This window comes from Priestia sp. AB (assembly GCF_028369225.1).
GTDB lineage: Bacteria > Bacillota > Bacilli > Bacillales > Bacillaceae_H > Priestia > Priestia megaterium.
In genome coordinates this window covers 1,149,019-1,191,316 of the sequence record NZ_JAQMYN010000001.1, presented here as the reverse complement: position 1 = coordinate 1,191,316, position 42,298 = coordinate 1,149,019, and the positions used below count along the sequence as shown (strand labels likewise).

General features: G+C 36.7%; 50 protein-coding genes (2 of these 50 running past the window's edge). 7 read left to right on the top strand and 43 right to left on the bottom strand.

Annotated features, from left to right (window positions below; genetic code table 11):
- Positions 1-316 precede the first annotated feature (316 nt).
- Both POF52_RS06270 and POF52_RS06265 read right to left on the bottom strand, forming a co-directional pair.
- Positions 317-1,135 carry an STAS domain-containing protein gene (locus tag POF52_RS06270; protein WP_097825075.1) on the bottom strand — a complete coding sequence of 273 codons (819 nt, stop codon included), beginning with the start codon at positions 1,133-1,135 and terminating at the stop codon, positions 317-319.
- Between the two features lie 78 nt (positions 1,136-1,213).
- A complete protein-coding gene (locus tag POF52_RS06265; protein ID WP_271990817.1) occupies positions 1,214-2,056 on the bottom strand; it encodes an STAS domain-containing protein in 843 nt (280 codons plus the stop codon).
- A 375-nt stretch (positions 2,057-2,431) separates the two neighbouring features.
- Here POF52_RS06265 and POF52_RS06260 point away from each other — a divergent pair, with 375 nt between their 5' ends.
- Positions 2,432-3,001, top strand: coding sequence for an MEDS domain-containing protein (locus tag POF52_RS06260; protein ID WP_176583112.1), 570 nt, complete (start codon positions 2,432-2,434; stop codon positions 2,999-3,001).
- Between the two features lie 453 nt (positions 3,002-3,454).
- On the opposite strand, the gene POF52_RS06255 is transcribed toward POF52_RS06260, so the two are convergent.
- The 5 genes from POF52_RS06255 to POF52_RS06235 all read right to left on the bottom strand — a co-directional run bounded on the left by POF52_RS06255 (position 3,455) and on the right by POF52_RS06235 (position 8,412).
- Positions 3,455-4,774: an MFS transporter gene (locus POF52_RS06255; RefSeq protein WP_271990814.1), complete on the bottom strand. Its 1,320-nt coding sequence runs from the start codon at positions 4,772-4,774 to the stop codon at positions 3,455-3,457.
- Positions 4,775-4,867: 93 nt separating this feature from the next.
- Complete coding sequence (gene dgoD, locus POF52_RS06250; RefSeq protein ID WP_271990811.1) at positions 4,868-6,016, bottom strand: galactonate dehydratase; 1,149 nt, start codon at positions 6,014-6,016, stop codon at positions 4,868-4,870.
- Complete coding sequence (locus POF52_RS06245; RefSeq protein ID WP_176583113.1) at positions 6,003-6,665, bottom strand: bifunctional 4-hydroxy-2-oxoglutarate aldolase/2-dehydro-3-deoxy-phosphogluconate aldolase; 663 nt, start codon at positions 6,663-6,665, stop codon at positions 6,003-6,005. The genes dgoD and POF52_RS06245 overlap by 14 nt, the downstream gene beginning before the upstream one ends.
- 17 nt (positions 6,666-6,682) lie before the next feature.
- On the bottom strand, positions 6,683-7,636 hold the full coding sequence (locus tag POF52_RS06240; RefSeq protein ID WP_176583114.1) for a sugar kinase: 954 nt from the start codon (positions 7,634-7,636) through the stop codon (positions 6,683-6,685).
- Positions 7,637-7,653: 17 nt separating this feature from the next.
- Positions 7,654-8,412, bottom strand: coding sequence for an IclR family transcriptional regulator (locus tag POF52_RS06235; RefSeq protein ID WP_176583115.1), 759 nt, complete (start codon positions 8,410-8,412; stop codon positions 7,654-7,656).
- 332 nt (positions 8,413-8,744) lie between these two features.
- On the opposite strand from POF52_RS06235, the gene POF52_RS06230 reads away from it, so the two are divergent.
- Entirely contained in the window at positions 8,745-9,068 is a 324-nt protein-coding gene (locus POF52_RS06230) for a hypothetical protein (protein WP_271990804.1), read from the top strand.
- A 257-nt stretch (positions 9,069-9,325) separates the two neighbouring features.
- Here POF52_RS06230 and POF52_RS06225 read toward each other — a convergent pair whose 3' ends face one another.
- The 8 genes from POF52_RS06225 to POF52_RS06190 form a co-directional block, all read right to left on the bottom strand.
- Positions 9,326-10,075: an ABC transporter permease gene (locus POF52_RS06225; protein ID WP_034649887.1), complete on the bottom strand. Its 750-nt coding sequence runs from the start codon at positions 10,073-10,075 to the stop codon at positions 9,326-9,328.
- Positions 10,076-10,837 carry an ABC transporter ATP-binding protein gene (locus POF52_RS06220; protein ID WP_271990799.1) on the bottom strand — a complete coding sequence of 254 codons (762 nt, stop codon included), beginning with the start codon at positions 10,835-10,837 and terminating at the stop codon, positions 10,076-10,078.
- Positions 10,838-11,025: 188 nt separating this feature from the next.
- Positions 11,026-11,379 (bottom strand): DUF1048 domain-containing protein, encoded by a 354-nt coding sequence (locus POF52_RS06215; protein WP_013058327.1) that lies wholly within the window; start codon positions 11,377-11,379, stop codon positions 11,026-11,028.
- 70 nt (positions 11,380-11,449) lie between these two features.
- Positions 11,450-11,770 (bottom strand): PadR family transcriptional regulator, encoded by a 321-nt coding sequence (locus POF52_RS06210; RefSeq protein WP_028414817.1) that lies wholly within the window; start codon positions 11,768-11,770, stop codon positions 11,450-11,452.
- Positions 11,771-11,951: 181 nt separating this feature from the next.
- Entirely contained in the window at positions 11,952-12,251 is a 300-nt protein-coding gene (locus POF52_RS06205) for a hypothetical protein (protein WP_271990789.1), read from the bottom strand.
- A gap of 61 nt (positions 12,252-12,312) precedes the next feature.
- Complete coding sequence (locus POF52_RS06200) at positions 12,313-12,612, bottom strand: hypothetical protein (RefSeq protein ID WP_176583118.1); 300 nt, start codon at positions 12,610-12,612, stop codon at positions 12,313-12,315.
- A 17-nt stretch (positions 12,613-12,629) separates the two neighbouring features.
- Entirely contained in the window at positions 12,630-13,301 is a 672-nt protein-coding gene (locus POF52_RS06195; RefSeq protein WP_176583111.1) for a hypothetical protein, read from the bottom strand.
- 384 nt (positions 13,302-13,685) lie between these two features.
- On the bottom strand, positions 13,686-13,898 hold the full coding sequence (locus POF52_RS06190) for a hypothetical protein (RefSeq protein WP_205661768.1): 213 nt from the start codon (positions 13,896-13,898) through the stop codon (positions 13,686-13,688).
- A 704-nt stretch (positions 13,899-14,602) separates the two neighbouring features.
- Here POF52_RS06190 and POF52_RS06185 point away from each other — a divergent pair.
- On the top strand, positions 14,603-15,007 hold the full coding sequence (locus tag POF52_RS06185) for a hypothetical protein (protein WP_016766301.1): 405 nt from the start codon (positions 14,603-14,605) through the stop codon (positions 15,005-15,007).
- A 567-nt stretch (positions 15,008-15,574) separates the two neighbouring features.
- Complete coding sequence (lepB, locus tag POF52_RS06180) at positions 15,575-16,129, top strand: signal peptidase I (protein WP_271990782.1); 555 nt, start codon at positions 15,575-15,577, stop codon at positions 16,127-16,129.
- A 676-nt stretch (positions 16,130-16,805) separates the two neighbouring features.
- Here lepB and POF52_RS06175 read toward each other — a convergent pair.
- Both POF52_RS06175 and POF52_RS06170 read right to left on the bottom strand, forming a co-directional pair.
- Positions 16,806-17,117, bottom strand: a complete 312-nt coding sequence (locus POF52_RS06175; RefSeq protein WP_047933455.1) for a carboxymuconolactone decarboxylase family protein — start codon at positions 17,115-17,117, stop codon at positions 16,806-16,808.
- Between the two features lie 2 nt (positions 17,118-17,119).
- Positions 17,120-17,530, bottom strand: a complete 411-nt coding sequence (locus tag POF52_RS06170; protein WP_176583120.1) for a tautomerase family protein — start codon at positions 17,528-17,530, stop codon at positions 17,120-17,122.
- 106 nt (positions 17,531-17,636) lie between these two features.
- Between POF52_RS06170 and POF52_RS06165 the strand changes: the two genes are divergently transcribed.
- Positions 17,637-18,512 (top strand): LysR family transcriptional regulator, encoded by an 876-nt coding sequence (locus POF52_RS06165; protein WP_176583121.1) that lies wholly within the window; start codon positions 17,637-17,639, stop codon positions 18,510-18,512.
- Positions 18,513-18,718: 206 nt separating this feature from the next.
- Here POF52_RS06165 and POF52_RS06160 read toward each other — a convergent pair whose 3' ends face one another.
- From POF52_RS06160 to POF52_RS06150, 3 genes are all read right to left on the bottom strand, one after another.
- Positions 18,719-19,243: an SF0329 family protein gene (locus POF52_RS06160; protein WP_271990776.1), complete on the bottom strand. Its 525-nt coding sequence runs from the start codon at positions 19,241-19,243 to the stop codon at positions 18,719-18,721.
- Between the two features lie 324 nt (positions 19,244-19,567).
- A complete protein-coding gene (locus POF52_RS06155) occupies positions 19,568-19,999 on the bottom strand; it encodes a terpene synthase (protein ID WP_176583123.1) in 432 nt (143 codons plus the stop codon).
- 250 nt (positions 20,000-20,249) lie between these two features.
- Positions 20,250-21,032 carry a GNAT family N-acetyltransferase gene (locus POF52_RS06150; protein ID WP_271990773.1) on the bottom strand — a complete coding sequence of 261 codons (783 nt, stop codon included), beginning with the start codon at positions 21,030-21,032 and terminating at the stop codon, positions 20,250-20,252.
- A gap of 208 nt (positions 21,033-21,240) precedes the next feature.
- On the opposite strand from POF52_RS06150, the gene POF52_RS06145 reads away from it, so the two are divergent.
- Positions 21,241-22,140, top strand: coding sequence for an alpha/beta hydrolase family protein (locus POF52_RS06145; protein ID WP_176583125.1), 900 nt, complete (start codon positions 21,241-21,243; stop codon positions 22,138-22,140).
- Positions 22,141-22,443: 303 nt separating this feature from the next.
- Positions 22,444-23,061 (top strand): methanogen output domain 1-containing protein, encoded by a 618-nt coding sequence (locus POF52_RS06140; protein ID WP_176583126.1) that lies wholly within the window; start codon positions 22,444-22,446, stop codon positions 23,059-23,061.
- Positions 23,062-23,414: 353 nt separating this feature from the next.
- Here the strand turns inward: POF52_RS06140 and POF52_RS06135 are convergent, their stop codons facing one another.
- Entirely contained in the window at positions 23,415-24,251 is an 837-nt protein-coding gene (locus POF52_RS06135) for an alpha/beta fold hydrolase (protein ID WP_074895563.1), read from the bottom strand.
- Between the two features lie 36 nt (positions 24,252-24,287).
- Complete coding sequence (locus POF52_RS06130; protein ID WP_271990767.1) at positions 24,288-25,379, bottom strand: low temperature requirement protein A; 1,092 nt, start codon at positions 25,377-25,379, stop codon at positions 24,288-24,290.
- A gap of 258 nt (positions 25,380-25,637) precedes the next feature.
- Positions 25,638-26,282, bottom strand: coding sequence for an isochorismate family cysteine hydrolase YcaC (ycaC, locus tag POF52_RS06125; RefSeq protein ID WP_016766316.1), 645 nt, complete (start codon positions 26,280-26,282; stop codon positions 25,638-25,640).
- A gap of 174 nt (positions 26,283-26,456) precedes the next feature.
- Positions 26,457-27,023: an NADPH-dependent FMN reductase gene (locus POF52_RS06120; protein ID WP_271990762.1), complete on the bottom strand. Its 567-nt coding sequence runs from the start codon at positions 27,021-27,023 to the stop codon at positions 26,457-26,459.
- Positions 27,024-27,178: 155 nt separating this feature from the next.
- Complete coding sequence (locus tag POF52_RS06115; RefSeq protein WP_271990759.1) at positions 27,179-28,117, bottom strand: ring-cleaving dioxygenase; 939 nt, start codon at positions 28,115-28,117, stop codon at positions 27,179-27,181.
- A gap of 142 nt (positions 28,118-28,259) precedes the next feature.
- Positions 28,260-28,658 (bottom strand): DoxX family protein, encoded by a 399-nt coding sequence (locus tag POF52_RS06110; RefSeq protein ID WP_176583129.1) that lies wholly within the window; start codon positions 28,656-28,658, stop codon positions 28,260-28,262.
- Between the two features lie 349 nt (positions 28,659-29,007).
- Positions 29,008-29,379, bottom strand: coding sequence for a hypothetical protein (locus tag POF52_RS06105; RefSeq protein WP_271990756.1), 372 nt, complete (start codon positions 29,377-29,379; stop codon positions 29,008-29,010).
- 318 nt (positions 29,380-29,697) lie between these two features.
- Positions 29,698-30,654 (bottom strand): malate dehydrogenase, encoded by a 957-nt coding sequence (mdh, locus tag POF52_RS06100; protein ID WP_074676572.1) that lies wholly within the window; start codon positions 30,652-30,654, stop codon positions 29,698-29,700.
- A gap of 35 nt (positions 30,655-30,689) precedes the next feature.
- Positions 30,690-31,103 (bottom strand): BMC domain-containing protein, encoded by a 414-nt coding sequence (locus POF52_RS06095; RefSeq protein WP_271990751.1) that lies wholly within the window; start codon positions 31,101-31,103, stop codon positions 30,690-30,692.
- Positions 31,096-31,380, bottom strand: a complete 285-nt coding sequence (locus POF52_RS06090; protein WP_074676576.1) for a EutN/CcmL family microcompartment protein — start codon at positions 31,378-31,380, stop codon at positions 31,096-31,098. The genes POF52_RS06095 and POF52_RS06090 overlap by 8 nt, the downstream gene beginning before the upstream one ends.
- The gene (locus tag POF52_RS06085) at positions 31,377-32,042 is read right to left on the bottom strand and encodes a hypothetical protein (protein ID WP_176583132.1); all 666 of its coding nucleotides are present in this window, start codon (positions 32,040-32,042) and stop codon (positions 31,377-31,379) included. Before POF52_RS06085 ends, POF52_RS06090 begins: the two co-directional genes overlap by 4 nt.
- Positions 32,039-32,692, bottom strand: a complete 654-nt coding sequence (locus POF52_RS06080; RefSeq protein ID WP_074676580.1) for a phosphate propanoyltransferase — start codon at positions 32,690-32,692, stop codon at positions 32,039-32,041. The genes POF52_RS06085 and POF52_RS06080 overlap by 4 nt, the downstream gene beginning before the upstream one ends.
- Before the next feature lie 25 nt (positions 32,693-32,717).
- Positions 32,718-33,011, bottom strand: coding sequence for an ethanolamine utilization microcompartment protein EutM (eutM, locus tag POF52_RS06075; protein ID WP_013058365.1), 294 nt, complete (start codon positions 33,009-33,011; stop codon positions 32,718-32,720).
- A gap of 16 nt (positions 33,012-33,027) precedes the next feature.
- Entirely contained in the window at positions 33,028-34,557 is a 1,530-nt protein-coding gene (locus POF52_RS06070) for an acetaldehyde dehydrogenase (acetylating) (RefSeq protein ID WP_176583133.1), read from the bottom strand.
- Positions 34,558-34,591: 34 nt separating this feature from the next.
- Positions 34,592-35,245, bottom strand: coding sequence for an ethanolamine utilization microcompartment protein EutL (gene eutL / locus POF52_RS06065; protein WP_176583134.1), 654 nt, complete (start codon positions 35,243-35,245; stop codon positions 34,592-34,594).
- Between the two features lie 12 nt (positions 35,246-35,257).
- On the bottom strand, positions 35,258-36,283 hold the full coding sequence (gene eutC / locus POF52_RS06060; protein ID WP_074676585.1) for an ethanolamine ammonia-lyase subunit EutC: 1,026 nt from the start codon (positions 36,281-36,283) through the stop codon (positions 35,258-35,260).
- 12 nt (positions 36,284-36,295) lie between these two features.
- A complete protein-coding gene (locus tag POF52_RS06055) occupies positions 36,296-37,660 on the bottom strand; it encodes an ethanolamine ammonia-lyase subunit EutB (RefSeq protein WP_271990742.1) in 1,365 nt (454 codons plus the stop codon).
- 17 nt (positions 37,661-37,677) lie between these two features.
- Positions 37,678-39,123 carry an ethanolamine ammonia-lyase reactivating factor EutA gene (locus POF52_RS06050; protein ID WP_176583136.1) on the bottom strand — a complete coding sequence of 482 codons (1,446 nt, stop codon included), beginning with the start codon at positions 39,121-39,123 and terminating at the stop codon, positions 37,678-37,680.
- 198 nt (positions 39,124-39,321) lie between these two features.
- The gene (locus POF52_RS06045; protein WP_098621302.1) at positions 39,322-39,819 is read right to left on the bottom strand and encodes a EutP/PduV family microcompartment system protein; all 498 of its coding nucleotides are present in this window, start codon (positions 39,817-39,819) and stop codon (positions 39,322-39,324) included.
- 24 nt (positions 39,820-39,843) lie between these two features.
- The gene (gene eutS / locus POF52_RS06040) at positions 39,844-40,185 is read right to left on the bottom strand and encodes an ethanolamine utilization microcompartment protein EutS (RefSeq protein ID WP_013058372.1); all 342 of its coding nucleotides are present in this window, start codon (positions 40,183-40,185) and stop codon (positions 39,844-39,846) included.
- 41 nt (positions 40,186-40,226) lie between these two features.
- A complete protein-coding gene (eutH, locus tag POF52_RS06035; protein WP_074676593.1) occupies positions 40,227-41,516 on the bottom strand; it encodes an ethanolamine utilization protein EutH in 1,290 nt (429 codons plus the stop codon).
- 214 nt (positions 41,517-41,730) lie between these two features.
- Positions 41,731-42,298 carry the 3' portion of an ANTAR domain-containing response regulator gene (locus POF52_RS06030; RefSeq protein WP_074676596.1) on the bottom strand. The gene runs 5 nt beyond the window's last position, so 568 of the gene's 573 nt are visible here — the last part of the coding sequence; its start codon lies off the right edge, out of view; its stop codon occupies positions 41,731-41,733.
- Positions 42,296-42,298 carry the 3' portion of a sensor histidine kinase gene (locus tag POF52_RS06025; protein ID WP_074676598.1) on the bottom strand. It continues 1,431 nt past the right edge of the window, so 3 of the gene's 1,434 nt are visible here — the last part of the coding sequence; its start codon lies off the right edge, out of view; its stop codon occupies positions 42,296-42,298. The genes POF52_RS06030 and POF52_RS06025 overlap by 8 nt, the downstream gene beginning before the upstream one ends.

The following is a 42,298-nucleotide window of genomic DNA, read 5'->3' as shown; positions in this document are numbered from 1 at the left end:
AATAAACCATTTATATTTAAATAATGGAAATATACGATTACAAATTTGATGTCTTTTCTTTTAGGATTAGAGCTAAATTAAACAAATTACGAACTACTGGCTTCATGCTTACGCGTTCAAATATTAAAAAATGAACCAATTATTCTTTATACCAAATAGTAGTATAAGGAAATTAATCAATTTTCATATGAAGTAAACTATAAGGTTTCTGTCCTAAATTTTTTCCAGGATGAAATCTAGCCTGCAGATGTAATTGGGCCAAAATGACATACAACTTAAATCAACTTATTACAAAAAAGCCGAGAAACTTAATTCCCTAGCTTTTTTGAGTTTCTATCGCTTGTTTAACCGTTGCATAGGTTTTAATAGATGAGAAATCGATTCCATTTCTAACAATGGTTTGGGCCAGTTCAGGTCGTATACCAGTCATCATTACCTCAATACCTTGTAAGCGAAGAACACTGTAAATATCAAAGAGGTAACGTTCAGCTATAGCGTCTATAGTTAAGATACCTGAAAAATCAACAATTAGATACTCTACCTTCATTTCAATAATTTTCAAAATAACATTCTCCAAGATATATTCAGCTCTTTCTGAATCAATAGAGCCAATTAGTGGGAGAACGGCGGTTTTATCTTGAATGGGGACCACAGGAACCGACAATTTCAATACTTCTTGTTGCGCCTTTTGAATAATTTTATCTTTCACTTGTTCAAATACTATAATCGTTTCATTAATACTTATATCGAGCAAATAGTTAAATCGTTTATTAATAAATACAACTTCTTCTGAAGAAAGTCCATGCTCTATACTTATTTTAGTAAGGTAATCGATGAAGACTAGGCGCGTAGGAGGATAGCGTGTAATAATAATAGAGATTCTCTCCCCCTGAGATGCTGTACGCTTACCATTGATCTTACTCCATTCAACAAGCCCTTCAGGTACGTTGTTTTCACTACTAAAGAGACTCTTTCCTAAAAACTTAATAAATTCAGTATAGACGATAATTGCTTGTTCAAGTTCCTCCTGTAAAGCCTCAAAATTGGGGTTCTGAGAAATTTCTTGCACAATTTCATTTGCTAACATTTCTGCATTATCATCTAAGTACTTAGCAACGCCTATAATCCCTTTCAATAATTGTCACTCCCTCATCTTCTTATTTATGAATGCATTTAGGCAGTCGTTTTATTTCTTGCTTTCCTATTTATTGTTTTAAAAACGAATAAGGAGATTTTCTGTCGCCTTTTGTAAACTTGATTTTATAGTCAAATTATTAAAATCAATACCAACACTTACAACAGTCTGTGCAACTTCCCGACGAATTCCTGTTAAGACTGTTTCTACACCTAGAAGCTTTAACGAGTCTATCACTTTGAAAATTTGATCTGCTACCATGGTATCTATAATATAAACACCCGATAAATCTACTATTAAACGTTGAAGCTGTAGTCTGTTCGCTGATTTCAACGCTTCCTCCATTGGATAATTGGCTCTTTCCGTATCTATATTTCCAATGAGAGGCAAAATAGCCATCCCTTTAGCTAAAGGGACAACTGGGACCAATAATTCAAGAAAGGCGCTTTGCGCACGTTCAAGGGTTAATTGATAGAAATGCACATAACTTAAACTAAAGGAATAAGCAGCATGATCTAGCAGAGGATCAATAATTCCACCGACTTCAAATACCGTATCTATTGATAGATTATTTTCCTTTATTACTTCCTTCAATGTCTTCCATAAGAAAGTGCGATAATACTTTGTATCTTTTAATGCTTCATCTAATGGCACCTTCAAATTGCAAAACATCTCCCCTGTTTCTTTTCCCCATTGTGTAAATTTTTGGAGTGCTCTTTCTTCATTTAAGTAATTCCTAAGAACTTCACCAAATAGACTTATAAAGTGAGCTCGGATATTAATAAGTTCCACTTCAAGAGGAGACAATTGTTTCTTTTCTTCTTCTGTAATATCAACTATTCTATTTTCATGTACTTCATTAGCGATTTCAAATTTATATTCTAAGATTTTATCCCCTAAAAATCCTATTTCATCTTTCATGATCTCCTCCGAAAATCCTGTTGAGGCTATTATTTAGTTTTTATACTAATTATACCACCACGTGTCAAAACAATTATTTTTTTGTTAATTTCTCAGTATAAAATTCTCTACTCTAATCTTCATAATTTATTAAACAATTTGTTACAAAGGATTAAAAAAATCAAAGCCGAATTCGCCTTCTGTGATATGATTAATCCAATAAATAGAAATCTAGTATGTTATACACATCATAAAACAGAAAATTACTAATCCATTAGTTTTTCTGTATATTAAAGGACATTTAACGTCGGAATATGTAAAATTCACACAAATAAGAATACCTTATTACTCTGTAGATTTTTTAAAATTTTTACCAAAACCACTCTGAGGTGAACTATGAAAACAATTAACTCTATATCTAGTTCTAAAAAATTTGATAAAGGTCATGTCTTTTACCGTTTTGAAGATAAACAATTTTACATAAATAATTTAATGCGTTTTATTAAGAATGGATTAGAGAGTAAACAATGTATATTGATAATTGAGAATATGAGGGCACTTCCCCTAATAAAAGCTACTATTGATAAAAAGTTTATTCATAAACAAAAAGAATCTATTCGTTTAGTTAATAATTTTGATTATTACTTGGCAAATGGTGATTTTCACACCAAAACTATTCTTACTCATTTTCAAGAAGATTTGTCTATGTTGAAAATGAAAAATACGATGATAAGAACATGGGCTCACGTAGAATGGGCTTCAGAGAAACCAGATATTCTTTTACTAGAAGAATTTGAATCAACTGCCGATAATTTTGTTGAGGAGGAGGGTATAGTTTCAGTTTGTGCATATGCTGCTGATTCTTTATCTTCTACTTTGGATACTACTCTGCAGCAATTACATCAATTCATTATGACAGATCATAATTTTTTTATTTCCCCCTTTTACAAGGGGGGAAGTTGTTAAAATCATGGCCATGAATCTACATATTCATAGCTTTTTTGGTTCCCATATAGGACATTATGGTAACCACGTGAAGAGTTTTATGAACCAACTGGGTTACAGCATCCTTCTTATTTACTTACTAAAAAAGATTATAACAGTAGCTAATTTTGTATTATTTCCGATAATGGGTTTTATGGTAACTAGAAAAGACTACTTAAACATATACTTTAACACCGCTATATATAAGGGTGTTAAGTATGGGTATATCTTTTTATAATGGCCAAATATGCGTTGAAGGGATAATCTGCGGATCGTTTATAGAAATAGGCATTACTTTTATAGCCCTATTCGTCATATATGTAGCTTACGAAGCAATCTATAAAAAAGACCGTCCATAACTTTAGAAATTGTGGACGGTCTTTGATTTGCTTATTCGTCAATCTTTACTAAATGTAAATCGCTCTTGATAGTTTCTTACACAATATCTCGATTCAATTTTTCATCTTTAACCACTTTAATTCTTTCTACTTTTCCTACAAGAAAGATATATGAAAGTGCTCCTAGAAGAGCCAATGCCGCTATAAATACTAGCGCTGGGGCAAAGTTTCCTCCTTTAGCTAAGAAACCAATAACAATTGGAACGATGATAGAAGCTAAACCTCCGATAAAGTTAAAAACTCCCCCTGTCAAACCCACTAAATGTTTAGGTGCTAGCGTTGAGACAAACACCCATGTAATAGAGGCCAGGCCATTTCCGAAAAACGCAATAGCCATAAACATGATAATGAGAGATGTGCTATTCACATAATTGGCTCCGATAATTGAAGTTGATAAAAGCAGACCTACGATAATCGGTGTTTTTCTTGCAATACCTAAAGATACTCCTTTTTTCACTAGGGCGTCAGATACAAAGCCTGATAATAATACTCCTACAAACGCTGCTAAAAACGGAGCAGATGCTAAGAAGCCTGATTTTAAGAAATCTAACCCTCTGTATTCCACAAGGTACGTTGGAAACCATGTAAGGAAGAACCATAAAGTAGAGTTTACGGCAAACTGACCTAAGTAGATGCCCCATAGCTTCCGGTGAGAAAAGGCTTCTTTAAGATTTCCCCATTCGAATTTTGCTCTTTCTCCTTTCTTATCAGCAGCTTTAACTAAGCCTCCACCTTCTTCGATATGCTGTAATTCTGCTTTATTTACTTTGCTATGCTGAGAAGGATCACGATAAAAGATGTACCATATAATGCCCCATGCTATACCGATAACCCCTGTAGTAATAAACAGACCTCTCCACCCTAAAAAGTGCTGAATGGTCACCAATGTAGGTGTTAAAAATGCTAGCCCTGCAAACTGTCCCGAAGTATAAAAAGCAATTGCTGATGCTCTTTCCTGATTTGGAAACCAGCTAGTAACTACTTTATTATTGGTAGGAAAAGCCGGTGCTTCGAATGCTCCTGTGGCTAGACGCAGACCAAAAAGACTCCCAAATCCCTTAGTAAATCCTTGCAGCAGCGTAACAATAGACCAGGTAATTAGACTAACGGCATACGTAACACGAGCACCAAAACGGTCAGCCATTACCCCTCCTGGTATTTGTAAAGCGGCATAAGCCCATCCAAAGGCTGAAAATATAAGGCCCAGTTCTACTGATGATAGCTTTAAATCCTTGGACATGGCTGTGGCGGCTACAGAAATATTACTTCGATCCATATAGTTGATGACAACGCTTACGAAAATAAATGCTAAAACACGAAATCTAACGCGAGTCGGCTTTTCGCTATACCCCTTCATTCCCTTATCCCCCTGTATATGACTAGTTTAAAAAGAAGATCTGACTGACGGTCATTTATCAATCAGACCTTTCTTGCTAAAATGGTTTCCCCTTTACCATTCCGCTACAGAACCATCTTTATGACGCCATACTGGATTACGCCAATTATGACCGATATCAGCCATTTTTCTAACATGGTCTTCATTAATTTCAATACCTAAGCCAGGTCCATCAGGAATCTTTACGAATCCTTCTTCATATTTAAATACGTGGTTATCAACAATATAATCTAGTAAATCACTGCCTTGGTTATAGTGAATGCCTAAGCTTTGCTCTTGAATAAATGCGTTGTGGCACGTTGCATCTACTTGGAGACAAGCGGCTAATGCAATAGGTCCTAACGGGCAATGAGGCGCAGCTGCTACATCAAAGGCTTCAGCCATTGAAATAATTTTCTTACATTCTGTAATTCCTCCTGCATGTGATAAATCAGGCTGAATAATATCAACGTAGCCGTCTGTTAAGAGCTTTTTAAACTCCCATTTTGAAAACATTCTTTCTCCTGTCGCAATAGGAATGGATACATGGTTGGCAATTTCTCTTAATGCCTCATTGTTTTCGGGCAAAACCGGCTCCTCGATAAACATTGGACGATAGACCTCTAGTTCTTTAGCTAAAATTTTTGCCATTGGCTTATGTACTCGTCCGTGAAAATCAATACCTATTCCTACATAAGGCCCCACTGCTTCTCTGACAGCAGCGATACGTTCTACTACTTGATCAATTTTTTCATATGAATCTACGTATTGAAGCTCTTCTGTTCCATTCATTTTTACTGCTGTAAATCCTTGTGAGACAACTTCTCTTGCTGCTTCGCCTACATCTGAAGGTCGGTCTCCTCCAATCCACGAATACACTTTAATAGATTCTCTTGCTTTTCCGCCTAATAGTTGATGTACAGGAGCATCGTAATATTTTCCTTTTATGTCCCACAGAGCTTGGTCAATCCCAGATATGGCACTCATTAAAATAGGTCCGCCTCGATAGAAACCGCCTCGGTACATAACGTTCCAATGATCTTCAATATTTAATGGATCTTTGCCAATAAGATACTCCATTAGCTCATCTACTGCAACTTTAACGGTAGAGGCTCTTCCTTCAATAACAGGTTCTCCCCATCCAACAATTCCTTCGTCTGTTTCTATCTTTAAAAATAACCAGCGTGGCGGTACTTGGAACAATTCATAATTAGTAATTTTCATGTACTTTTTCCCCTTTCGTTATACCATTAACTGCGGCTACGTATGCTTTAGCCTTTTGTGTTAACTCCTGCAGGTATGCATGAGTAATTTCACGATTTGTATCTACTAAAGAACTTCCAATCCCAAACCCTACAGCACCTGCTTCTTCAAATTCTTGAATATTGTCTAAGCTCACTCCTCCGGTTGGAAGAAGTGGAATATGAGGAAGCGGACCTCTAATATCTTTAATATAGCTAGCCCCCAGCCTAGCAGGAAATACTTTGATAATATCCCCCCCATTTTCAAACGCCGTTAGAATTTCAGTAGGTGAAAAAGCACCAGGGATACTAACCGCACCGTATCTTTTTGTTAGTTTAATCGTTTCCGTGTTAACAGTTGGAGAAAGAATAAACTTTGCACCTGCTAAAATGGCTGACCGTGCTGTTTCAGGGTCAAGCACTGTACCCGCTCCTACTAGCACTTGATCACCAAGCTCTGTAGAAACCTCTTTAATGGCTGAAAGTGCGTCCGGCGAATTGAGAGTAATCTCTATATTTTTTACACCGCCGTCATTAAGCGCAGAGGCAATTTTCACTACGTCCTGCGGTTTGGCTCCTCTAATAATCGCAACGATTTTATGCTCTAATAAATGTGATAAACTATCCGTCATGGGTAAGCCCCTTTCTTTTATCGTATAACGTCTTCTCTTGTAATCGCATTCATAAATTCGTAAAGCTCTTTCTTATCAGGCAAGCCTTCAATATCACCCTCTACGGTGACAACCATCGCTCCTATAGCACACCCTCTTCTAACTGTTTCTTTTAAAGGAGATTTATCTATTAGTCCAGATAGTATCCCAGCGGCGAACCCATCACCAGCTCCTACTGGATCTATCACTCTCGCAACTTTAAAACCTTCTACGTAAGCGGATTCATTTTCAGTCGAATAATAAGCTCCCTCCTCACCTAGCTTAATAACGATTAATTCTGCACCTAATTGATGAAACGCTGTTGCAATGTCTTCAGGGTTATCCTTCTCAAATAAAAACTTACCTTCATTCACTCCTGGTAAAATAATATCTGCATATGTAGCCATTTTGATGAGTGTTTGGCGCGCAGTTGATTCATCCCAAAGTGTCTTTCGCAAATTTGGATCAAACACTATTTTTACACCATTTTTTTTAGCTGCTTTCATTGCTTGAAATACAGCTTCGTGGCAGGAATCGCTTAGCGCAGGTGTAATCCCTGTCACGTATAAGTATTTGGCAGAAGAGATGTACTCTTCATTCATATCATGTGGATTCATAAAGCTTGCTGCTGAACCTTGTCTGTAATAAAAGACTTTACTGTTCATTTCATTTGTTTTTTGTTTTAAAAACAGACCTGTAGGAGCATTATCATCAAATATCACATGTCTTACATCTATTCCTTCTCCCTTAATACTTGAAAGAATCCGCTCTCCTAGCTCGTCTTTTCCTAATCGGCTAACCCATCCCGTTTGATAACCGAGTTTTGACAGGGCAATCAACGTATTACTTTCTGCCCCTGCAATTTTTGAAGAAAAATCTTTAGCATATCTCATTTTTCCATTTGAGTGTGGGGTAAACAGAATCATTGTTTCCCCCATGCTTATCACATCCATTTTACCCCTCTTTTCATTTATCTCTTTATCTCTTCATATCCAGCGATAAACGATATATTAGCTGACGTTTGAAGCAGCCTTTCTACTATAAAGTCCTTATGTTTCAGCATTCTTTCTTTAGGCCCAGCTACGCTAATAGCAGCTTGAATGCTCCCCTTTGCTCCAAATACAGGTGCAGCAAGGCAAAATAATCCTTCTTCATTTTCTTCATCATCAATTGCATAGCCCATTTGAATAAAAGAATCTAGATTGTCATTAAGCACTTTTTTATCTGTGATTGTATAATCCGTAATAGGCAGTAGCTCTATATGTTCAAGCAACTGTTCTCGCTGGTCTTTAGGAAGAAAAGCTAAAAAGGTTTTTCCTAATCCTGTACAATAGAGCGGCTTACGGTTACCAGGCTGAGCTGTTGTTCTAATAGAGCGATTATTGTCAATCTTAACAACATAGACTAATTCTCCATCTGACAACAAAGCCATAAATACCGTTTCCTGAACATCCTCCATCAGTTCCTTTAAATACGGCTTTCCCTCAGAAGAAATATCCAATGATTCCATAGCCGCTGTTCCAATTTGAATTAGCTTTGGCCCTAGCTTATACCTCTTTAATGAGTCCTGATTCAAATACCCTTCATTATGAAGTGTTCCCACAAGATTAAACGTACTGCTTTGCGGAAGCGAAAGTAAATCGCTAACCTCTTTTACTGTTAGTCCCTCGGGATGTTGAGCAATCAATTCAAATACCCTCAATACACGTTCTGCTGATTTTACTGACATAAAGAAACCCTTTCTGAATCACATATGTGATTTTGAATTTTATATATGATTTACTGATTTAAATATTATCATAGACCGATCATTAATTCAAAATATTTTTACAAATTAAACAAAGATATTTATGACAGAAAATGAAAAACTAGATTTATTGATCTAAAAGCCGTTTTAATTGCTGAAACAGGTATTATATTAACCTAACTTATTTTTTCACTTCTTCCAAAGCAGCTTTAATAATATTAATTATGACCTGGAATGGGTTAACATGAAGAATTTTCTATGTCGTTAAAGAAACATTGGACGAATTATTTTGGATAGACAAGGAGTGATTTTGAATGAAAAAGATAGTTGATCAGAGGTTCACCTTTTTAAATTTGCAGCATATTAAAATTGCATATATTATTCAAATACTTGGAGTTTTACTTATTCTTGGTCATGATTTCTTAAAAGGTGGATTAGAAAAGATGAAGGCAAATTCACTATGGGTTTTGTTCATTCTATCTAGCGTTGTATACGGCTATTTATCTCTAAGTATTAGCTTAGAACAGGAAAAAGAAATAAAAAGACCTTTTCGCTCTTTTTTGCTGAGTTTATTCGTCCTGTTAGTAATCGGTTCAATTACTGCCTATTTAACATCTGTGACTTCAGGATTTAATTAGAGTAATGGAGTATTATTTGGAGGCATTATTTTTGTATGCGGTCTTATAGCCATGAACTATGCGTACCATTTAAGAAAAAACAACAAAATGAATGGGAAGATGATGAATAAAAGAAGACCTTGTTCAAGGTCTTCTTTATTTCTACGGATAATTCACATTACGATAACTAGAAGTAACCCTATTTTATGCTATCAATACTTCACATTAAAATTTAGATGATTCCATATACCTTGGGTAGCTTGCTCAGTTTATAAAATTCACCCTAATTTGCGTTTGAATCCTTTACTAGCTAAAAAGTAAGCGATGACCATGATACCTAGGCACCAGGCGAGGGCACTCCAGATATCGTTGCCAACTGATCCTTCATACAAGAGTGCACGAATTGTATTCACGATTGAAGTCACGGGCTGGTTCTCAGCGAATGCACGAACAGCTTTAGGCATCGTTTCAGTGGGAACAAAGGCGGAACTAATAAAAGGCAGGAAGATTAGCGGGTACGAGTAGCCTGTGGCTCCTTCCATAGATTTTGCTGTCAATCCTGGAATAATGGCCAACCATGTCAGGGCTAGCGTAAACAGCCCTAGTATCCCGGCTACCGCAAACCAATCTAGGATATCAGCGCTGGAGCGGAAACCCATCAAGAGCGCGATGAGGATAACTACTACGATAGTAAGCGCATTGGAAACAAAAGATGTCAACACATGAGCCCATAATACCGAAGAACGTTTGATAGGCATAGTAATGAAACGGGCCATCAGTCCACTTTTCACATCATTAAATAGCCGCACGGAAGTGTAAGCGACGCCGGATGCGATAGCCATCAGCAGGATTCCCGGCAATAAATAATTGACGTAATTGGCTGTTCCTGTATTTATAGCGCCACCAAACACGTAGACAAAAAGTAGCATCATCATAATTGGCGTAATTGCCACCGTAATGATCGTATCCGGGCTGCGCATAATATTTCGCATCAAACGTCCTAGTAATACACCTGTATTGTTTTTCATTTATATTTCCTCCTTTTTGCCGATGATTGCGAGGAAGATTTCCTCCAATGTTGGCTGTTTCTCAATGTATTCCACTTTTGCTGGCGGGAACATCTCTTTAAGTTCGGTAAGGGTACCGGTTTTGATGATTTTTCCGCCATGTAGGATGGCTATCCGATCTGCCAGTTGTTCAGCTTCCTCCAGGTACTGAGTCGTGAGCAAGATGGTCGTACCATCGCCAGCAAGCTCTTTGATGGTGTTCCAGACTTCAATCCTGGCTTCCGGATCAAGTCCGGTCGTCGGTTCGTCGAGAAAAATAACGGCTGGCCTGCCAATCAGACTCATAGCTATATCAAGTCGGCGCTTCATTCCACCGGAATATTGATCCGCCCGGCGATTGGCTGCATCGGTCAAGCTGAATCTTGCAAGAAGATTGTCAGCTACTTCATTAGGATTAGATACCCCTCGCAATTTGGCGATCATGATCAGGTTTTCCTTCCCAGTAAGCATGCCGTCTAACGCTGCGAACTGCCCCGTTAGGCTGATATTCTGACGGACGTCAGCCGGTTGACGTTGGACGTCAAATCCGCAAATACTTACTTCGCCGCTATCAGCCTTCATCAGTGTTGAAAGAATGTTAACTGTCGTCGTCTTGCCTGCTCCATTTGAACCCAGCAGTGCAAAAATTTCACCGCGCTGCACCTCAATATTCACCCCTTTTAAAACTTCTTTGTCTTTAAAAGACTTTTTTAACTCTTTTACAAAAATCACTGTATTTCTCATACGTTTTTCCTCCTTTTAAAAGCTCCACAAGCGGGCTCGCTAGAACTGTCATGATATAACTAAGCTGAGCGTCTCGTAGAGCTAGTTTTTTTATACTCTACTATTAAGTCTGACTTATATTCTGTATTACTTAGTACCGAGTTTAAAAAATGACCGAATAGCAAAAGTAACTAGCTATTCAGTCGATGTTATTGATTAAATTTATTTTTTCCTAATCGTTCCTTAATACTCTGATTCAAATCTTCACGATACTTAACCATATAAGTTTTAGCATTTGCCACTAATTCGTCAGCAAAGGAAGCCACATCGTCTCCCGTAATTTCGAGCACCTGTCTACCTTCTGCAGCACCTGCTTCGAATAAATCAATTAATTCATACTGCATGTGTAGCATATCCATTCCGTTGCCCGATGAGAAATTCCACATGTAGTTTTGAATTTTTTTAAATACAAACTGATAGTCCTCTGGCAAGGCTTCAACCCGTGCCATCATCATTTTATACTCTTTTTTATCACCAATCATTTTTTTGAATATTTCCAGCATGTCATTTTTCCTCCTTTTTATAAAACTTCATAAGATGCTTTAAAACTATCCGACGGTCTATCTTATGAAGTTAGTTTGACTTCAAGACGTTGATTTTTGATGATACAAAATCCCACCTTTTCCAAAACAGCTCAAGCTCCTTGTAGCCTGCCTCATTAAGCGAATAAAATTTGCGGGGTGGGCCCATATCTGATGGTTTTTTTTCTATATTCACAAGTTTTTTCTTTTCTAATCGTACGAGAATAGTGTAGACCGTCCCTTCCACGACCTCGATAAATCCAAGCTCGTTCAGACGGCGTGTAATCTCATAGCCATAGGTTTCATGCCGGCTGATAATTTCTAACACACAGCCTTCCAGCGAACCCTTCAGCATTTCAGTTAAATTTTCGATCTTCAGAACCTCCTCTATATCATCTGACTTATATTCTGTATCACTTAGTACCAAGCCAATTTTCACTTAATAACTTTTAAAAATTGAGCTATTAAGTAATACTTAGTATATGTAGATTGTAATACTTAGTACCGGGCATTTCAACTATTTTTTAAAATATTTTCAAAATTATTTATGCTTTTTATTTTGGGAAAAGCTTATTAAATAAGATAAGCATAATTACAAAGTATGGAATCCATAATACAGTCCCAAAATAATTTAGTTTACTATCTTTTAAGTATTGACGATTCAGTAAATAATAAATGAAACTAAATACGATAATCAAAATCAACATAACTATAACTCCAATTTTTCGTGCTACTGCTACATCAATTTTTGTTATTCTACTAATAAGATAAATATTGAAAATTAGTTCGATATTAATAAAAATCAAAACAGCATATAGTATACTTGAGAAATTTAATTTCAAAAACCAATTCATAACGTCCCTCCCTAAATGAAAAAAGTCCTCTATCAAGATAATAGAGAACTTTTTAAAACAGTTAGCCTAAAATGTAGAATAAGCATAGTAATAAAATATCAACAGGCAAACTAATACTTAGAAAAAGTAAAATATATTTTTTAGGTTCTGGACCTCTCTTCTTAATTGAGAAGAATTCTACTCCTAAATTGTTGATTGTAATTAGTAAAGCAAACATTACATAAAGCAAAACGTTTTCTTTAAACATATGCGTAAATAGTGGAGAGAATAAAATCAAAAAAGTAAACATTTGAAAAGATCCTCTTGAGAACAAGTCTATTTTACCGCCTAAAAATTCTTTGAAAGTGTTATCAGGACTCATGTTATATCACCACCTTATTATGATAAACAACCAGCAGCAGCACTAGCACCTAACCATACAGCACCAACTCCGGTGCCAATAGCCCATCCTGCAGGTCCACTTACCCCAGCAACAGTCATTAGGCCACTGAAAGCAGCAGTATGAGCAAATCCAGCAATCGAAGCTGCTCCACAGCCACTAATTCCTTGAATTGAAACTGTACCAGAAGACGTTTTACTTGCGCCAAGTTCTTTAAAAATTTGTTCTTTTAGTTCTTTACCTTCTGGGCTATCAATAATTTCGTTGAATTGTTCTACTGTAGCTGTTAGTTGATTGTATGAAGGAGAATCAAGGTTATCTTTTACTCTCTCTTTATTTTCAATGATTACTTGATTCTTATCTTCGTCGAATTTTACATACTTTAGAATATTATTAAGTTGTTCAACTGAACCTTCTAACTGGTTATAAGCATCAGAATCATTAAGATCATTTTTTAATTCCTCTTCATTAACAATGGTTATTTGATTATCTTCTTTACTGAACTCTAAATGCTCTAATATAGTATTAAGTTCTTGTTGTTCTGCTGTAGAAAGTTCCTGACTTTCTGCTGCATTTACGCTTACCGGCGTTCCCACAGCAGTAGACGTAAGTAATACACCAGCTGTTAAAGTCGTACATACGGAAAGTTTAATTTTCTTTGTAAATTGCATATCTATAAAATCCCCCAACCCTAAAAAATACTTTATATGTATTATCCTACCAGATATTCAAAAGATTTAATTGTATTTCTAGTAATTTGAAAATAACATACTAGAATTATTCAAAAACCAGGAATTTTATTGTGATTCTTAAGGCTCAAATAAATTCATATATAGAGTCTAAAATCACCGGATTTTAACATATAAAGTGTATCTTCTAGGAGGAACAATAATTCTACGTTATTGCTAGTTGCCTTCAGATAATTTTTTTCAAACTGAAATTTTTTCATTTGAAGATGAATTAAAATGCTTTTACTGCGACATAGCATTTTCCGACGTTTTGTAATTCATAAAGTAAATAACGTCGTTGAATACACACTTTGTAAAAGCTGATACCTAGATTTTTTTCTCAGCCTCATTTATTTCTCTTTCAATAAGAGCCACTGAAAGCTCGAATGCTTGTATCCGTCTTTTAGCTAAGGTTATTTGAGATTTATATCTACCAGCATTTTCTTTAGCTTCAAACGTTTTTACTGTCTGTCTGAGTTTATGTAAAGTTGAATCGATTTGACGCTTTGCTTCAACTAATTCAGCTACATCAAATTTCATTTAAGTCTCTCCTTTTTATAATTGTTATTGGCAGCCTTCTCATATGAAAAAGCTGGTGCCTCATCTCTGTATAAAGCATATCATCAAGATCTATTCCTTGCTGCTCTATCTCTTATTAAATGACCATATATAAGAGTGAACAAATGCTAGAGTTTAACCCTCCCATTTATCTCCATCCGTAATCCACTTATCATTTTGCAAATCATAGCATGTATCATAATCATGAAAACTAAAATAGGTAGCTAACGTACTACCTTTTCCGTCTGCCTTATTTCGACACTCTACAAACCATTCTACAATGGCTTTTGTTTCACCTTCCTATATTTCCTGTGCGGAAGTTTTATAGAACGCCCAAAATCCATCTTCTTTGTCAACAGGTATGCTATACATTTCAATCTCGTCAAACAAGTCGTAGATACCTGAAAAAATACTGCTATTTTCCCCTTTTCAATTTATATTGTTATTGTATAAAATGAAATTTTCTTTTCTCTTACTTAAATCTTACGTTTTTCTTAATTTTCTTTTTATAAAAATTAGAATTTTACCCTTTATATTAAATAGAATAATAGTCAAGCTCGAATAAAACCTGATCATCTATAATAAAATTTAAGGAAAAACCTTTTTGATCATACTATGTAGGTTTTTATTAGGTTCATTCTATGAAATGTAATAGATTATTCAGATGGAAAAAGGAGTGAATACAAATGAGTTTAGCCACCTATATAGGTTCGAATGTAGAATTACCTATTAATGACGAACTGGATGATATAGTTACTATTGGAAGCTGCTTTTCAGATGAAATGCATCGATTAAACATAAAGAAACATCATTTTACTACTTCTTATGTTTATGAAGTGTCAAGTGACTGGGGAATTGAAATTACGGAATATATGAATAAAAGCAGACTGAAAGAATCAAAAGAGAAACTACTTGCACTGTGTCAATTGATGGATCACTATCTTAAATCAGGAGATTTTTTTGAATTGTATAGTTGTTGGATAGGAGAAGAAGCTGAAGAGCGAGAAGGAGAACTAACGTTAAACATCAATTATTTTGATATAGATGCTATTAAAATGCCTGAAAAAACATTAGTTAGAATCGAGAAATAAACTTCCCTTATTATGCTAACATTTTTTTCGCATCTATAATCTGAACGCAAAAAAAGCTATTTCAATCGTATTGGCATCGGAGTGAAATAGCTTTTTCTACTTTACATTCAAGAGTGTGTTAGATCCTTATGGATATCTTCACATGTGAATTGTATCACAAACTTTTCTGCATGTGAAGATAAAAAGTTAAATTTGTATGACAAGTATCAAAAAAATAAAGAGCAACCTCATTTGTCAATGACGAGGTTGCTCTTTATAAGGGTTCATTCATACTTATCCGAGTGCGAACGATAGCAGCATTATAACCCTTTTTTATTGTATCCTTATCTTTAGAGCCTTCTGGTCGTCCAATTCCTACTCCACCGTCAACCATAAGTAAGGATTTTTTATTAAATACCAATTCTCCTGTATATGCATAATTATAGTTTCGAATATACTCAGAATTAATTACTTCTTTTCCGTTGTAAATGCTAGCATATATAACCTTCAATTGTTAAATTAAAGGTTTTTTTCTATATATTGTGTTATACTTTTAAACATGTATTACGGTTGTAGAGGAGTTTTCAATTGAAACAGAAAGAGATTTTTTCGTGGATTAAATCCATTATTATTGCCTGTATTCTGGCTTTTGTGGTAAGAGAGTACCTATTTACACCTATAGTAGTAGACGGTGAATCGATGATGCCGACTTTAAAAGACAGTGAAAATATTATTCTTAATGAAGTAGGTAAAAATAAAGTAAATAATATAAAAAGATTTGATATTATCGTTTTTCATGCTACAAAGGAAAAAGACTATATTAAAAGAGTAATCGGTTTACCTGGTGATCATATAGAATATCGCAATGACACGCTATATATAAACGGTAAAAAATATGAAGAGCCTTATCTAGACCAATATAAAAAAGAAATAGGAACAGGCCCATTAACTGAGGATTTTAAACTTGAAGATTATACAGGCAGCAAAACCGTTCCAAAGGGTCAATTATTTGTCATGGGAGATAATAGAATGTACAGCTTAGATAGCAGATCAACTAAAGTAGGAACAATCTCCGTAGACAAAATCGTAGGAAAAGCCAAATTAGCTTATTGGCCTTTAAAAGAATTTCAATGGATTAAGTAAAATCTTTTAAAGCTCCCTTATGAAAGGGAGCTTTTTCTATTTCTTTGCCAGTCCGTCACATGAAATGAAGCATTGTTGCTTTAAGTCCCACACTAACTGCAGCCCCTGTTTAAATTCACTTTTCCTTATATTTTCTGCGAAAGTGAGAAATAGCTGACGCTCCTGCACCAGCAATCAAAATTGAAAAAATAGTAGATAGCATATCATTGGCAACAAACGTCTTCACCAAAAATGCAGATAGAAAAATAGCTACAAAACCTATTCCTAAATATGAAAGATTAATAATTGATCACTCCAGCTATAACGTTATTCCTATGTAAAAGGTTTTACAATTAAAAACATGATGAACATAATAACGGCAAATAAAGCCCCCTGAAGAACAAAGTTAATTGGTTTATGAGTATCTTCATTAGCCTTTACAAACAGCTTAGACCATCTTGTATACATCACTAATTTTGCACAAAAGTTAAATAAAACACCTGCAATGATTGAAGCAATTGCTATTTTTAAGATATGAATTCACTCCTTTCTAACATACCAGAAGGATATCCATAACCTAACATAAACACCTAAATAATACAAAAATCCAAGAATCATAGGAAGTAGTCTTTCCACCTTCTATGCCGCCACTCGTTAACCCCCCTACCTTCTTTTTAAACATAATTTTGATTTGTTATTATTGCTTTGCTACTAAATTTAATGCTGCAGATGCCTTTGGCCACCCCACGTAAAAAGCCATATGGGTTATTAATGCAATAATTTCTTTTTCAGTCACTCCATTCTTTTTTGCCACCTGCAGATGAAAAGGCATTTGTTCGGTGTTGCCAATGCTGATTAAAGCAGAAAGTGTACTTAAACTTCTTTCTTTTGAGGTTAAAGTGGGGTCTCTCCACACTTCTCCAAATAAGATATGTTCTCCATATTTCACAAAGTCAGGAGCAAGATCTCTCATTTCTTCCAGCAGCTTAGACTCAATGCGGTTATTCATTATTATTTTTCCTCCTTTTGATTCACCATTTGTGCGATTCCTTGCCCAAATGACCAGTTTTCAAGCAGTGTCTCGTTTAATGTAATAAAAATATTGTTTGTAGAAATATTCAAGTGAGTGGAAAGCTCCTCTGCAATAGATTGATACAGCTTCTTTTTCTGTTGAATTGTTCTCCCCTGCCCACATGTAATGGAGATATAAATCATTTGATCTGTTCTTTTTTCTCCATTTTCTAAGAGGTACTGTGAGTCATAGAAAAAATGCTGAGGTGGATATGGTAAAAACAGTTGGAAATAATCGTCTTTTGGGATGTAAAAATGTTGGATTAACGATTGATGAATAAAATTGCTTACTTTTTTTAATTCCTTATCGTTTAATTGATATTCTGAATAGTAAACGTTAACAAATGGCATCTATCATCTTCCTTTCTATATTCAGTGTACTTCCACACTCTTCATTTGTATAATTGAAAATAAGTCTGATAATTATCGAAAAAACCGATAGAGATGGGGTTAGAAAGTGGAAATTAAAGAATTAACGACGTTTAAAACAATTGCGGCAGAAGGAACGTTTTCACTTGCAGCAAAAAAATTGAATTACGCTCAATCTACCGTCACTGCTCATATTAAAAAGTTAGAAAAAGATCTTGGATTTCTTTTGTTTGAACGAGGCTGGGAAGCAAAATTAACAAAGGAAGGTACACTATTTGTAGAAGAAGTAGATAGCTTGTTGAAGCACTGGGAGTATTCAATCTCTCAAGCGCAGCGTATAAGCAAAGAGGAAAAAGGAACAATCAAAATAGGCTTATCAGAATCGATTGCTCAAAAACTGATGCCTGCTGTATTAAGTTATTTAAATGACGAAAAGCCTTACATACACTGCGATTTCACCATTGGAAACACGGCGCTTTTATCAGAACTATTACGTCAAGATAAGCTGGACTTTGCTGTTTGCGGAGAGAATACAAATCTTTCCGGTGTAACTTTTACTCCGCTTGGTAAAGAACAAATTCAATTTATTGTGAATACGCCTAACCATCGGCTGCTACAGCAGAAATCAGTTGAAATAGCCGATATTATTCACTATCCCATTTTAATAGGAGAAAATAGCTGCTATTACTATCAATCCGTCAACCACTTTTTATTTGAGAATAATTTAGCCTTTAAACAAGTCTATAACTGCAGTGCCCTGCACCTCATTCCAGAAATGATGTTTGGACATGCAGTGGGGATAATTCCTAGAGGAACCAGTTTAAAACCAACTAATATCCCGTTTAAAGTACGAGGGTTTGACCCTGAGATGCCTATAGGATTATTAATGTCTGCTGAAAAAAGAGCCTATTTGAGTCAGACAAAAAAGAATGTTATAGAGGTAATTAAATCTTCGTTATCGTAGATCAACACTCACGTAGAATAACGTAAAATCCTCTGCTCTAGAAGCAAAGGATTTTTATAGTTATAGAGAGTTTGATCCCTTTTACAGATTAATATAATACTCATCCACTATCTCTATCATGAGCATAGTTTTTTGATAAGCTGTCTTTAAAATCTTGAGGAAGCGTCACATTTCTAAAATTTAAGCCAATTAAATCTTCAATATCTTCATTTTTCAACCTTACATCTTAGTTCATAAACTTGCATAATTAAAGGGTGCACGTCCGAATTGTACTTTAAAGCTTCCAGCATCCTTTCCCCTATCCTTCTATCTACTAATGCAAGAGCTTGAGAAATAATGTTCCCAGAATTTAATGCTCGATCAATGGACAGCTGAGGATACTGAATGAAAGCGTCATAAACATGGTCGACGTTAAAAATACCTCTATGTTCTAGAATACTTGCAGTGTAGTCCATATCATTTACCTTCCCAATGAATTCCGGGAAACATTCAAATAAACACTCTGGAAAGGGTTTGCTTGTTTTTCTCTGTACTACCTTCCAAAGTTTATCATGTTCCATTAAATATTCTGCTGAAGAAGCATTAAAAATCTCCTTCTTATCTAGAGTAATCCAAATACGTGCCTGTTCTCCAAGAGAAACGTTATATTTAGTCAAATGAATACTCAATCTATACTTCAACTTATCACAGAATAAATTCTCCATATTTTTCTTTACTTTCGTCCACTTCATGCTATTTTTGTACTCCTATTCCCTAAAATTATACGATTTCGCTTCTAGAAACATATTATACAAAATATGCCTAGTTCAAATTGTTTTTCTTCATATATAGAACATACTTCATCGTTCTAGAAAATAAAAAGAGCATCTAACTATTCGTTTAGATGCTCTTTTTATTCATTTCTTTCTCCTTCCGTTAAAAAAAACGCCATTATAGTGTAATTTCACACTATAATGGCGTTTTTTTGAATATTTTTAAATTAATAAATGTAATTGAGTTCCCAGAATTAAGTATTTATGTAAACTAGCTTTGTATATAGTACACATCGTTATATTTTAATCTTGAGATAAATAAATCCAGTTCATTTCATCAAATTCTTCGATAGTATAATTTGAACCTATATCCTTTAAAATTTTATTTAAAAATTTTATATTTACTTCATGATCATACAGATCTTCTTGAATGTATTCCGTAATAATAAAATTCGTTAAATTTGTATTATTAACAAAATCTGAAAAGAACGATTTTAGAAAAAATGAATCTTCTTCATTTAATTTTTCATCATTGATTAATGAAATCCTAAACACATTTAAAATCGTGTTAATATCTTCTTCCTCCATATAACATAATGGATCTAGTTTTTTATCTTCTTCTGTAAATGGCTTTCTCGTGTCTTCTATGACTACATAAGAAAAGATAGTTCCCTCTCTTTCTACTTGAAAAATTTCTAAATCACGTAATTTTAACACTCTATGAAGCGATATCATAATTTCCCCCTGCTTAAATATTAATTTAGGATATTTTAATAAAGTAGATACTGTTAAACCTAACGAGCATAGGATTCAGTTTACAGTAAAATCATCTTGTGTGTTGGTAATTAGAGAGCAAGGCTTATCGACCGCCTGCGGAAAGCGACGTCTTGCACGGAAATCAACCGCGGTGTAACAAGCGATTTGCTCATGCATTCCATTCGTTCGTCTGTAGATTGTATTGATTTATTTATGTCTCATTCCCTGTTCATTTTAATACATATAAAGCGTAATCCTCTTCATTCGAAAACCCAAGTTTATTGGCTAGTGCTTTTGATGCTTTATTGTTACTATCGCAATCCCAAGCAGGCATAACGTTTTTTTCTACACATTTATTTATAAACGCCTGGCCCACTATCTTTCCTAATCCTTGTCCTCTATAGTTAGGGTTAGTCACAATATCAATTTCAGCTATTGTTCCACTATGAAAAATAGACACACATTCAGCGATAATCTTTTCTTTATGGATAAGACAAACTCCTAATCCGTTTTTCAGAAAATTACTCTCTGATCCCCAGTACTCCACTATATATGATTCATTGAAATTCTCACTTTTTCTTAAAGAATCAGCGTTAAAGTCTTTTAACTCATAGAGATTGGACGGGCTGTACGTAGAATGAACTTTTGAAGGAAGAAACCTATACTTAGAACGCGTCATTTTCTTTACATACGTTTTGAAAGTTTCGTCAAAAACAGTTTCCCAGTCAGTGGATGGAGTAAAAACCGTAAACCGTTTCTCCTTACCATACACGTTCTCAACAAAATAACGATAGAGAAAGTTATTAAATACCACGTCATTTCCTTGTCCAAATACATAATAGTCACCTGCACCTATTCTAAGAAATCCTGATGAAGGTCTTATCATATCATGTACGTACACAGCTCCTGGAATAACATGATTAACGACAGAAAAAGCAAATGTAGGAGTCTTAAATGACGCTTCTAACATGTTGTTTATCTTGTAATAATCTTTCGGTTCCAAACAATGCATTTTATTTCCTCCTTAATAAATATCACTGTCTTCATTATATAAGTGCATGCACAAATTTAGTTATCATAATGTGCTTTATCGATACAAAAACAGCCCGAGGAATAATTAAAATAAAGGTTAATTACTCTTTTTCAAGAGAGCTAAATCAAAAAAATTTCATATATAAGTTTGTTATAATAAAGATTGTTAAAAGCATGGAGGAGTATAAGTGCACATAAGAAAACATGAAAGACAGGCATTTTATGCCGGATGTCAAATCGTAGATATAGAAGATCATGGAAATGAACATGACTTTCCTTTACTTATCATGTATCCTACATACCAAGAAGAACAAGTTGAAAAGATGGGACCTTACACGATAAGCGCTGCGCAAGATGCTCCGCTTTCAAATGGATCATTTCCTTTAGTCATTCTTTCTCATGGAGATGGTAGCACGCCTCTTGCTTATCGAACCATTGCCCAGTTTTTAGCACGTAATTGTTTTATTGTAGGGGTACCTCAGCATCCGTTTAATAATCGAGAGAATAATACACTATCTGGAACAATAGATAACCTAAAAAATCGGCCTAATCATATACGTACTGTAATCGATTGGTTTTTAAAAGAAAGTTCCTTTTCTCCATCCATTAAATCAAATAATATTTCTCTTATTGGGCATTCCATGGGAGGATATACAGCTCTTGCTGTAGCAGGTGGAGTTCCCACTTCTTTTCCTTCTGAATCTCCTGATCAAAAGCCTTATTGTTTATCTGTTGATCATGACAAGCGGGTTCAATCACTTATTCTTTTAGCGCCAGCCACCGGATGGTTTAGGGAAAAAGGAGCCCTTGAAGACGTGAATATACCTATTTTAATGATTACAGGCGAAAAGGATACGATTACTCCTTCTTTTCACGGGGGATTTGTGTTAAATGGAGTTTCTGATACGGAAAAAGTTCAGCATATCGTTGTAGAAAATGGAGGGCATTTTTCATTTCTCAGCCCATTTCCCGACTTTATGAAATCTCCTTCTTTCCTCCCCTCTCAGGATCTGGAAGGCTTTAATCGCAAGGAGTTTCATGAGGATCTGCAAAACACTATATTGGACTTTTTATTACGTTCTTTTTAACAGATTAGTCAGTTGTATCACCTTTTCTTTTGAAGCAATTATATCTAGAAAGAGAAGTTAAAATCTCTTAGAAACTGATGAGCTTCTAAGGGATTTTTATTTCTTATAAGGCCCATTATGCTAATCTCCTTCTTTCTTTTTAAAAAGAAGTCAGTATTTACAAATAAATATTTTTAAATTCAAAAAACATAACACGCGATCTTGTTAATCTGTAATAATTAAGAAATAGAGATATATAGAAAAAGTGCTGCTTATTGAATTGATATTTTTGCTCTTTTACAAAACAAAAGGGGGATTTACAATATGGCTTTAAAAAAAGGTCAGCTAAGCGGACATGTATTTTTGGCTAAACTTATTACACAGTACGCAATGATTCATGAAAAAACGGTAGGCCCTGTAGCTGAAGAATATATTAAACAAATTGGTATTCGTACTGGAGAGTGGATGGAAGACTTTTATAGCGATAAGCATGAAAAGTGGACGGTAGAGGAATATGCAGAAGTTATAATTGACCTTAAAAATTCAATTGGAGGTCACTTTGAAATTATTTCCGTTCATCCAGATCATGTGGTTGTAAGCGCTACCCAATGTCCATTTGGTGACGTCGTACAGGATGCTCCTCATTTATGTAAGATGACGTCTAGTGTGTTTGGAGGAATTGCAGCTCGTAAATTTGGCTATGGAAAAGTGAGCTTGCGCCAACGTATTGCTCTTGGTCATCCAATATGTGAAGTTGCTATATATTTTACAAAGCACAGTGAAGAAAATGGAGATGTGTATGAAGATCTTCCTATTACCCCTTCTTATGGTAACCCTTTCAATTGGGAAGAGGAAACGATTCATATGCTTAATCAAGAACTTCGAAGAAGCGATGAAATGATTGAAACCCTTCTTGCGGAATTAGAAGAATTACGTAAATAGCATTGTATTACCACACTTAACTATTAAGACATTTTGTTCTAGTTAGAGAAGCAAAACAAGACGTACAAAACAAAGAGCAGCCTTTAATTAAAGGTTTGCTCTTTGTTTTTATCACTCATTTTAATTATTATGGTAAGCAGAAAAAATAAAGTAAAAGTTATTATAGCTATTTAGGGATTTTATTTGTAATCTTATGCTTAAGAATCAGATGCGTCACCCTAAAGAATCCTTGGAGCGATCAGAATGCCTTTGTTAATTGCATGAACTGATAAAAAAGAAGCGCCCTCCGGCAACTTCTTTTCGCTTTTCCTATTCATACGTCAGATTTTCACTTACAAAATAATCATTTATACTTAGTCTCTTAAAAATGACAGCAGCGCTTCGTTAAATTCGTGTGCATGCGTTGCATTTAAGCCGTGTGGACCGCCTTTTATTAAAGCTAACTTGGAACCAGAAATGGCTTCATGCGTTCGCTTTCCGCTATATTCGAATGGAACAATCTCGTCTGCATCACCGTGAATAATAAGAGTAGGTATTGTAAACTTGGCTAGATCGTCTCTGAAATCCGTTTTGCTGAAAGCAGCTATACAGTCTAGTGTCCCTTTAGGCGATGCGGCTGCTGCAATATCCCGGTTGTAAAGTCGAAATGGTTCGCTGACTAAGTCATTTCCGTCTTCTACCCCAAAAAATGTTTTTGTAAAATCATCAAGAAAAGCTAAGCGATCATTTTTTACGCCGTTTTCAAATTCTTGGATTCCTGCATCATCTAATGCTCCTTCAGGATGATCTTCTGACTTATAAAGAAATGGTGGTACAGCTCCTGCAAATACAGCTTTTTCTACTCTATCTGTTCCGTAAGTTCCTACATAACGAGCTACTTCTCCGCCGCCCATTGAAAACCCGACTAGTGTCACATTTGTTAGATCCAAATGTTCTAGCAGCTGATGTAAATCAGCAGCAAATGTTTCATAATCGTAGCCGTCCCATGGCTGAGAAGACTTTCCGAATCCTCGGCGGTCATACGTTATAACTCTGTATCCAGCCTCAACAAGAGCTGGAACCTGATATTCCCAAGATCGTCCGCTTAGCGGCCAGCCGTGAATTAAGACAACCGGCTTTCCTGTCCCATGATCCTCATAGTATAGTTCAATAGGTGCTTCATTTTCTGTTCCTACATTAATTTTTGCCATTTCGCTACCTCCATTATATAGTCGTTCTTTATTTGGTTAAGTGGTCGTAAACCTAGCGTAGATAATAAAAAAGATGGCTAACTCTCCTACGATGAGGGTGCCCGGGACGACTAAGAGTAAGTTAATAATAAAAAATACAGCTAAAATCCCTAAAAACAAGCCTAAATGATACACTTTCAAACGATGTTCTTCGAATCTATACTGGTGAAAAACAAGAGTGGTTGCCATGAAGTAAAGCAGCACGGATCCGAATATAAAATATAAGCTGAATGTGTACTGAACTTCGTGTAAAAACATCAGCTTAATCGATGCTGCAATCATGCTTAGAGACATGAGGATAAGTAAGTGTCCGTAAATAATCGTTTGTCCGGCTCTTTGGATGGACTTGTTCACTTTCTTTTCTACGTTCTCAAAGTACTGCCACCACATGGCGATGATCAGGACAAATGAAATAACCGAAAATAAAATGGTATTCCAGTCCCCTTTTTGTGGCTGTATCACAGCAAGAATGCTGACAACCGATTCTCCAAACAGAATTAATGTTAGTAACGCAAAGCGTTCTAACAAATGAGCCGTGTTGGTCGGTAATTTCGCCAGTCGCTTATGTCCTAAAACAGGTAAAATCATGTCCACTGCAATTCCTGTATATAACACGGCGTAGCGGACCCATGAATCAAAAAAGAGCGACAGAAGCGAGATGAAAATCCCAATTCCAAAGCATGTTCCTAAAAACACAGCAACTTTTTTTCTCTCACTCTGTTCAAATTTTTGAACAATAAGATATTGAATCGAGGTTAACGCTCTTAGACCAATATAGCCAATCAAAAAAGAGACGTAATATTGATCAAAATCTACGGACAAGCTTGAGATCATGATAAGAACAAACAGCATTTGAAGAATCATAAAGATGCGCTGATGCAAAAAATCTTGTCCAAATCGATTGATAAACATCGTTTGTCCCGTCCACGCCCACCATATCGGAATAAAGATCAGTACAAACTTTAACAAATACTCTCCATGAATATACCCTTGTTCAACGTGAAGCAAAACATGCGTAGCAGTCGCAACGGCTGCCACAAACAACAAATCATAAAAAAGCTCCAGCCACGTAACTTTTTTTTCTTCCACTACTCCGCATCCCTTCCTATCATCTATCAGGCTGTCGTTAATATACTTTATTTTATATACAAGAGACGCATATTTCATGACAGGTAGCGTAGTAAAAGATAGATGAGCCAGCTGTTCATCAGCCGGCTCATCTATCTAACAATTTTCTCTTATGTCGTTACGTTTTCTCCGTCACATAAATGATCCACAGATGCCATTCTACTTTCATGTCTTATATGTAAAGAGAACGACCTTTAGCAAAACTTAATTTCTGCTACGTTAGACACCCTGCTTGCTGAAATCGCGCTGAGCTCCTCTATAGCTGCCCATTAAGTTTTGATAACCAGGAAGATGACTAGAAATTAAATTGCCAAAACCTTCAACGTCGTTGCGCCAGTCACGCTGCAGCTCGCACGCTACGCTAAACCAGTTCATAAGCTGTGCGCCCCCGTGAGCCATACGCGTTAATGCTGCATCTGCGACTTGCTTATTGAACGTCCCTGAAGCATCTGTCACAACAAACACTTCGTAGCCTGCTTTAATGGCAGAAAGTGCAGGAAAAGCAACGCAGACATCTGTCACTACACCGGCGATAATCAGCTGTTTTTTCCCGGTCGCTTTAATTGCTTTAACAAACTCTTCGTTGTCCCACGCGTTAATTTGTCCAGGACGAGCTATTTTTGGCGCATTAGGAAACAAGTCAACGAGTTCTTGCATGAGCGGGCCGTTGGGTCCATTTTCAAAGCTAGTTGTTAAAATAACCGGTAAATCAAAGAATTTAGCCGTATCACCAAGAGCCAATACGTTGTTTTTAAATTCATCAACACCATAGTCACGTACAAGGCCGGAAATAAGCCCCGTTTGGTGGTCAACTAAAAGCACCGCAGCATCATCTTTTGAAAGGCGAGAGTAAAGATCAGACATTTTATAATCCTCCTTAAATTAAGGCAAGTAAGGATACATGTACTTCTTCCATTCCTTACAAGCGGTCTATAATTTGAACGGTTTTTTGGATTTCATTTATGATCTGTTAGGTAAAACATATATAGAAAGAAAAGCTATTTCTGAGGTGAAAGTTCGTGAGGTGTGTTCTCTTTCTTAATCTAGAACAGGAACAGGCGCTTGATCAATCCAATGAATGAACTGCTGTAGGTAGCGCTGAAGATAGCGTTTTGTTGATTCATCGGTTAGTATTTTTTGTTGCGAATCAATCTTTTCATGAACTTGCGAAATCAGCATTTTTTGAAATGGTAAAACGTTGACTTGCATAGCTTCCAGTACTTCTCTCGTTTGCATTTGAGCGAAAGCCGTACCGAAGCCTCCTGGAGTCGCTCCAATGAGACCAACTGGTTTTCTGTTTAAAACAGAAGAAGTCCGAGGTCTTGATGCCCAGTCTAAGGCATTTTTTAACACTCCTGGAATTCCTGAATTATACTCTGGACTAACTATAATAACGCCGTCAACATCTTGAATCGCAGCTCTAAAGGATGCGACAGATTCTGGTGATCCGTCAGCTTCTAAGTCTTCATTAAAAAAAGGCAGACTGCTTATTTCAATCCAGCGATATTGAGCTGAGTCATCTAATGTAGTCAATGACTGAGCAATCATTCGGTTATACGAATTCTTTCGTAAACTTCCACAAATAAGACCAATAGTTTTTGTCATCTATTCACCTCCTTACTTGGAATTAATTTCATATTACCACGGTGTTTCAAATATAGATATTAGTTTTATATATAGATAAATTAATTCCTTCTTTGTACCTAATTTGGGATTGAACTAGCGTTTTACTATTACTAAAAGAATTCTTTTGGTAAAATTTAGTCTAATTCTCTCACTTCAAAAGGAAGCAAAGCTCTTTCAATTTGATCTCGATGGGTTTCGTACTGTTCAGGCAGCATGAGCTTTTCTCCCATTGTTTCAAGTGACTCATCATGAGCAAAGCCTGGAGGATCTGTTGCAATTTCAAATAAAATTTCTCCGTGTTCTTTAAAGTAAATCGCATTAAAATAATTTCGATCTCGAACAGCCGTTACTCCGTAGCCGCTGTCGGCTACGTATTTCTGCCATTCTAATTGATCTTCATCATCTTTTGCTCGCCATGCAATATGGTGAACCGTTCCAACGCCCATTTGCCCGCGTCCAATGGTTGTTAATTTTAAATCAATCACATTTCCAATGTCAGCTGATGATTGAAAACGTATAAAATCACCTTCTTCACCTATCTTTTTTAGCCCCATTACATCTTCTAATAACTGAGCTGTTTCATGAGGCTTAACAGATAATAACGTAGCCCCTCCGAACCCTTTAATAGCAACATCTGAATTAATTTCACCGACTTGCCACGTATTCTTTTCGCCTTCTTCTCTTTCCACAATCTCTAGATGCAAACCATGAGGATCGTCAAACTCTAAATACTGTGCTCCGAATCGCTCCATCTTTGTAGCTGGAACCCCAAACTTAGCTAATCGTTGTTCCCAAAAGTCCATTGCACCTTTTGGAACCACATAGGAAGTTACGCCAACTTGCCCGTCACCAATCTTTCCTTGTCGTGCATTTGCCCACGGGAAGAATGTAATAATCGTTCCAGGTTTTCCGCCTTCATTCCCAAAGTAAAGGTGATACGTTCCTGGATCATCAAAGTTTACCGTTTGTTTGACCAAGCGTAACCCTAACACGCCCGCATAGAAATCAACATTTTCTTGAGGATGACCTACAATCGCCGTGATATGATGAATACCCGCTGTTTTTTTATTCATTACTACCATCTCCTTTGATACATTTTTCGTCATATGTTTCATTATCCCTCTTAAAATTACAACTATTTATCGCAAATATCTCGAATTCGAGATATTAACCAAAAAATAAAAGCGTCTTTCTTGTTTCAACCTATTTTCTCTTTTAGAAAATAAACGTGTCTAATGCATAATACCCTGGTCCTGCAATCGCAATACCGATCGCTACAATTAAAAGCGTCAGATTATATTCATACCCGTTTTGTGTTGCCCAGTATCCATTCGGACCGTGTACTTTCACAATAGCCATGACCATTGTTCCGGCAATCAAAAGCGCTCCTAGCGGTGTAAGAAGTCCTGCAGCAAATAAAGCTCCTCCTACTAGCTCGGATAATCCAGCCATTAACGCCATTCTAACACCTGGCTTCATTCCGATGGATTCAAACCAGCCTCCCGTTCCTTTTAAGCCGTGGCCGCCAAACCATCCAAATAATTTCTGAGTTCCATGTGCCATAAAAGATAACCCAATGACTAAACGTATTAACAATAAACCAATGCTCACCATTTTTTATTCCTCCTATTTTTTCATCAATTTAAAATCTCGAATTAAAATATCTTGAATTAAAGATAATTATAAAATCATATGGTTCTACTGTCAACATAATTTTTTATATTTTTTTGTAGCTAGTTGAAACACTTAGCGACGTATTAAAAACATATTCATGATTTTATATAGATATGAGCATGGGAACGGAAAATATAAAAGCTAAATTGTACTATTTATTGAATAAAAAAAAGAAGTCACCCCTTGGTAACTTCTTTTCCTCTTCTACTATGCATGTATAGTTCAACAACCGGATGGTGAAGTTATCACCTTATTTATAAAAAGGATATCTGTGTCACTTGAACTAGTATCATTTTGCTTTTAATTTATCAATTAATTTAAGCGTATCATTATATAGACTTAATTGATATCTGTGGGACTCTAATTCAGGTGGGATACTGATTTGTAAAGGTATCGAAGAAAGATCGAGTAAATCAAAAGATGATTTCTTTATAGAGTAATTTTCCACGTTTTTATTAGCTTGTTCTGTTATGTATTCTCCTAATACCTGTAGTTGAACAGCCCATTTTTGTCCATCAACTGTGCGTAGAGAATTCGTTTTGGACCAGTCATTAAATGTAGGCAGTACACCCGAAATATAGGTGTACCCATGCTTCAGTTGAAAAAGGAAGTGTTCGTTTTGTTTTAACTGCTGCTTTTTATTTCTACCAAATGGGTTCAACCTTAAACTCTTTTCTGCTTTCCTTAATTCCTTTTCGATCTGATGAAGTTCCTGAAGCAAGTTGGTTGTATCATCTATTATAAGTAAACATAAAAGCAATATCACTTATTCATACAAAAATGCATCCTACAAATGTAGCGGGATGCATTTCACTTAGTTTTCTATATCGTTATTATTTTTTTCTGCTGAGAAGTTTTTTCACATACTCAAATAATTAGAAAATATTCAGCAGTCTCTATTGGTCCAATTCCTTCAAGTACATAACTTGAAAATACCTCTAAATTTTAATACTAGGCAACTAACATAAAAAAAGTTGATTTAGCTGAATACTTCTGATGACTCTAAAATAGCCATAACGCTTTGTACGGATTCGATTGAACGTTTTAACCCTTCATTTTCTTTTTCCGTTAAAGGAAGTTCAATGATATGTTCAATTCCGTCTCCCCCTAGGATTGTTGGTACACCTAGGTAAAGATTATTACAGCCATATTCACCTTCTAGATAAGCTACGGAAGGGAGAATTCGCTTCTTATCCTTTAGAATCGCTTCTGCCATTTGAACCATAGAAGCAGCAGGAGCGTAATAGGCACTTCCATTTCCAAGCAGGTTAACGATTTCTCCTCCACCTTTGCGCGTTCGCTCTACAATAGCTTCTATACGTTCAGGTGAAATAATTTTATCAAGTGGAATGCCTCCAGCATACGAATAACGAACTAATGGCACCATATCATCTCCGTGGCCACCCAAAACAAATCCTGATACATCTTCAACAGAGATATTTAATTCTTGAGCCACAAATGTATTAAAGCGGGCTGTATCTAATACACCAGATTGGCCTATTACTCTATTCTTAGGGAACCCCGTAGTTTTATAACAAACGTATGTCATTGCATCAACTGGATTACTCAATACAATAATATAACTGTTTGGTGCATGCTTTTTTACATTTTCCGATACTTCTTTCATAATTTTTGCGTTTGTGGAGACTAGGTCATCACGGCTCATTCCCGGTTTTCTTGGAAGTCCTGCAGTAATTAATACTAAATCTGCATCCTGAATGTCTTCATAGCTAGATGTTCCCTTGATATTAGCGTCAAACCCTTGAACTGGGCTTGCCTCTAACATATCAAGTGCTTTTCCTTTAGTCGGGTTAGTCTGGGAAGGAATATCAACTAATACTACGTCTCCAAGTTCTTTTTGCGCCATCATTAATGCTGCTGTGGATCCTGTAAACCCCGCTCCAATTACAGCTATTTTTTTACGCTTAAATGCCATTATTTATCCCCCATTCCTCGTCGTTTATATGCAGGTTATTCTACTTTTTGATCTTCTTCTACAGCAGCAGACTCTGCTTTTGCTTTATATTGAATACTGGATGTTGTTTTAGCAGCAGATAATTTTTTAGCCGTTTTATTGTCTTTAGGTGCTGCCTTTGACTGCGATTCTTGATTTTCATCTTTTAATAGGCTATTTCCAACCTCTTCATCAGGATGGGGAATTACGTGTGCTGATACTAATTCTCCAACGCGAGCCGCTTCTTCTTTTCCCATATCTACAGCTGCTTGTACTGCACTAACATCACCTTCAACTAACACGGTTACAAGAGCTGCATCTACTTTTTCTTGCTTCACTAAGCGAACATCAGCTGATTTTAGCATCGCATCCGCTGCGACAATCGAACCTATTAAGCCTCTTGTTTCAATCATTCCAAGAGCTTTAGCCATTCTCTCCACCTCTTTCTATATCAACAGAATCTATAATTCCGATAATAATCGCATCAATAGGTAATGGGGTGTCAGATGCCATATGTGCTGCGGCACTTCCTTGAGTAACCATTACCTTATCACCAATCCCGGCTCCAATACGGTCAACTGCAATAAAAGAAGAGTCGTTATTCGATTTATTTGAAAGTTCCGGTTGAACAACTAAAAACTTTAAACCGCGTAAATTATCTTCTTTTCTTGTTGCCCAGACGTTGCCAATTACCGTCCCTATTTTCATAAAACATCCGCTCCCTCTACGTCTATCACGCAAATTTCTTTTCCTAATTCTCTTGCTGTATCGCGTGCTAAAGGAGTGATAATCGTTTTAGGTGAAACAGTAATTTTTTCTTCTTCTACCAATTTCACATGTCTTTGGGTTAGCACTCGTTCTGTAAATGATAAAGAATATCTATTTAAGCCTGATTGCAAAAATCTCTCAAACGATTGGATTTTCACCCCAAAGCCTTCTAATGTATTTTTATAAGCGATTAAATGGGCTGCATATTTGTTGTTTACTAGCTTTTTTTGATTACTGGACAGTAAGACGTTTCCTAAAGTTACAGAAGGAATGAGTGAAACAGAAATTCCTTCTAGCAAAGCCTCAGCTAAAAGAAAACTTTCTAGTGTATCTGTAATACCAAGCGCTCCTTTTACAAGCAGGTCTTGCTTTGCTTCTGCAAATAAAATACCTTGTATATCTTTTGGAAGGTTTTCTTTTTGGTCATCGCTGTAAACCAATGTCCAGCTTGTTTCTAACTTTTCGATTTGAATTGGATCAATTGCTGCCGACTCTTTCACGATCAGCAGCTTTGGCTTTACGTCTAGGTGCTGCTTGTCTGATTTATCTAATCGTTTTAAAACTTCTACTACAATTTGTTCAATCAGAGCATGATGGTTCATAAAGCTTCCTCGTATAGAGAAAGAATCCCTGTATCTCCGGTAGAAATTAGCCCCGCATTCGCTTCATCTGTATCAATATGCATTTCAAGCTTGAACTTTGGTGAAACTCGAATTAATACACGTTCAAGCGTAGTAGGCCTTTCTCCTTGAGAGGTAATTCGAACACACTGACCATTTTTTACACCATAAGCTTGGGCATCACCTGGCGTCATATGAATATGAGCTCGTGCAATGATTAACCCTTCTTTCTTGTAAATGCTCCCCTTTGGTCCAACTAATGTAATCGCTTCTGAATTCTTTATATCTCCAGACTCACGTAATGGAGGAACAGCACCAAGTTTAATTGAATCTGTTTTACTGACCTCCACTTGAGTTATACTTCTTGCTGGGCCAAGGACTCGCACCTTTTCGATGCTTCCTTTAGGCCCCACAATAGTAACTGTTTCATTAGCTGCAAATTGACCAGGCTGAGACAGGTCTGATTTTTTTGTTAGTTCATACCCTGCTCCAAAAAGAGCTTCTACATCTTCTATACTTAAGTGACAGTGTCTAGCAGATACAGCCATTGGGACTGTATTGCTTTGCTTGGTTGTTTGACTTAACTGCTGAACAACCTCTGCTACAATCGATTGAATGGCCTGCTTATTCATGCGCTATGCTCCTAACTTTTTAAGCTTATAGTTCACTATCGATTTTCGGTAAAATACTTTCTAGTTCATTGTGTGGGCGTGGGATAACATGAACGGAAATAAGTTCTCCAACACGCTGTGCAGCTGCAGCACCAGAATCTGTCGCTGCTTTTACCGCGCCTACGTCACCGCGTACTAAAACCGTTACAATTCCTCCACCTACGTGAACTTTACCAACTAAATGTACGTTTGCTGCTTTTACCATTGCGTCTGCTGCCTCTACTGATGCTACTAATCCTTTTGTTTCAATCATTCCTAATGCTGTTAGTTCTCTTGCCATTTTTAATTCCCCCTAATTAGTTTGTTTGATATTTTTGAAGTGCTTGATTAACCATTTCAGAAATTGCTGCCGAATCAATCGGTCCTTGTGGCTTTAATTGATTCATAACTTCGTTGACAATTTCCTGTACGTCTTGATGATCTTTTGTATCTGATGAAGCAGAGGTAGAAGATAGAGATGGTTTTGGAATTGTTACCTCTTTTGTGCCGTAAGCCATTCGCTTAATATTTAATAAATGGCGAGCGGTCACATTGTCTGACGTAATGTTGCCTCCAAACGAACCGCATCCTAGTGTAAAGGAAGGCTTAAGTCCAGTCGTACCACCCACAGCTCCTACTGACGAGAGTGTGTTGACCATCAGTCTCGAGACCGGCATTTCAAGAGCAAACGTTTTAGCTACCGCATCATCGTTTGTATGAAGTGATAAGCTGTGACCTCTTCCTCCAAGATTTAATAAGCTTAAACATAATTCCCTTGCTTGTTCTTCGTTCTTAGCTGTATACAATGGGAAGATAGGTGCTAGCTTTTCAATCGAAAATGGTACATCCTTTGCCACCTTTGTTTCTTCAGCAACTAAGATTCGTGTATCAGAAGGTACTGTAATACCTGCCATTTCAGCAATTTTCACAGCACTTTGACCAACAATATTTGGATTAAGCTTCTTAGGAATCGGTGAAATCACTTTTTCCATTTTTGCTTTTTCTTCTGAATTTAAAAAGTATGCCCCATTATTCCTTAATTCTCTAATAGCCATTTGTTGAATATTAAGGTCAACAACAATTGCTTGCTCGGTTGCACAAATCGTGCCATTGTCGAACGTTTTGCTATCGACAATCATTTTTACTGCTTGGTCAACCTTTGCAGTTTTTTCAATATATACAGGTACATTTCCTGGACCTACACCATAAGCTGGCTTCCCAGAACTATACGCTGCGCGAACGAGACCACTTCCGCCTGTTGCTAAAATTAAATTCACATCTTTATGCTTCATTAATTCATTGGTTGCAGCCATAGAAGGATTGGAAATCCAACCAATAAGTCCTTCCGGAGCTCCCGCTTCGATTGCTGCACGCGCACAAGTTTTAAGCGCTTCCACTGTACAGTTCATTGCCCGGGGGTGAGGGCTGACCACTAGAGCATTTCTAGTTTTTAAACTAATTAATGTCTTGAAGATAGCCGTTGAAGTTGGGTTGGTTGTAGGAATAATTCCAGCAACAACTCCAAAAGGAGAGGCGACTTCTACCACTTTGTTCGCTCTATCTTCGTGAACAATACCTACTGTTTTTTCATTTTTAATTGATTCATAAACAGCTCTAGATCCTACCTCATTTTTGATTTTCTTATGTTCTACAACACCCATTCGCGTTTCTTCAACTGCCATTTTTGCTAATTCCAACGCTTTAGAATAGGCTGCTTCGGCAACTCGTTCAACGATGCGATCTACTTGCTCTTGTGTAAAATTCAAGTATACCTGCTGTGCGGCTTTTGCCTTTTCCACTGCATCTCGCATCTCCTGTAAAGATTGAAGATCTTTATCAAACTGCACATCCAACAACTCCTTTCTACTGTCTATAAGCTTTTTAATAATGAACTGGATTTCTTGCAATGTCTAAAATAGCCTGGCGGAACGCATCAGCAGCTGCTTGACAGGCTGATTGGGATCCTGTTAAAAAACCACCGCCAAAATTTGTTTCAGAAGGAGGACCAAAAAATTTCACAAGCTCTACATCAGCTGCTTTAAGCGCTACATCAAGTCCATACATAGCCTCTAGTGGCGGGGCAATTAAATAAGCGAGTGGTTCTCCAATAGCAATTCCTGCTTCTTTAGAAAGATAAGAACCTGTTCTTGCCACCACATGTGCATACAGCGCGTGATTTTTCTCTTTATCTAACGCTTCAAAATAGGCATCTGACTTCGTCACTTGTAAAATGGCATCAATGCCAGCTTTAACTTCATCTGGACTTGGACCCGCTAATACACCAATCATTTCACCTGATAGCGGACCTGACGCATGAGCAGCACCAGCATAAAAGGAACGGGCATAAGCTACCTCAACATCTGCTCTTTTGGTAGCTTCGTCTAAAGCTGTATAGCCCACGTCATCAATACTTGATGTAAACATGGCTAAACTTCTATGGTAAGGCTGCAAGTTAAACTGCTGAACTAAGGCGTCATCCACATTTGGAATCACACGAACAGCTAAAATGTCAGCATGGATACGTGTTAAAGCCACTCCTATTCACCTCTATTGTTCTTTTTGAACAAGCGATACACCGCTAGCTTCATATTTTAAAATTTTTTGAACCAATGTACCGAGATAAGCACCCGCTTCAACTGGAGGAATGCCGCCTTTATGAATATTAGAAACCACCATTCTCTCAGCTTCAATCATTCCTTTTCTCGGTTCATAGCATAAATAGGCACTTAAGGATTCTGCACTTATAAGTCCTGGACGTTCTCCAATTAAAAGTACAACCACTTTTGGCGTCAAAAGTTCACCAATGTCGTCCATTACAGCAACTCGACCTTTTTCTATGTAAAACGGAACGCCTACATCTAAATCTGCGCTTTTTAAGGACTGTTGAAGAGATAAATAAACGTCCTCGACATTTTCTTCAATGGCTTTGGAGCTTAAACCATCAGAAACAATAATTTGAACAGTTGGTGATTTGGTACATTTTTCTTGAATGCACTTTTTGGCTTCGTCTGATAGCTTTCGTCCATAATCCGGTCGGCGAATGTACACTTCTTTATCTGTTACCTGAGTATTTACTTTAAATAAATTCAATCGTTTTAGGAGATTGTCGTTCACATTGCCATAAACAGCATCAACGGCTGCTGCATGGTCATAGCGAAATTTCAGCCATGTTTCTGTTCGTGGACGTAAGCCTGCTCTGCCAATCCCGATTCGGGCGGGTGTTTTCTGAATCAATGTATCTAATTCTTCTTGATTCACTGGATTTTTAATACCCGGCACCTGCTGCTTTGGTTCCATGTTCTCTTCCTGCTGAATAGGCATCTTACTTTCAGGCAGAGATGTTGAATGTTTTTCTTGAATATTCGGAAATTTAATTAATTCCTTTGCTGACTCTTCTTCTACCACTTCAGCTAGAGGCCCATTAATCACTTTCTTATTTGCATTGGATGTATGAGCCCAAAAAGCTACGCTGCTTTGACTATCGTCAGTAGGAGAACTTTGTTCGAAGCTAGATTGTTTTTCTAGCTTTTCGACAATGGATCGTGTAATTTTTTCAATCAATTCAGGATTCATCCTCTTCATCACCTACCTTGTAAAAATACTTGGATCTCCTGCATATTTACTTAATTTCCCTTGTTCAAAAATCCCCATTTTCTCAAGCCATTCTGCAAATAAAGGAGAAGGCTGTTTCCCCATCGTTTGCCTTAAAGTTGCTACATCATGGTAGCTCATTGATTGGTAGTTAAGCATACAATCATCACCCATTGGTGTTGCAATGATAAAATTAACCCCTGCAGCTGTTAGCAATACACCTAGATCTTCAATATCATTTTGATCTGCTTTAATATGATTGGTATAACAAATATCTACACCCATCGGAATTCCATGCATCTTTGCCATAAAATGGTCTTCTAAGCCTGCACGAATAACTTGTTTGTTGTTATATAAGTACTCAGGTCCAATAAAACCAACCACGGTATTTACAATGTACGGATCATAATGACGTGCAAATCCATAGTTACGAGACTCTAAAGTTAGCTGATCCATCCCAAAGTGCGCTTCAGCCGATAGCTCAGAACCTTGTCCTGTTTCAAAATATAAGCACTGAGGTCCTGTTCCTGTTCCATGACTTTTAGCTAATTGATTCGCCTCTTCTAATAAGGCAGCGCTGATTCCAAACGAACGGTTAGCGGCTTCTGTTCCAGCAATACTTTGGAAAATCATATCCGCTGGTGCTCCTTGTTCAATGGCTTTCATCTGAGTCGTAACATGAGCTAAAACGCAGTTTTGAGTTGGAATTTCCCAATCATTCATAAAATTTTTCGTAGCGTGCAGCAGCCGTTTTACACTTTCAACCGAATCATCGACGGGGTTAATACCAATAACGGCATCTCCAATTCCGTAAGACAGCCCTTCTTTTAACGAAGCAATCATGCCCTCTACATTGTCGGTAGGGTGGTTAGGCTGTAGTCTAGAAGCTAAGACTCCTTTTTGGCCAATCGTAATATTGCATTTTGTTAAAATTTCAATCTTATTTGCTGCGTGAACTAAATCAAGGTTTGACATTAGTTTTGCTACTGCAGCAATAATTTCACTATTTAACCCTCGACTAATCCTCTTTAAATCCTCACCCGTTGTTTCATCACTTAAGATATACTCTCTAAGTTCTGCTACGGACCAATTTTTCATCGATTGATAGATGGGCTCATTGACTTGATTTTCAATAATTTGAGATACTTCGTCTTCTTCAGGTGAAATCATTGGATTTTCGCGAATATCAGCAAGTGTTAATTCGCTAAGCACCTCTTTTGCAGCAATTCTTTCTTGAACGGTTTTTGCAGCTAAACCCGCCAGCCGGTCACCAGACTTTTCTTCATTTGCCCTAGCAAACAAATCTTTCAAATCAGAAAATTGATAAACAGCACCTAAATAATGTGTATGTAACTTCACCAGTGAAGCCCCCTTTCTTATGAATGGAACGTAAGGGTTTTGACTACTACCGGCACTACGCTTGTTTGTAGCAGCTGACCAATATCTAAGTAATCACCGTGTTCCACCTTAATTTGATCAATACAAATAATGCTTTGCGACGAATCTTGAGCAACAAGCGTTTGGCCCAATACCTTGGCATGATCGCTCTCAAGAACAATAATGAGCGGCTGATCTCTTTTGTTTTTTTGTTTCACCGCTTCTAGCAGACCTTTTGCTAATTGTTGAATATCTCGAAATCCTACGTACGGAAGCCCAGATAAGTACAAAGCAAAGTTTTGCCCTTCCTGCTGCGGGTCATGTATCTCAATTGCATCTTTTACAGCATTCTTTAAGTGATGAACACTTTTTTGAAACCCATCCTTAAAAGAAATTTGATAAACAGGTATATTTCGTACAGGTAAATCTTTGGTTTCTACTTGAATCGTGGCTCCACTGATTTCAGTCGTTTGTGTACCGGCACCAAGAACGGTTGCGCGAACGGTTTCATCAGGCTGAATCCATGACCATCCCTTCAAACTCCGACTATCTTTTAAAGAGTCTGCAAGCATTATTCCTATGTCGTGGTAAGGAGCTTGTTCAACACCTTTAGACTCATATTGATAGAGACACTCACTAATTCCACCAGAAAACATAATGACATCAATTTCTTCTTTCCAATTCGGTTCATGCCCTAAAAGTAGTATCTTGTCCTCTGCTGTCATAGTACGTGTTAGCATTCGGCTAATCACATCAGCCATATAATTTGTTATTTTCTTTACCTCTTCTTCCACCATTACATCACCTTTTGCAAGAGTACTATTCCACTCTCTTAATAGGTTTCTAACGGGTGGTGAAATGCTGCTGATTTTATCTTCCGAAAACTCAATCAGCCTGCCTCCTATATGCAGCGTGCAGGTTCCACAAAGCCTTCCCATTCGATAAACTGCTACATTAGCGGTTCCCCCGCCAATATCTATATTGGCAATCGTTTTGCTCGTTTTTTTGGAGTATTGGTAAGCTCCTGATCCTTTTGCTGCAATAATTCCCTCTAGGTCGGGACCTGCAGTTGCTACTAAAAACTCACCGGCATGATTTGAAAGATGGTGAATCATTTCCTCGGCATTTTGCTTAGTTGCTGTCTCACCTGTAATAATCACGGCACCTGTTTTAATGTCTTCAAAACCAACGTTTGCTTTATCATACTCATTTCTAACAAGCTTCTCTATTGCTTCAATATCGATTGTTGTTGATGTGAGAAGTGGTGTTCGATAAATCGGGCTGCGATGAATAATTTCTTTATCAATAATCTCAATACGCGGCAAGTGTGTTCCTCCTGCCATATTCATCAGAGAAAATTGGCTTAACACAATTTTGGTTGTGCTTGTTCCTATATCAATTCCTGCACTGATAATCTCCTCTTTTAGCGGTTCGTATCGCTTCATATCCCTCCACCTCGTCAACCTTCAATCAGCAAAAGGTTTTAGTCATTACTGATTGCTAATTAGTCGTGTTTTAGTCAAATAAAAAAGGCACCTCATACGAACTATCTCCTGAAAGATAGCTGTATAAGGCGCCTTTGCCCGTAATTTTTTTGTATATTTAGAATATAACTGATTTCTTACAAATTGTAAAGGTTTTCATTAAAAAATAATAGTTTTCGATTTCCAGTTATCACTACACTCTTTCATCTCTTGTAAAGACTGACACTGTACCAAAGCTCGAATCTCTTCAAGCCCTTCTTTATTAAGGGAAGAAGTGACAACAATAGGACCGTTTACAACTACTTGCCTTGCTTTTTTAATAGCTAAACTCACATCAGCATCTTCTGCATCACTTTTTGTAATGACCCCAATAGCTAACTTATTAATGCCTGTACTAAAATTGGGAGGAAAGACTGTCTTTTTCTTTGTGGCGTCATGCAAATATAACACATGTGTAACTTCAAGAGCGGTTGCCATAATGTTTTTATAAAAAAAAGGATTTTCAACATATTCTCCAGGTGTATCAACGATCCAATCATAATAGATTAAAGCTTGTGTTTTAACTGCCTCGACCGGCTTTCCAAGCAGAGCATTTGTTAATGTCGATTTACCGGCACCAATTGAGCCAATGAGCATGGCTCTGTTTTTCTTATGCATAAGTCTCCCCTCCCTACTATACAGTTAGGATTTTGTGATAATTGAAGGTGTGTAACCTAATGTTTCGGAGAGAAAACGATTGATTTCTCTCATGGCCATATCTACCTCTGAAACGCTCCCCACAATAACAAGACTTCCTGTAAAACGATCTAAAAAACCTAATTGAACATGTGCAGCTTTTGTAGCCAAATCACCTGCAATAATAACGGTCTCACTAGGAGTCAATGTTAGAATGCCTAGAGCTCCTTCTTGCTGTATACCTAATTTTTCGAACATATCCGGATCTGGATTTGCAATTAAATGGCTCAATGTAATTTGTTTTCCAGGAACAAACTCTTGGATAAAACGCTTTTTTTCTTCACTCATAAAAATTACCTCTCCCTTATCGTACAAACTCTATACAATACTTACATCACTTGTGTCTTACTGCTTTTTTCTTCTGCCTCTTCATTTTCTTCAGCTGCTGAACTTAAGTACTCGTCCTTTCCAATAATGCCTGCTTCGCGATCCTTCTTTTCTAGCTCTAAGGCTTTTGGAACAGATAGCCAATATGCTAAACCAATGCCTATTAAACCTGCTGAGAACTTCCCGATAATAACTGGAAGAATTAATGTCGGCTGAAAATTGGCTGTAAAAGATAAATGATCTCCTAATAAAAATGCCGAGCAAACTGCAAACGAAATATTAATAACTTTGTCTTTTGGAGGCATGCTGCGAATGAGCTTAAACATCGCTAAAATATTAGCAATCGTAGCTAAAATACCTGCACTTCCTTCTTTACTTAATCCGAGTTTTTTCCCTACAGCTTCAAGCGGCTTTCCTGCATATTTTTGAAGCAAATAAACCATTGGAAATGCACCAGCAAGCATGATGCCAATATAACCTGCTGTTTCTAGCGCACGGAATTGATCTGCTTTATCAGCCATGATCGGATGAAATCCCCAGCTTCCAAATAAATGAGAGAATAGGCCCGTGAAAATTTCAACAATGGAGAAAACAAGAACTAGCTTAATTCCGGCATCCATAATACGCCCAAACCACATAAATCCTTTAATCATTAAATCTGGCAAGAAATATAGTCCTACCGCTAATAGCACAACAAATAATAAAAGTGGAGATAAATTCAAAATAATTTTCAAATAACTTATCGTAAATTCGTAGGTTGAATCACTTGTAGTGGAAATAATTTTACGCACATCAGAATTGGTTACCATAATTAAAACACTTGAAATAAAAGCACCAATTGGAATCGTTAACACACCTGACATAACGCCAAGCGCCATATATTTGTGGTCGCGTTTATCCAGCATGGCCAGTCCTACTGGAATCGAGAATACAATGGTTGCTCCGGCCATAAATCCTACTATCATGGCCATGACCCATCCTTCATAAGACTCTTTTAATACGTGTGCTAATTGATATCCTCCCATATCCGTTGCTAAGATAGAGGTTGCAGCAATAGCAGGATCTGCCCCAATTGCTGAGAAAAAAGGACCGCATACCGTACTAATAAACCACGAAAGATATGGAGTTGCAGCCATGATACCAGCCGCTGGTATAAAAATATACCCGATAGAATGTAACCCTTCCATAAATTGCTTTCCTAATCCTTCATCACTATTTCTAATCGCAGCAATAGCCCCACACACTGCACAAGTCATGATAATATAAATCACGATTTTCCCAATGATAACCACACCCAATTCCCCCTATATGATGGTTTTTATTTAAACAGATAATAGTTTAACTATTTCTATCTATTTAAAGCATATGAAGTAACCTGTTAAGAGCTTTGCTACTAAAGAAAGATTAAAATTGTTCCCTTAAAAAAGACAAAAAGGTGCCAGGTGGTTTTTTATCACTTAAAACCACTAAGCACCTTTGCTCAAACTATTTACTTGTACAGTGAGGTTAAGTTCCATATTTCTCAATGATGTGTTTTGCTAATTTCTCTAGTGTAACCTGCTTTTTCATGCTAATCGTTCGCATTTTTTTGAAAGCACGATCTTCTGTTAAATTATATTTATCCATTAGAATTCCTTTTGCTTTTTCAACAATTTTTCGTTTTTTCAGTTCGTTATTCATTTCCTGAACTCTTTGCTCATACATTTTTGCATTTTCTGCTTGTTGTAAAGCAATTTCAACTGCTGGAATTAAATTGGATTCAGAGATTGGTTTCACTAAATAGCCTACTATATTCGCTTTTTTCGCTTTATCAATAAACTCCTTCTGACTGTATGCTGTCAACAGCAGAATAGGAATATTATATTTATTTGAAATAATTTCACTTGCTTTTAGTCCATTTAACTTAGGCATTTTTATATCCATGATAATTAAATCTGGCTTTAGTGCAAAAGCCAATTCAACCGCTTTTTCACCATCTCCAGCTTCTCCTACTATTTCATAACCATTATCAGAGAGCATCATTGATAAATCTAGTCGTACAATTGACTCATCTTCAACAATTATAATTCGTTTA

Coding starts and splice junctions, on each gene's coding strand:
- POF52_RS06265 (WP_271990817.1), bottom strand. CDS start 2,056: ATGAAAGATGAAATAGGATTTTTAGGGGATAAAATCTTAGAATATAAA.
- POF52_RS06260 (WP_176583112.1), top strand. CDS start 2,432: ATGAAAACAATTAACTCTATATCTAGTTCTAAAAAATTTGATAAAGGT.
- POF52_RS06255 (WP_271990814.1), bottom strand. CDS start 4,774: ATGAAGGGGTATAGCGAAAAGCCGACTCGCGTTAGATTTCGTGTTTTA.
- dgoD (WP_271990811.1), bottom strand. CDS start 6,016: ATGAAAATTACTAATTATGAATTGTTCCAAGTACCGCCACGCTGGTTA.
- POF52_RS06245 (WP_176583113.1), bottom strand. CDS start 6,665: ATGACGGATAGTTTATCACATTTATTAGAGCATAAAATCGTTGCGATT.
- POF52_RS06240 (WP_176583114.1), bottom strand. CDS start 7,636: ATGGATGTGATAAGCATGGGGGAAACAATGATTCTGTTTACCCCACAC.
- POF52_RS06235 (WP_176583115.1), bottom strand. CDS start 8,412: ATGTCAGTAAAATCAGCAGAACGTGTATTGAGGGTATTTGAATTGATT.
- POF52_RS06230 (WP_271990804.1), top strand. CDS start 8,745: ATGAAAAAGATAGTTGATCAGAGGTTCACCTTTTTAAATTTGCAGCAT.
- POF52_RS06225 (WP_034649887.1), bottom strand. CDS start 10,075: ATGAAAAACAATACAGGTGTATTACTAGGACGTTTGATGCGAAATATT.
- POF52_RS06220 (WP_271990799.1), bottom strand. CDS start 10,837: ATGAGAAATACAGTGATTTTTGTAAAAGAGTTAAAAAAGTCTTTTAAA.
- POF52_RS06215 (WP_013058327.1), bottom strand. CDS start 11,379: ATGCTGGAAATATTCAAAAAAATGATTGGTGATAAAAAAGAGTATAAA.
- POF52_RS06205 (WP_271990789.1), bottom strand. CDS start 12,251: ATGAATTGGTTTTTGAAATTAAATTTCTCAAGTATACTATATGCTGTT.
- POF52_RS06200 (WP_176583118.1), bottom strand. CDS start 12,612: ATGAGTCCTGATAACACTTTCAAAGAATTTTTAGGCGGTAAAATAGAC.
- POF52_RS06195 (WP_176583111.1), bottom strand. CDS start 13,301: ATGCAATTTACAAAGAAAATTAAACTTTCCGTATGTACGACTTTAACA.
- POF52_RS06190 (WP_205661768.1), bottom strand. CDS start 13,898: ATGAAATTTGATGTAGCTGAATTAGTTGAAGCAAAGCGTCAAATCGAT.
- POF52_RS06185 (WP_016766301.1), top strand. CDS start 14,603: ATGAGTTTAGCCACCTATATAGGTTCGAATGTAGAATTACCTATTAAT.
- POF52_RS06175 (WP_047933455.1), bottom strand. CDS start 17,117: ATGAATAACCGCATTGAGTCTAAGCTGCTGGAAGAAATGAGAGATCTT.
- POF52_RS06170 (WP_176583120.1), bottom strand. CDS start 17,530: ATGCCATTTGTTAACGTTTACTATTCAGAATATCAATTAAACGATAAG.
- POF52_RS06160 (WP_271990776.1), bottom strand. CDS start 19,243: ATGAAGTGGACGAAAGTAAAGAAAAATATGGAGAATTTATTCTGTGAT.
- POF52_RS06155 (WP_176583123.1), bottom strand. CDS start 19,999: ATGATATCGCTTCATAGAGTGTTAAAATTACGTGATTTAGAAATTTTT.
- POF52_RS06150 (WP_271990773.1), bottom strand. CDS start 21,032: ATGCATTGTTTGGAACCGAAAGATTATTACAAGATAAACAACATGTTA.
- POF52_RS06140 (WP_176583126.1), top strand. CDS start 22,444: ATGGCTTTAAAAAAAGGTCAGCTAAGCGGACATGTATTTTTGGCTAAA.
- POF52_RS06135 (WP_074895563.1), bottom strand. CDS start 24,251: ATGGCAAAAATTAATGTAGGAACAGAAAATGAAGCACCTATTGAACTA.
- ycaC (WP_016766316.1), bottom strand. CDS start 26,282: ATGTCTGATCTTTACTCTCGCCTTTCAAAAGATGATGCTGCGGTGCTT.
- POF52_RS06120 (WP_271990762.1), bottom strand. CDS start 27,023: ATGACAAAAACTATTGGTCTTATTTGTGGAAGTTTACGAAAGAATTCG.
- POF52_RS06115 (WP_271990759.1), bottom strand. CDS start 28,117: ATGAATAAAAAAACAGCGGGTATTCATCATATCACGGCGATTGTAGGT.
- POF52_RS06110 (WP_176583129.1), bottom strand. CDS start 28,658: ATGGTGAGCATTGGTTTATTGTTAATACGTTTAGTCATTGGGTTATCT.
- mdh (WP_074676572.1), bottom strand. CDS start 30,654: ATGGCATTTAAGCGTAAAAAAATAGCTGTAATTGGAGCGGGGTTTACA.
- POF52_RS06095 (WP_271990751.1), bottom strand. CDS start 31,103: ATGGCTAAAGCTCTTGGAATGATTGAAACAAGAGGCTTAATAGGTTCG.
- POF52_RS06090 (WP_074676576.1), bottom strand. CDS start 31,380: ATGAAAATAGGGACGGTAATTGGCAACGTCTGGGCAACAAGAAAAGAA.
- POF52_RS06085 (WP_176583132.1), bottom strand. CDS start 32,042: ATGAACCATCATGCTCTGATTGAACAAATTGTAGTAGAAGTTTTAAAA.
- POF52_RS06080 (WP_074676580.1), bottom strand. CDS start 32,692: ATGAATAAGCAGGCCATTCAATCGATTGTAGCAGAGGTTGTTCAGCAG.
- eutM (WP_013058365.1), bottom strand. CDS start 33,011: ATGGCAAGAGAACTAACAGCATTAGGAATGATTGAAACAAAAGGATTA.
- eutC (WP_074676585.1), bottom strand. CDS start 36,283: ATGAATCCTGAATTGATTGAAAAAATTACACGATCCATTGTCGAAAAG.
- POF52_RS06050 (WP_176583136.1), bottom strand. CDS start 39,123: ATGAAGCGATACGAACCGCTAAAAGAGGAGATTATCAGTGCAGGAATT.
- POF52_RS06045 (WP_098621302.1), bottom strand. CDS start 39,819: ATGCATAAGAAAAACAGAGCCATGCTCATTGGCTCAATTGGTGCCGGT.
- eutS (WP_013058372.1), bottom strand. CDS start 40,185: ATGAGTGAAGAAAAAAAGCGTTTTATCCAAGAGTTTGTTCCTGGAAAA.